The following is a 53,751-nucleotide window of genomic DNA, read 5'->3' as shown; positions in this document are numbered from 1 at the left end:
GCTCACGCCGGCGGCTTCGGCCAACTGATTAAGGGTCCATCCGCGGTTCTGGCGTTCTTGCTTCACCCGTGCGCCAATGGCCAGGGAGAGCGTGGTGGTGCTTTCATCCATAAGTGCAGCATACTGCACTTGCAGTGCACTGCAATTCGCGATGGGCGCGGAGGCCTAGTCGCGGGGATCGGCGCGTGCTACCACTGACCATAAGAACGAGACCCCCAAGGAGAAACTGTGGCCGAAGACCTTCCTGTCCTTGTTGTCGGTGCCACGGGTTTTCTGGGTGGCCAAGTGGTGGATGAGCTTCTCAAGCGCGGCAAGAAGGTTCGTGCGCTCGTTCGCCCCAAGTCCAAGACCCACAAGCTTGAGGCGAAGGGTGTGGAGATCGCCCGCGGAGACATGTTGGACGCAGCCTCGTTGATCACTGCGATGACCGGCGTATCCGCGGCCATCTCCACGGCCGCCGGCTATACCCGAAATGACAAGAACGCCCACGCGATCGACACCTACGGGAACAGCAATCTTGCGGTGGCGGCCAAGCATGCCGCAGTGCCCCGCTTCGTGTTGATCAGCATCGTCACCAGCGATCAAACTCCGCAGATTCCCCACTTTTGGAACAAGAAGCTCGCGGAGGACAAATTCGAGGAGCTTGGCGTCCCGTTTGTAGCGCTGCGGCCGGGTGCCTTCTTTGACCAAGCGATCGGCATGGGTGGCGATCCCTTCGCGAAGGGTCGCTTTGTGTGGCTCGGATCCAAGAACGCTCGGCTGACGTTCGTCCTGGCCAGTGACGTCGCCGCTTACTTGGCGGAGGCGGTGGATGCGGACATCGTTGAAGGGGAGCGCATCGACATCGGCTGGAGCCGGCCCGTGAGCATTCAGGAAGCTGCGGACTTGGCCGGGCGCAGGTCCGGTAAGCCGATCAAAGTGATGACCATTCCAGCGGGAGCCATTGCCGGACTCGGCAAAGTCACCTCCAAGATCCTTCCTTTGGTGGGTGACATGGCCAGTATGGTGGCATGGTTCGAGACCGGTAAGTACGTTGCCGACACAACCCGCCAGGAGCAGGTCTTCGGGCCGGCGCCGACTCCAGAGGATGCCATCTCCCGGGTAGCCGCTCGCTACGGCCACTGATTGGCGCGCTGCCCCGCTGATCAACACGTCGCTCAATGTCTGGTGGGAGCGGTAGATCGTAAGTATCCTGATCACACAAATCCGGCCGGAGACATTTCCCGCGGGCCGGACCAACATGAGGAGCACGTTATGAGAATCGGTTCTTCCATTGCCCTGATCGCCGTCGGAGCTATTCTGGCTTTCGCGCTCGCCCCTGGACTCATCCCCTTCCTGGACCAGGTTCTGGTGGGCTACATCCTGATGGTGGTGGGCGTCATCGGCCTGATCATCTCCATCGCCATGTCCAACAGGACCCGCCGCACCGTCGTCGAACGGCGCACGGCTCCCGAAACCGTTGTTGAGCGGCGCCCCGAGGTTTAGCAGCCGCAACAAACGCATGAAGCGCACGACGGCGAGTTGTCGCCGTCGTGCGCTTCATGCCTTAAGGGAGGGGCAGGCTAGGCAGAGGTAACCCCGCTGCGCTGTCCCGCCGTGTTGGAGTTGCTCCACTCCGGCGAGCGGAAGTGCGCCCCACCGAACATTGGGAAGGGCAGCAAGCCCTCCTGGTCGCGAAGCTGTGCCCACGGGCGGTTAATGCCGTGTGTTCCGTAGCGTCGGAGTTGGGTAACGCGGTCCAGGTCCAGTACGGCAAAGAGGATCTCTTCCCCGCCCCGAGCATGCTGCATGATGGTGCCCTCGGGGTCCACGATGACGCTTTCACCCACCCCGGAAGGGGATGCGCCGTTGACGTTCACCACATAGACCTGGTTGGCGAAAGCATTGGCTTGGGACATGACGATCTCCATCTTCAGAAGTCGGGGTATCTTCAGAAGTCCGGGGGAGCGGCAGTGGCAAAGGTGCACAAGAAGGAAATTCGACGCCAGGAAATAGTGGCCGCAGCCCAGGCCGTGGCCGCGCGCGATGGCGCGGAGGGCGCCACGCTGCGTGCCATCGCCGCAGAGGCGGGCATGGCCGCCAACGCTGTGCTGTACTACTTCGGCAGCCACGCAGAGATCATTGCGGCTGCCGTGCATGCATCGTCGGACAGGTTCCTGGAAAAGCTCGACGAGGCCATCGACCCCGGCATGGGCCCCACGGCCCGGTTGGCCGCGGTCATCAGCGCGGGAACGACCGCCGGGCTGGACGACGACGTCTCCCGCATTCTCTACGAGTACTGGCCGCACATGCTGCGGGATCCCGAACAACGCCGGATCCAGGAAGAGCTCACCGCCGCCCAGGAACGCGTTTACCGTGACATCATCGACGCCGGAACGCTCTCGGGAGAGTTTTCGCCCGTCTTGGATCCGGCCAGGATTGCCCGCACCCTTGTGGCCCAGGAAGACGGGCTGGTGATGGACGTGTTGGCCGGGAGTGCCAGCAGCGAGTATGTGCTGGACCTGATGGGGAGCCTTGCGGCCGCTCTACTGGGAGTCAAAGAGGAAATCCTGCTGGGGTTGGTCAGCGCCCGGAATGGGTCATCACCCGCGGCGTGACGGCGTAGGCTGCTTCCATGGAGAAGTCATTCGACATCGAACTTGTGAATCAGAACGAGTACCTGGTGCGTTGGGCATCCGAAGGGCAGACCGGGGAATCCCTGGTCCATACCAACCCGGATTTCCTTGCAGAGGCGGGATTGGGCGGCTTCGATGAACAGTCGGTCGTGGAAGAAACCACCAGCTACCTCGCCGAGCACCAGCCCGTGATCGACTTCCCCCAGACTGTTGACCTGGAAGAAATTGCCGCAGCCTACGGCGACTACGCGCAGCAACTCAAGGCACGGCTCGAAGCCAGATAATCGGGCGCCCCGGCCGCCCGATCCTCGAACCGGGAAGCCTATGCCAACGCGCCTGAACTCTCTATTCTCGTGACAAGGGCGTTTGGGAGCATGGCGTGCGGGGAGCTTGGGGGTGGCACATGGGCACACAGGTCAATACTCCGCCTGCTGACAACTACGCCGCCTTCATCTTGAGGCTGGAGGCGGCTGCTTCGAACCTGGGCAAGCGCGCGAAAGCCGTGGATAAGGCAGTCTCTTCCGTCTCTCTGCTCTTGGAGAAGTACCAAGTGGCATTGCTGGGATGGGAGCGTCGGCGTGCCCGTGTCAGCGAAGAGCTGGACCGGTACTCGGGCGAACCGCAGACGTACGCCACCCTGGCGGAACTCCACGACACGGCAGTCAAGATGGTGTCGACGCGCCGTACCCAGGCACTCCGGATCGCGGAAAAGCTGCGGCGCTTGCAAGCGCAACGAGAGGCCGTGGGTCAGTCGCTGCGCGAACTCGAGGCCAGCAGGGCAAAGCTGACGTCGGCACGGCGTTTGTCACGCGACCGGGAAAACCTGAACAGGGTCATCTACCAACTCGCTGGCCCACGATCCGGCCCAACCACCCCGGACCCGGGTCTGCGAAATGATCTGCGGGAAGCACGCCAGGCAGTCATCCTGGCCGAAGCGCTCATGGAAGTGAAGGGAACCTGACGATGGATGATTCGGTGCGCCAACCATTGCAGCACGACTCCGTGACGGTGGTTCGCTGGGAGAGGAAGCCAGGCGACAACCCCATGGTCAAGTTCATTGTTTTCAGTGCTCTGGGCCTGGTCCCAGGTCTTGCCCTGGCCTTCATGCCAGGCTTGGGAGGCTTGGGTGCGACGACCCTCTTCACTGCGCTTTTCGCCACTATCCTCACCATCCCGGCGATCGCTGGTCAGCGGAGCTTCATGCTGGGGCTCACCAAGAGAGTGAACGACACCATCGTCGAGGTGACGGGTAGCTCCCGCGACAGGCTTTCTGTGAAGCAACTCCGCCGATTGATTGCCAGCGGCGAGCCTCTTCCGCTCAGAGTCAGCGGGCTTCCCGGGTTGCGGCTTCACGCCAAGCGACTTCTCGCGGTTGAGGCCGACGCTCCCCAAAAGTGGGCTGTCAAGATCTCGGCAGTCCCGCAAGGGGAGGGAGTTGCCAGCTTTGACCGTTTATTGTCGGCGGCGTTGTCCGCCCGGTCGGAGGGTCCCAGCACCAGCTAGTACTCCACGGCTCCTCCCCCGGATCAGACCCCGGCGTCGGCGGTGACGCGCTCGCCGTTGAAGTACTCAAGCTCCCAGCCGTCCGTCACGTGGTGATGGGCCAAGTTCAAGACAGCGTTGTGGACACTGTCCAAGGTGCGACCGATGGCACGGTTGAGCGTCAGCCGAATCAAGGTGCCGTGAGCAACCACCAGGACACGCTTGCCGGCAAACTCTGCGGCCAGTTCCTCGAGCGCTCCCAAGCCTCGGCTGGCGGCGTCGTCATCGCTCTCGCCGCCACGGAATCCACCCGGAATGCGCAGGGCCTCCAGCTCGGGGCCCGCCTGCAGTCCCTCGGCAGGTCCAAAGCTGCGTTCGGTCAGCTCCGGAACGAGCCGCGCGACCTTGAGTCCCAGCCCCTCGGCAATGATCTCGGCGGTCTCAGCGGCACGGCCCAACGGCGAGGAGACTACAGCGTCCCATGAGCGATCCGACAAGAAGGCGACGGCGTCGCGCGCCTGTCCGCGGCCGACGTCGTTCAGTGGAATATCGGTAGAGCCCTGCAACCGGCGCTCCGCATTCCAGTCGGTCTGGCCATGGCGGACGAGGGCAAAGGTTGTAAGGGTCATGCCTCCCATTGTGCCCTGAGGCCCTGCCGGACCGCAGTTCCGTGCGTCACGTGAGGAAAGGCCCGACGCCGGGACGTCGGTTAGTCCTTTTCGTAGACGGTTCGCCCGCCCACCACCGTTCGCACAACCTTCGCAGCCAGGAGTGTGGCCGCGTTGCCGGCGAAGACATCGGTGTCCAGGACAACGAAGTCCGCATACAGGCCGGCTGCAAGCCGTCCGATCGCATGCTCGGCGCCGCAGGTCCACGCAGAATCCCGCGTTGCATGCTCGATCGAATCGGCCAGTGGCAGCGCGAAGTCAGGCACGTTGGTTCCGGCGGACGCGTCCAAGGCAGAGGCACGCGTGGTGGCCACATACATATTGGGCAACGGTGCGTGCGGGGACGTGGGGGAGTCGGTGCCGAAAGCAAGGCAGGCGCCGGCCTCCTTGATCCACGGCCATGGGAAACCGCGCTCCACCCGCTCGTCACCCAGTTTGGCGGCCCAGTTCTCGCTGATGGCGGGATCGGCGTGGACAGGTTGCATGCTGGCGGTGATCCCCAGCGCGGCGAGGCGATCGACGTCGGCCCTGTCCACCAACTCAAGGTGCTCGATCCTGTGACGGCGTTCGCGGGGGCCGTTCGCCGCCACGGCGTGTTCCACGGCGCCGATCGCTATCCGCACCGATTCATCCCCAATGGCGTGCATCGCAACCTTGAGGCCAGCGGCATCCGCCGCCGCCACCACCGGCGCCAGCTCGTCAAGGCTCCAGATCGGCTCGGCGTTTGACCCGTCGGCGTACGGCATTCCCAGGGTGGCGGTGCAGCCGTCGATGGTGCCGTCGATGATCACCTTGATACCCACCACCCGAAGGAACGGTGTTTCATGCTCGACGGCGAGCGCAGCCGCCCGCTGGACCTGGGCGATGTTGTCCTCCACAGAGCCGGTGTTGTTAACCCGCCAGTAAGCGATGAGTCGGCTGGTCAGCGTGCCGTCCTTATCTGCCCGTTTGAAGGCGTCGAGGTCCGTCTCGTTGAAGCCCATGTCGCACGCGGCGGTGACCCCGGTTTCGCGGTAGGCCTGCTGGACTGCGGCGATGCTGGCCGAGTGCTCATTCTCGCTGACCTGGGAGTCCAGGAAGGGGAGCACCAGATCGTAGAAGGCGTTCTCGTCGATGTAGCCCGTGGCATGCCCGTCGGCGTTGCGTTTGATAGTGCCGCCGTGGGGGTTCTCTGTGGCGTCGGTGATCCCGAGTTCAGTGAGCGCCGCGGAGTTCACCCACACCGAGTGGAAGTCGTAGGCGAAGGCATAAACGGGTTTGTCCGGGACCACGGCATCCAGCATGCCGGCGTTCGGGACGCCGCCAGGTATTGCTCCGTGAAGCCACCCGGTGGCCAGGATCCGGTGGGCATCCGGTCGTTCGGTATCCCGCGCCTTGATGCGTTGCTGGATGTCTTGCACGGACTTGGCGCCCCACAGGCTGACCTGTCCCAAGGCTTCGCCGGTGCCCACCACGTGGGCGTGGCCGTCAACGAACCCGGGGACTACCAAACGGCCCTCGAGGTCCGTGACCGCGGCGTCCGGTCGCAACCGCGCCGCTGTGCCTGCGTCCCCTACGTAGAGAAGGCGGTCATCCTGGACAATCATGGCCTCCGCCCAGCGGCGGGTATCAGAGGTGAAGATGCGGGCATTGGTGTAGAGCTGGGTGGTCACGCTGCGTTTTCCTTGCTTTCTGTTCCTACGGTGTTTGCGTCGTATTGGGCGCCGTGGTCAGCGGTGATGTGATCCACTGCATGGCTGACATCGAGGAGTAACTGGTTGTCGAGTTCATGGAAGTGGTCGCTGTCCGGTTCCGGCCACGTGGACAGCTTCACGATCACGGTATCGGTGGTGGGATCCAGCCAAAGGTACTGGCCGTGGATGCCAATGCCGGTGACGTTGCCGCGCTCGTTTCCCGTGCACCACCACTGCCTCGTGTAAGAGCCGCCGGGGTGGAGCGCTGTGTAGGAGGAGTCGGCCATGGCGTGGGGGTCCCCGCCGTCGAGGATGTTGCGGACCCACCCCGCGGACACCACCCTCCCGCCTGGACCTTTGCCGCCGTCGAGCATCAGCCGGCCCACGCGGGCGAGGTCGCGGGCGGTGCAGGAGACCCCGCCGTTCGCGAAGCCGAAGCCTGCGGGATCGACGGTGATGGTGGCGTCCCGGCCAGCATCGAGCTTGGACCACAGATACTTGGAGAGCGCGTCCGAGTAGCGCAGCCCCGTAACCCGCTCAATGATCCATGCCAGGACGTCGGTGTTGGCCGAGCAGTACTGGAACGAACCCACTGTGCCGTTACCCGTGAGCGTAGTGAGGAAGGCGTACGTGTCCGCAGGGTCGGCGCTTTGCCGGGTGCGCCAGCCGGAGGACCGGTCGTGGGTCTGGACTTCGGAGGACGGATCCATATAGTCCTCGCTGTAGTCGAGGTGGATCGCCATATCCAGGACGTGCTGCACTGTGGGTCCATCGTAGGCCGACCCTGCGAGTTCGGGGACGTAGTCGACCACGCGGGCGGATGTCACGATGTCTCCTGAGCCCACCAAAGCCCCCACCACCAGTCCGCACATGGATTTGGAAACGCTCATGACCAGGTGAAGGTCATCCGGAGCGAAGCCGGGGCGGTAGTACTCCGCGATCACCTCGTTGCGGTGCAGGACCAGGAAAGCATCGGTGTAGCTCGCTTCCAGCCGTTGTGCCAGGGCGGGCAATTCAAGGGCGTCCAACCGCTCGGTAGCCCTAACAGGGGTGGCCGGGAAGCGGCGGGTGATGGCCGCCGTCGGAACTATTTCCCCCAGGTGCGCGAACGTCCATCGGTTGTGCGGTCCCACCTGCCAGGTATCGAGGGTTGGTTGCTCGGCGGCGCCGGGGTAGCGGGCGGGGTGGGCGCCTGTGGTGGGGGACGTCATGCGCGGGCTCCTTCGATGGAGGGGATGGCGGTAGGGCGGCGCTTCGCGGCCAGGCGTGTCAGGGCGATGTACACCCCGGCGGTAGTCACCACGGATACCGGCACCGAGAGGTCCAGGTTGCCCATGGCCGCTGCGATGGGGCCTGTCCACACGGCGTTGGTGAGGAACAGGGACGCCACAGCCGCGCCCACAACGATGGCGAGCAAACCGGGAACGTGCCAGCCGCCGGAGTACCAGAAGGGGCTGCCGGGCTTTTCGTCGAAGAGGTCCCTTCCGCTGTAGCGATTGCGCCGAAGAATGACGTCCGTGGCGAAGACCGCCATGGTGGGTCCCGAAATGAGGACCAACAGCTGGAGCATGAGGTTCACAGCTTCAAGCAAGCTGGTGGACATCACCAAATAGATGGTCAACGCCGTGCCGATGGCCCCAACTACCACCGCCGAGGGGATGCGCCGGATGGGTACGCCGATGGACTGGAACGCCATGCTGGCGGTGTAGGTGGTCATGCCGTTGAGCGAGATGGTGTTGATGATGACGCCCACCACGAAAAGGGGTCCGAGCCATGCGGGGAGCAGGGCCAGGAGCGCCGATTCGATGCCGAGGTCCATGGCGGCTGCGTCAATGCCGGTTGCGAGCAAGGCACCTACCCCTGTGAAGAACATGGCAGGAAGGGCGCCCCCGAGCGCTGTAGCCGCGATGATGTGCGAAGGCTTGGTGGACTCGGGGAGGTAGCGGGCCAGGTCCGGGCTGTTCGAGTAGGACAGGGGGCTGGAGGCCAGGATGGTAAAACCGATGGTCATCGCGGACCACAGTGGTGCACCTTCCAAGGGCGCCGGAGCGGCGTAGCCCCACTGAACGTGGGGCAGGATGAACGCGGTCACCAACAGGAAGATGCCCAACAGTACCGAAGCCACTATGGGGTAGCTGCGCAGGATCAGGCTGTGCCCGAACACCGCAACCAGGACTGTGATGGCGGCAACCACGATGGTGACGAGGACTGGAACCAGAACGGGATCCGTGAGCCCCAGCTGGCCCAGGAGCTCGGCGCCCATGAAGGAGGATGCCAGCCAGTTGAGCGCCAGGAAGACTGCGGAGATGAACCAGCCGAAGAAGGCCACCACCAGCCTGTTCCCGCGGATTCCGTAGATGGCGCGGGTGATGACGGAGCCTGACGTGCCTGCGGCAGGACCACTGGTTGCGACGATGCCGGTGAGGATCCAAGGGAGGCTGCCGGCGATGATCACGAGGAAGGCCTGCCAGAGTTCCATGCCGAGCAGGATCAGGGAGGCGCCCACCGTGAAGTTCAGGACGCTGACGTTGGGGGCGGCCCAGACCGGGAAGAGGTCCCTGGCCCGGCCGTGCCGTTCGGAGGTTTCGATGAGTTCGATGCCGCGGGTTTCGGGATGGGCAAGGGGTTCGGGGTAACTGACCGCGTCAGTCATAGGGGGGTGGGACAACGTTGTTCCTCTCGGGCAAGGATCGGTTCGCACCGTTGGGAACCGATCCAATGACGCTATTGGTCGCCTGACCAATGTGCTATTGGTCACCAATCCAATAGACTGTGGGGCATGGTGTCAAGCCCCACATCGCAACGCGTCCGAAAATTACCTGACGAGCGCCGTGCCGAGATCCTGGCCGAAGCCGCTTCGATTGCGCTGAATGAGGGCTTGGAGCGGATTACCCTCCGCGCCGTGGCCGAGCGCCTGGGCGTGCGGCCCGGGCTGATCAGTCACTACTATCCCGCCGCCGAAGACCTGGTGATCGCCGCCTTCGTCCGCGCTGTTTCGGAAGAGCGGGAGGAGTTGTTCCCCGACGTCGGCACTCCCCTCGAGCGCATGGCGCACCTTGTCTTGCGCATCGAAGGCCAAGGTGCCTTCGAACTCACCCGGCTGTGGCTCAACGCCCGGCATCTGTGCCGGTTCACACCTGCCCTCGTGGAAGCTCTCTTGGCGCAGGAGCACTTGGATCGGACCAGGCTGACCGCCCTGATCGAGGATGGCGTGAGGTCCGGGGACTTCGTGGTGGAGGACCCCTTCGCCGCCTGCATTCGGATCTGGGTAGCCATTGACGGCGTGGGTTCGTACGTCAACAACGCCGAGGCCTTCGATTATGAGGCGTTCACTCGGTTCGTCACGGACGTGGCCGAATGGTCCCTGGGGGTACCTGCGGGACAACTTCGCGCGGCCGTGGACCGGCTGCATAGCGCCTGATTCAGTTGTCCATGAATCGCCACGTTGCCCTTGTGGGTGGTTAATAAGTATCCTGATGACTTATCTGGTGTAACCGGATGATGCTGTTTGGGCTTTGAGCCTGGGCCGCCAGGGGCTGAAGCAGTCGGCCGCGCGGCCATCGTGGAAGTTTGATTGACGGCATTGCTTGGTGACGTCGGACGGTGGATTGGTCCGGGGTATCCAGGTGGGCCTGAAGGGCGTGACCATTCGTGGGCAACAATGAAGAGGCCGTGGACTCCCGCGTCCCCGATTCCATCGACGACACCTTGGACGGCCGATACCAGATGGGCCCTGTCCTGGGCCGCGGCGCCATGTCCACGGTCTACCGGGCAACGGACCTGCTGCTCGGCCGTGAGGTGGCCATCAAGATCTTCCTCCCGGGTTCGGGCGACGACTCCTTCCGTGGACGCCAGGAAACCGAAATGCGGCTTCTGGCAGGGTTTGACCACCCTGGACTCGTTGCTGCCTTTGACGCGGGCGTCGATACCCGAAACGACGAAGAACGTGCCTTCCTGGTCATGGAACTCGCCGAGGGCCATGACTTGCGCGCCGTGCTGTCCGACGGTCCCCTCACCCTGCCGGAAACAGTGCGCATCGGCAGCCGGATAGCCGGGGCGCTGTCCCAAGTACATGAGCACGGTGTCATCCATCGCGACATCAAGCCCGCCAACATCCTGGTATCCGACGACGGCGAACTCGCCGAATCCGTGAAGTTGGCGGACTTCGGGGTCGCCTTGGTCATGGATGACAACCGCCTCACCGCCACGGGGTTCACTGTGGGAACGGCCCAATACCTCAGCCCGGAGCAGGCCCAGGGCCTGCACCTGACTCCGGCCAGCGACATCTATTCGCTGGGCCTGGTGCTGCTGGAGTGCCTGACCGGGAGGGCGGAATACCCGGGGACTCCCATCGAGACCGCCGCTGCCCGCCTGCACCGCGCTCCGGAGATTCCCCTGGAGCTCCCCGCGCCGCTGCGTACCCTTTTGGAGACCATGACGGACATGGACCCCGAAAAGCGTCCGAGTGCCCAAGACGTTGAGCTGGCGCTCGCCGAAGAAAAAATCCAATCGGGCCGGCGGACCGCGGTGTTGCCGCCGGTGCCGTCGCGGCCACCTTTCCGCACGCCAACCCGAAAGCAGGCCGCGATCAGCGGACTCCGGACCGTCGGCAAGAGGCGTCCCAAGACTGTCCGGGCAGTCGCCGCTGCGGCCGTGACTGTGCCGCTGGCTCTGATCTTCCTCACCCAGGGAATTGCGCCATCGGGCAACACCGCGGATCCCACCCAACCTGCAGATTCCGGGATATCCCAGGCGGAGCCCCAGCCAAGTTCGCCGGCTCTGCCAGTGGCCCCCGTGGCACCGGCGCCGGCACCTGCCGAAGCTGTGCCCGCCGAGGTGGTCAATCTTCCCGAGACACCGCAAACGGATCCCGTTCCCGTGGTCGAGGCGCCCGCCCCCGTGGTGGTGCCAGGCAAGGACCTTGCCGAGAAAAAGAGCGACGGCAAGAGCGAGAAGAAGCCTGAAAAGGCCAAGGGCAAGGGCGAGGACAAGTAGCCCCGGCTCGGGGAAGAGACGTACGACGGCGACCTGCCGCCGTCGTAACTTAACCTCCGGCCGTTCAGCGGCCGGGAACGCAACCCCCCGCGGCGCCTCGGCACTTGTAGGTGGCTCCCGGCATCAGGTCGATCCCCGCGAAAAGCTGCGGGAGGGTCACCAAGTAATAGCCCCTGCCTTTGAGCTGGGTGATGAGTTCGGCCTGGCCGTCGACGGTGGACGCGTGGACGTCGTGTTGCAGGATGATCGATCCAGGCTTGACCAAGCCCATGATCCGGGGGATGAACACAGCCTTGTTCCTGGACTGCCAATCAAGGGAGTCCACATCCCAGGTGACCTGCGGCAGGCCCACGGAGGCGGCAACTGTTGCGTTGGTTGCACCGTACGGCGGTCTCAGGAATACCGGCACCACACCCGTTGCTTTTTCGATGGCAGCCTGGGCTCCCTGGACCTCCCTTTCGATGCCTGACGCCGGAAGCTTGGTGAGGTACGGGTGGCTCATGGTGTGGTTGGCGATGCTGTGGCCCGCTGCCGCCACGGATTGTGCCACCGCCGGATTGGCCCTGACGTAGCCGCCCTGCTGGAAGAACGTGGCATACACCTTGTGCTTGTCCAGGATGGTGAGGAGCCGGGTGGTTTGGGCATTCGGCCCGTCGTCGTAGGTCAGGGCAACACACGGGACGAGGTCGCAGTTGATGTGCGCCGCGCCGTCAGGGGTGCGCTGTGGGGCGTTGAACGGTGTTCCCGCGGTGACTGCGTTGCGAAGCACTTGGCCGGCGGGTGAGATGACGTTGTCCGTGGTTTGGGCACTGAGCTCCACAGTGAGCGGACTGGTCAAGGCGACGCCTGTGCCGGGGTCTTGGTGGATGGTCACGCTGAGATTACCGGTTGTGGTCAACGCGACGGCGGTGAGCAGCTCGGCATCGGGCAGCGGACCTGTGGGCAGTGAACCTGTGGGCAGTGAACCGGGGGTCGGGGCACGGGTCTCGGAACGGAAGATGTCCCCAAGGATTGTCCGCAGGGTTCCTGTCATGGCCGGGCTGATCAAGGCTGCGCTGTCAGTGACCGCCCCAGTGCTGAGGTCCTGGTAGCTGATCTGGTCCCTCCACGCAGTCCGGACACCGTTGGCCATTGTTGTCTGCACCCATCGGGAGCCCACCACGTTTCCCGTGGCCAGGATGATTTCATGCGTGACCGACACTCCGTCGGACAACAGCGCACCAGGGGTGGCTGACAGGGCCGCTGGTTGATGGCGGCCGCTGGCCCGGGCATCGAAAATGCCGAGCAGCCGTGCATCCAGGTCCCTGTTAAAGGACTCTGCGCCGCTGAGATACTGCCACGTCGCCACCGTGGGCGATTGTCCTGCCGTGCGCGTCGTCATGGCCTCAGTGGACGGAGTCCCCAGCGCGATCTTCGACGGTGCGGCGCCGATGACCGCGACAGCTGGTGGTGCCGGTGCCGGCGGCGTTGCGATCGGGACACAGCCCGCCAGGAACAGCACGATGACCACGAGTGGGATCGCGATGAGTGAGCGGACGGGGGCGGGCCGCTTCACGGTTTCCTCTACAAGAAATGTGAGGTCGTCATGCCTCGAATGATGACAGGCGCAATGGCAAGGAACCGGGAGACACTCCGGACGGTCTAGAGCCCCGCGGGAAAGCTGACGGCCACTGTTGTTCCGCCGCCGGGGGTCTCAGCCAGTGTGAGGTCGCCGCCGTGTGCTTTGGCGATGCTCCTGCACGTTGCCAGTCCGAGGCCCGTGCCCGGGCCATCACCTTGCCGCCGCAGGCGTACCAAGGGCTCGAGGCATTTGGCCCGGTCTTCCGGGTTGATGCCCTTGCCGTTGTCCGCGATGAAAATCGTGGCGCCGTGGTAGTTGGAAACCCCACTTATGCGGACGCGGAGGTCGCGTTCGGGACTGCGGTAGTTCATGGCGTTGGAGAGCAGGTTCTGCAGGAGCGTACGGACTTGTCCACGGTCCGCGCGGACCGTGAGATCTTCGACGTCGACTATCCCGTCATTCTCAATTCCCAGGTCACCTGCAACTTCCTCGGTGACCTCTCGCAGAGACACATGCTCCGGCTGTATGCCGCCGCCCACCCGGGAGTAGCTGAGGACGTCCTCCAGCATTCCGAGCATCCGCCGGCCGCTGGCACCAATGCGGTCCAGGTAGTTGGCGGCCGTGCTGCCAGGCTCGACATCGGGATCGTCTTCCACCAACTCGACGTAGCCGAGGATGGTGGTCAAGGGAATGCGGAGATCGTGGCTGACGCGGCCAGCGAAACCGGCGAGCTTGGCGTTGCTGTCTTTGAGCTCGGCATAGGTGCGGTCCAGCTGGACCGTGCGATGCTGCAGTTCCAAGAGTTCCACCACTTGCTTGGCAAGGACTTCAAGCATGCTGATTTGTTCGGGGCGCAATTCTTTCGTCTTATCCGAGAAGACGCAGAGGGTTCCTGGCACAAAGCCCGATTCCGTTTGCAACGGGACAGACGCATAAAAGCGGACTTTGCCGATTTCCCCCGTGACAAAAGGGTTGTCCGCGAAACGCGGATCCTGGGACGCGTCGCTGACGACTGTCCGCTCGCGGGAGAGGAAGACCTTGGCGCACATGGAGTCTTCTCGCGAGCAGACTCCGGGTTCCACACCCCACGCGCCAATTTGGTGCTGGTATTCCGCGCTGATGATGTTGACCACGCCGTAAGGAGCGCCGCACAACTCGGTGGCCAAGCGAACAAGGTTTTGCAGGGCGCTCATGACAGCCGTATTGGGAAGGAGCGTGGAATCGACTGCAGGATCCAAACCATATTCCTGTAATTCCAGGTCCCGGCTTACGTCGTCGGTAAAAGCGAGCTGACCTTGTGCGCGCGTCATTAAACAATTCCCCCAAGCGTCTTTAGGATTCCCTGCCGATACTACCGGGCTGTGGGATGCAGTGGTTTACTGGGACGCATGACTGAGCAGGAACCGGCTTCTGCCGTGGATTCCGACGCCATCGACCTGTCCGTACGCACTCCGGCGCAGCGATCCCGAACCTTCACCGGGATCCTGGTCAACACGGCCTTGGCCAATATCACCACCAGCTACCTCTGGTACGCCTTGACCTTTTGGGTGTACTTGGAGACGCGCAACGTGATTGCCACAGGGGTTATCGGCGGCGCGTACATGCTGCTGATTGCCCTCTCCAGCATTAGTTTCGGCACGCTCGTGGACCGCCACCGCAAGCTGGCGGTGATGCGCTTCGCCGCAGTGTTCACCTTGGTGATGTTCGTCCTCGCCGGAGTCATGTTCCTCCTGACCCCGGTAGAGGCTTTGCTCGACCTGACGCAGCCCTGGTTCTGGATCTTCACCATGATCATCCTGATCGGCGCGGTGGTGGAGAACATGCGCAACATCGCCCTTTCCACCACGGTCACCATTCTGATTGAGCCCGACCGTCGGGCGAATGCCAACGGATTGGTGGGCATGGTGCAGGGACTGATGTTCCTGGTGACTTCCGTCCTGTCCGGGCTGTCCGTGGGAATGCTGGGCATGGGGTGGACCGTGGTGGTGGCTTTGGTCCTCACCGCGTTGGCCTTCGCACACCTGCTCACTCTGCGCTTGCCCGAGGAAGTGCGGGCAGCGGCCTCGGATGCGCAGGGCGGATTCGACCTGCGTGGGTCTTGGGCGGCTGTGATGGCAATATCCGGCCTGTTCGCCTTGATCCTCTTTTCCACGTTCAACAACTTCATCGGCGGCGTCTACATGGCGTTGATGGACCCTTACGGCCTGGAGATGTTCTCCGTGGAGATCTGGGGGACCGTCTTCGCGGTAGGCGCCACAGGTTTCATCGTGGGCGGAGCGCTGATCGGGAAGTTCGGGCTTGGGCCCAACCCCTTGCGGACCATGCTGATCGCCGTCGCTTTGATGGGAGTCCTCGGCGCGGTTTTCACCCTGCGCGAGTGGGCGTGGCTCTACATCGCGGGCATCTGGTTCTACATGGCACTTGTTCCCGTGGTGGAGGCTGCCGAGCAGACCGTTATCCAGAAAGTTGTTCCGCTCCCGCGCCAGGGCAGGGTCTTTGGTTTCGCCATGGCCTTCGAATCGGCGGCAGCGCCCATAACCGCATTCCTGATTGCACCAATCGCCCAGTTCTGGATCATCCCGTATGCCCGGTCGTCCGAAGGTGCCGCCCAGCTTGAACCGTTGCTGGGCGAGGGAATCTCCCGCGGCATCGCGCTGGTGTTCCTGGTGGCCGGACTCATCATGATCGCGGTGGCACTCATCGCTTTCCTCACACCGGTCTACCGCCGAGTGTCGGCATCGTATGCACAGGCCGGGGTGGAGGAACCGGAAAGTGAAAACGCGGACACGTCGTCCACCAGCTGATCGGACACCAAAGATCACTCATTTCGGAGGAGACGGGAGGTCGCCGGCGGGCGCAGGGTGGAGACAGCCCGTGGTACAACGGACACTTCGGACAGCCCAGGAGAGATGGAGAGTTCTATGGCTCAGACGGACTCCGACGATTACGTCATCCGATTCGAGGCGGACTCCGTCATGTCCTTGGCCTGGAAACCCGGTGTCCGCATTGGTGCCGACAATGCCCGGGCAGCGGTAGACGCAGTGAATGAAATCGCCGCCGGACGCCGATACCCCCTGCTGGTGACCATGGCCGATGCCGGCCACCTCAGCCGTGGAGCCCGGGACGTCTTCGTTGAACCCTGCGCGGCCTCCAAGATCGCGTTGCTGGGAAGAAACCCCGTAGACCGGATGCTCGCCGACTATCAACTGGCTGTCCAGGAACCGCCGTGCCCTACTCGTTTTTTCACCTCTGAAGACGAAGCGATGGTGTGGCTCACGGCCCCGTCTGAGGCGGCCACCGATGGTCCGAAGGGGCGTGCTGGCTCCCTGGGAGGAACCACGCCGTGAGCCAACCGACGGTGGGGCGAACAGCTGGCACGACGACTGTCCCCAGCAGGCCACGCCAGCGTGAGGTGGCAACCGAGTCCGAGGCGCTTGTGGCCGCTGCCTCGGCTGCGGTGGTTGCAGGCCTGGCAGCATTGCTCATCTTCTTCGGCCGCACCCCGCCGCTGTGGGGAGGCGCCTCCCTGGGGTTGGTGACGGCCGGGGCAGTCCTGGTGCTCGGGCTGGCGGCAGCATTCGTTGGCTACTGGCGTTCGCGTTACCTTCCGGACCAGAGCTGGCGGCTCAGCCTTCCGCCGTGGAAGTTCATCGTGGACGCAACAACAGTAGCCCTGGTTCACGCCCTGATCTCGGCCATCGCAACAGTAGCCACTTTCCTTTTGCTGCAGCGAAGTTTTCAGGGCCTCACCGTGGACATCTACGCGGCCACAGTGGGAATGGCAGTTGCCTGCGGACTGGCGGTGTATTGGATCTATCTCTCAGTGGCTGACATCAATACCCGGAAGTTGTCCGGCCTCCTGGTTCTCTTCATGGTGATGAGCACGGTGGCCAGCATGGCTACCTCGCAGGACCCGAAATGGTGGGAGTACCACTTCAGCCAGCTCGGCACCCTGGGCGGCGCATCCAGCGGCCTGTTCAATCTGTCGCTGATCGTTGCCGGCTTCTTCATCACCACGTTCGCCGTGTACCTCCACCGCGACCTGAGGTCCCTCATCGAGCGAAACGTGTTGGTGCACCGGTGGAGTGCCGGCCTGTGCTCGGGTGCGTTTGTGGCAATGGGGCTGCTCCTCGCGGGGGTGGGCGTGGTGCCGCTCTCCGTCAGTTTCCTGATCCACACCCTGTTCGCTTCCGGAATGGCCGTTGTCTTCATCCTCCTGCTCCTTGCCTCTCCCTTCGTTTTGCGAGGGCTTCCGCGCCGCTTCTTCTTCCTTTGCAGCGCTTTCCTGGCAGCCCTCATCGTGTCGCTTCTGCTGTTCTTCCCGGTGGGCTACTTCAACCTGACTGCCTTTGAACTCATCGCCTTCGTGATCATCTATGGCTGGATCGCCGTCTTTATCCGCCTGCTTGATGCCCTGGCTGTCGGTACCGCTGATGGCTGACGGCCAGCTCAGGTCGGAGGGACGGGCCCTGCGCTTTTCGTTGTGGGCCTCTGCCGTGGTCGCCGCCGGAGCGCTGATCCTGGGGATTGCCAGCGGGACCAGGATCATCGTGTTCGACGGCGCGTACATGGGAATCGGTTTGGTGCTGTCGGCGATCTCGTTGAAGGCATCCTCCGCCTCCGCGGCAGGGCCGACGCGACGCTTCCCCTTTGGGCGGGACGCGCTGACGCCGTTAGTGGTTCTGATACAGGGGATCGCTGTGGCGGCCACGCTGTTGGTGGCCGTGAGCGATGCCGTGGTGGTCATTCGCGACGGCGGTTCGCCGGTCAGCGCCGCCGTCATCGCCATTTATGGGGCGATCACCGCTGCCATCGGATTCGCGACTGCTTGGTGGATGCGTCGCGCGGCACCGGACTCGGACCTGGTAGGAGCTGAGATTGCGCAGTGGCGGGCGGGAGCCATCCTCAGCCTCATGATGCTCTTGGGCGCCGGCGTGGCTTTGGTTCTGCAAGGTATGGGGCTGGCGGAGGTGGCGCTCTATGTGGACCCCGTACTCGTCCTGGTCGCCTGCCTGATCCTCGCGTACATTCCCATCGGACTGATTCGGGCCGGATTGAACGAACTTCTTGAGGGAGCACCGTCCAAGGAGATCGACGCGGCCATCACTGCGGCGGTGCAGGCTGTCAGGAACGAGTTCGGGTTGGAACAGCCGCTGGTTCGATCCGGAAAAGTTGGACGGAAACTCTACGTTGAGGTGGACTTCGTGGTTGCCGGGTCGGCCTGGACTGTTGGTGAGGAAGACTCCGTCCGCCGGGCTGTGGTGGCCGCACTCGCACCTCTGGGCCTCGAGGTCTGGGCGTACGTGGCGCTCACTGCATCACCGGAGCTCTTTGAATGCAGCCGGCGGATCTATCCCTCGGCCACGAGGTATGGAATTATCGGCGAATGGACCAATATCTGTGGGTGTTGAAGCAAGATCAACTTGATTTGATTCGCGAATTGGAGCCAGCCAGGCTTGAGCTGCTCGACGAAGAGGGCCTGCTGAAACTGCATAAACGGGTGCGGCGGGCCCGCAATAAGTACACCACCAATTATCGGCGCAAAGCGGCAGATGAGGTGCTGGAAGCCGGCGCGCGCGGAGCTGCCGCCAACAAATCGGACAAAGCCCGCGCCCGTGCCTTCGTGTTCGAGGAAGCACTCTCCATGGTGAGTACGGAACTGGCCCGCGTGGCCCACCAGGCAGCGGAAGAACTCAAGGATGAGCGCTTGGAACGCGCCGCTGCCGGGAAGTCGTCCGGGCCGCAGACCTCAGGTGCCGGTGCCAAGTCCACCACAGGTCCGGGCCGCGCCCGCTCCCACCAGAAGACCACCGGTGGCGTAAAACGCGACGCTTCCAGCCGCTCGCAGGGCGCCCAGCGCCAAGCCAAGAAGGACGCAGGCTAAGCAGCCCACATCGGGGACGGCACAACGCACGACGGCGGGAGGTCGCCGTCGTGCGTCTTTGTCAGCCGCGTGCCGGCTCGCCTAGGCCGTGAAGGCGAGATCCTCCGCCTTCACCCGGAACCGCAACTCCTCCCGGCGGGACAGGCGCAGGGCTTCGTTTACCGCGCTCGCAGCCATCCGCTCGAGTTCGTTGCCGAGGGACCCGGCTACGTGCGGGGTGAGCAGCACGTTGGGGTGCGTGTAGAACCGGGATTCGGCGGGCAACACCCACGGGGTGGTGACGTCCAGGATCGCGTACAAGTCACCTTGTTCCACCCGGACGAGCAGCGCGTCCTGGTCCACCAGTTCACCGCGCGAGGTGTTGATGAACGTGGCGCCGGGCTGCATCCGTTCGATCAGTCCGGCGTGCAAGAGGTTCTTGGTGGAGGGTAACGACGGCGCGTGGAGGCTTACGATGTCGCTGCTCGCCACGAGCTGGTCCAGGCTGACAAGCCCGACACCAAGGGCCGCAGCCTCAGCCGGGGACAGGTAGGGGTCCGAGACCACGACGTCCAGATCATACGGCGCGAGCAGCCGGATAACGTGCCGGCCGATCTTCGAGGCACCAATGATTCCTACGCGTTTGCGGTAGTTGCCCATGTCCGGGAAGAGCTGCTCAGCAAGGACATCGGTCCGCGTGGTGTGCAGGGCGCGGGCGATCTGAAGGACGCGCTTGTTGGCCAGGACGATCATGGCCACGGTGTACTCGGCCACGGGGATGGCGTTGGCATCCGCAGCCGAGCTGATCTGGATGCCGCGTTCCCAGCATGCGTCGCCGATGTGGTGTTTCACGCTGCCTGCGGCATGCAGGACGTACCGCAGGCGGGGTGCTGCATCCAGGACAGCGTCGTCGATCATCGGACAGCCCCACCCGGTGATGAGGATGTCTGCTTCTGCGAGCATGGAACGGCCCGGCACCGACCCAAAATCCTGGATCGGTTCGCGGCTGAGCAGGTTCAAGGCTGGTTCCAACGGGTCAAGGCTGCGCGGCGGAAACACTGCCCGTGCCGTATGGGCGGGCATGGCCAAGGCGACATTCAAGGTCATTTGACGCTCCCTGCGGTGAGGCCGGACTTCCAGAAGCGCTGCAGCATGATGAAGGCCACCAGCAACGGAACGATCGAGAGGAGGGATCCTGTGATGACCATGGGGGTGAACTCAGGCTGCGGGATGGAGTAGCCCTGCCAGATGGAGATGCCCACGCTGACGGGCAGCAGTTGCTGGTCCTGGAGCATCACCAGCGGGAGCATGAAGTTGTTCCAGACGCCCACGAACTGGAACAGGGCGATGGTGATGTAGCCGGGCATCATCATGGGCAGGCCCAGGGAGAAGAAGGACCGGATGGGTCCGGCTCCGTCCACGCGGGCCGCTTCGAGGGTTTCGGCGGGGACGTAAGCGGCCGAGTAGACCCTGGCCAGGTACACGCCGAACGGGTTGCACAAAACCGGGATGAGGATGGCCCAGATGGTGTTGGTGATGCCGAACACCGAGGCCAGCAGGTACATCGGCAGGACGGTTGCAGTGTTGGGAATCAGGACGCCTACCAGGACGATCCCGAAGAATGAATCCTTGCCGCGGAACTGGAACTTGTCGAAGGCGTAGCCGGCCATGACGGAGATGAGCCCGCCGAAGACCGCTCCGAAGGCCGCGTAGAACATGGAGTTTGCCATCCAACGGAGGAAGACCCCGCCGTCCTGGTTCAGCACTGCCGCGATGTTGTCGAAGAAGGCCGGCTCCCCAAAAGCGTAGGCAGCAGTTCCGTAGAGGTCCGCGGTGTTCTTGGTGGAGGCGAAGAACAACCACACCACCGGGAGAACCATGTACGCGCAGCCCAGAATCAGCAGGGCATTCACGGTAAACGAACTGGCGAAGCCGCCGTTGCGGGCAGCCCGACGCCTCTTCGGTGGCCCGGCGGGGGTCGAGGCCCTGGGGCGGGACAACGTTGAGGTGCTCATGCTTTGTTCATCCTTGAGCTGAAGCGGGTAACGGCCCAGGACAGCACGGCGGCCATGAGCGCGATGATGATGGAGGCAGCTGCGGCCTGGTTGAGGTTGTGCCGGTTGAACGCGGCGTCGTAGGCCCACATGTTCGGCACCCAGGTGCTGGTGACGGAGGCCGTGGCCTTCGAGATGATCGACGGCTCGGTGAACAGCTGGAGGGTGCCGATCACGGTGAACAACATGATCACGCTCAGGGCCGGGAGGATCAAAGGCAGTTTGATGCTGAGCGCCGCGCGGATTTCGCCTGCGCCGTCCACGCGGGCAGCTTCCAGGATCTCCCGCGGGACAGCCTGAAGGGCGGTGAAGAGCACGATCACGTTGTAGCCGGTCCACTCCCACACTGCGATATTCACAATGGACGGCAAAATCATCTGGTTGTCCAGGAAGTTCAGTTCAATACCGCCGCTTTCCAGGACGGAGACGATCGGGCTGACACCCGGAGTGTAGAGGTAGGCCCAGATCAAGGCAGCGATGACGCCGGGCACAGCGTGGGGGAGGAAGACCAGGAGCTGGAAGAGCTTCCGGGCACGCGCGACGGCCGCGTCCAGGAGGAGCGCGAACGCCAAGGCGCCGCCCACCATGCAGGGGATGTAGAGCGCGCAGTACATGGCCAGGCGGCCAATACCGCCCACGAAGCTCTCCGACTGCAGTACTTGGAAGTAGTTCTCGAGGCCGACGAATGAGGTCTTGGCTTCGCCGAAGCCCAGCCCGGACTTCTGCTGGGCGAAGAAGCTGAGCACAATCGAGTAGATAACGGGTGCCACCATCGCGAGTGCGAAGACTGCGAAGAATGGTGTGAGGAACAGTGCCGCCGTACGGCCGCCCGTTCCGGACATTGCGCGTTGCTTGCGGGTACTCGCGGCGCCTGTTGTGGTGGGTATTTGCGTAGCCATGATTACTCTCCTCGGGCGGGGGCTTCGTGGTCCCGAAGCCCCCGCCGTTCGGGCCTACTCCTTGACGGAGAGGCCGCTCTGCTTGAGCCCGGCTACCGTCGCGGTCTGGGCAGTGTCCACGGCTTCAAGAACCTTGCCGCCGGTGGTCAGCTTGCCGTAGGCGTCCTTCAGCGCTGTGTTGGTGATGTCCCAGTTGGGACCCCACTGCCAGCCCGGGGTAATGGTGGAGTAGGCCTTGTCGAAGACGGCGTAGATGTCGTTGCCGAAGTAGCTGGCGTCGAACGCTTGCTGCGCTACGGGCGTCAGCCCCGGGAAGGCCAGGAAGGCAGAACCGGTGTTGCCGCGGGCCTTGATGGCGTCCTGGCTGGTAGCCAGGTATTCGACGAACTTGGCCGCGGCGGCCGGATTCTTGCTGCTTTTGGTGATGTTGAAGCTGGAGCCGCCGTAGAACGCATCCGCTGGGGTTCCCCAATTGGGGGCCTCGGCAGCGATCCACTGGCCTTTCTGGCCGCTGGCTTCGGTGCGCTTCTGGATGCCGGTCGCGCTCCAGTTGGCGCCAAGGACACCCACGACGGCGCCACTGGCCAAGTCTGCGGACCATTCGTCACTGAAGGACTGCTGGACCTTGACGATCTTCTGGTCGATCAGCTTCTGCCAGTACGTGGCCACCTTCTGCGTGGCGGCGTCGTTCACGCCCACCTTCCAGCTGTCGCCTTCGGTGCCGAACCACTTTGCCCCGGCCTGCCATGACAGGGCTGCGGTCAGTGCTGCTTCGTTCGGGTTGAAGCTTGCCAGGTAGGCCTCCGGCGCAACGGCCTTGAGCTTCTTTCCGGCTTCTTCGAAGTCCTCCCAGGTCTTGGGTGTCCCGACGCCGGCCTTGTCCAGCATGTCCTTGCGGTACCACATGATCATGGGGGCTGCGTCATAGGGCAGGGCGTAGGTCTGGTCGCCGAACTGCACCAAGGCCTTGGTCTCATCCGTGAGCTTGTCCACGGTTTCGGCCTTGTTGATAAGCCCGTCCAGTGGCTGGAGCTGGCCGTTGCTGACGAACTGCGGCAGCTGCGGGTATTCGATGGTGGCAACATCAGGGCCATTGCCCGCCGTGATCGCGGTGGACAGCTTGGCGTAACCGCCGGCACCACCGTTGGGGATGGTTTCGAAGTTAACCTTGATCTTGCTTTGGCTTGCGTTGAACGCGGCGGCCACCTTGTCCATTCCGGCCATGGACGACCAGAACGTGATGGTGCCGCTGGGATCTTCCGTGGCCGTGGGGGCGGACGTGGCGGACGGGGTACTGCCACAACCGGTGACCAGGGCGGCACTGGCCATCAGGCTGACTGCTCCGAGCAGAAGCTGGCGACGCTTCATTCTGTTCTCCTTTGAAGTTCACGATGCGAAGTCGTGGTGTGCTCTGAGGGCACTTTTGGACTACCACCATGAAATCCACAAAAATGAACATCATCAACAAAGTGAACAGAAATAAACAATCGGCTCGGGGCGCCCTGGGGGTTACACCTGCGTGGAGCCGCGCACTTCCAACGCCGGGGACAGGTTCACCCGCTGCAGCGCGGACGTGCTTCCGCGCCGCGCCCCGATGCGGCTCAGGCACATCACCAAAGCCTGGTGGCCGACGTCGTATTTTGGCGGTGCCACAGCGGTGAGCGGGACGGCGCCGAGGGCGGCGATCTCGTCGTCGTAGGAGACGATGGCGAAGTCTTCCGGCACGCGGATCTGCCGTTCCAGGCACGCGCTGACGAACTGGAGCGCGTCCTCGTCGGTGTGGACAACGGCGGCCGTCACCTCCGCTGATGCGCACCAATCGAGGATCCGGTCCACCAGTTCACGGTGGGCCTGGGGATCGTTTTGGGCGCGGGACATGGCACGCACCATCGAGTCATCGCGGGCATGTCCGGCCCGTTGCATGGCCAGGTGGAAGCCCTCGATGAGTTGCGGGGCGGTGGGGCTGTTCTCACGCAGGCAAATAGCGACTTTCTGGTGCCCGAGGCCCAACAGGTGGTTCACGGCGATCTCCGAGCCGCGGACATGGTCGCTCCGCACGGCTTCGAGCCGGCCGTGGTCCAGGGCGTCGTCGATGGACCGTTCCACCACTACCACCGGCACCTCCGCCTCGGCCAGCAGCTCCAGAGTTTCGGTACCTGCCAACGATTGTCCGCTGGGAGTGATGAGGATTCCATCCACGCCGTGTTCGTAGAGCCGCCGCAGCTGCCGCCGCTCTTCCGCGTCCGAATAGTTGGTGACGCCCAGCACCAAGCGGACGCCCGCTTCCTGCGCGGCGGCTTCAGCGCCGCGGATAACGCCCGGGAAATAGTACGACGCCGACGGCACGATCATCCCGATGGTCGCCAGGGGCCTTCTCCCGCCCGGACGCCAGGATGTGGAGGGCTGCGTCGCGGGTCCAGCGGACGGTTTGCCACCCACCGGGATGGCGCCGCCGTGGACCCTTTCCAGCAGGCCCTGCTCCGCGAGCACCGCAAGGTCCCGCCGCACGGTCATCCCGGAGGTACCCAGTTTCGCCGCGAATTCGCTGGCATTGAGGGAACCGTTCAGGGCGAGTTCCCTCAGGATGAGCTGTTGACGATCCTCGGTCAGCATGCAGGTGTCCGCCTATCAAGTTCACTTGTGTTCAGTTTGTTCATTATGAACCAGAACCCGGCGACTTGGACGCCCGTTGCCTAACTGCCCAGCTGCACCACGGAAATCTCGACGACGGCGGCCCGGGGGAGAAGGTGCCTGCGGATCGCCCCGGCTGCTTTGCGGGTCACGGCCGGAGCAGGGTGGGAAGCACTCACTCCGATCCTGACTTTCACGGCCAGTGTGTCGCCGGTCTCGACCAGGCCGATCAGCGGAAGTTTCTCTCCGGTGACCGCAGCCAGGGCGGCACCGGCTATGGACTGCCACAATGGCTGGGCGGGATAGACCGAGTGGACCCCCTCGACCGCCTGGACGAGGCCGAGCAGTTCCTCGGCCAGGGCGGTTGACACGGCTGCCGACCCGCCCACAGGGGAAGTGTTCGCGGCTTCCAAAAACTCCGTCATGGCTGGTCCTCCGTGTTCAGCGGATCTGTGGTGGCAGGTGTATCGGTGGGCTGGACCGGTGCCGGCGGCTCGAGGACGTCCGTCACGGTGATGTTGATGGTCTGGATGTTCAGTTCTGTCTGGGTTGCCAGCGTCCTCGCCAGCTCGTCACGGAGGGCGGCTGCGCGTTCTTCCATGGGGTGTCCGTACACCACGGCTACTTCCACCTCCACCGTGATGGGGGCTCCCATGATGGTCACCTCTCCCTGCAGCCGGCACTTGCCGGCCGCAGTCCCCGGGAGTGCGTCGGCCACGGACCGGATCAAGGCCGAGACCGCTCCTTCGGATTCCCACAGCGTGTCATCCGGGTGTTCCGCCTGCAAGGGAATGCTCCGTCCGGGCCGCAGTTCCAAGCGCAGGTTGTCCAGGATGGACTGCATCCAGTCGTCGTTGCCTGAGCCCGCGTCTGCTACATCGGACCGGAGCAAATCCCCGCCGAGTTGGGAGAGGTTGCGCAGGGAGGCCAGTGCGGCCTGGCATTCGGGGCACCTCTCCAGGTGCGCGGGATCATCAATCTGTCCCGTATCCAGATAGGCACTGAGATCCGCAAGGCTGTGCCCGCAGTCGAGGGTGTCGTTGGGGGTGTTCATCGCCATTCCTCCATGGTGCGTGCGAGCGTGATCCGTGCCCGGGCCAACCGGCCTCGGACACTGGCGGGGCTGATGTTCAACGTCAGCGCAATCTCCTCGTAGCTCTGGTCATTGAATTCCTTGAGTACCCAACAGCGTCGTTGCTCCTCGGGGAGTGCGGCGAGCGCGGCCTTGAGCGCTTCCACCCGCGAGGCGTTGACGGCGTTGTTTTCCGGATCCTGGGTTCCCGTCCGGGGGCTGTCATCGCGCGGGCTTTCCACGTGGTCCAGATCCACGTGGTTGCGTCGTTTCCTGAGGTGGTCGATGCTGCGGCTACCAAGGATCCTCAAGAGCCAGCCTTTGACGGCGGCAGGCTCCCTCAGGGTGTCCATCTGCTTCCATGCCTGCACCAGCGTTTCCTGGACCACGTCATCGGCGTCGGCGAGGCTGCCCGTCAACCGGCGGGCGGTGGCGCGCATCAGTGGGCCGTGTCGACGTGCGAGCGCTTCGAAAGCTGCCGTGTCACCATCTGCTGCCCGGCCGGCCAGCAAGGCATCCGGAACGAGGTCCAGTTGGTGCTGCGCCGCGGGTGAACCAGTCACGTTCTACCTTCCCAGTGGGGTCGAGGGTCATGGTGGAAAGGGGCCGGCCCCGCAATCGCTGCGGTGCCGGCCCGGGAAAGGCCTACTTCCTGGTGAAGCCCTCTTTGAGCTTCTGGGCGGCATCCTTGATGTTGTCACCGATGTCGGCGGCAGCGTCCTTGACCTTCTCACCTGCTTGCTGGAGTTTTGCCTGGGCCTGATCGTGCTGGCCTTCACGCTCCAGCGACTGGTCGCCGGTCAGTTTTCCGGCACCTTCCTTCGCCGCGCCAAGGTGCTCGGCGGCGGCGTTGTTGATTTTGTCGTTGATTCCCATGGTGTTCCCTTTTCTTTTCAGGCGCGTGCTCTGTGGTGCCGCGCATGGTTTGGTGGAGAGAAATGCGTTCCAGCGGTTACCGTGCACGTCGCGATCCGGACACCTGGGTTCGGGCGCCGCTGGTAATTCGGACCAGGACGGGGATTGGATGTCCCAGCAGGGCATCTATTTCCCGGATGAGTTCTTCGGCGGTGTCGGCAAGTTCCCGCGGTGAGCTTCCCTTGCGGGCTTCCACGCGGAGCCGGAGAGCGGTTCCCCGCCGTGACTCCCACGCCGAAACGGACGTAGCCAGGACGTCCCGGTTCCCGCGGAGGGCTTCCCGGAGTGCTGTGGAGACCAGCCCGACGTCCACTACTGTCCGGCCGCGGGCGTCCCCTGCCCCCTGGGATCCGCCCCGTTCCTCAGCCCCGTCCTGTTGCTCGGCGAGGCGTGGAGTACGTCCCCCGCCTTGGGAGGCGAGCCAGGCCGCGCTGAGGGCGACCCCCACCAGCAGCGCCGCGATTCCTGCCACCAGCCACCAACTCCGCACGGGGTCCGGTAGGGGTGCGGTGTCCACGAGGTTCCGGGCGGAATCGCGGACGGATGAAGCCATTGTTGTCCAGGTATCCGCTGCTCCCGGCAGGGTTCCGGCCGCGATGACTGCGGCGCCGGCACCCAGTAGTGCAAGGCCCAGGAGGGCAAGCAGGATGCGGTTCAGTGCACGGTTTGTTTGCCTCATTGCCCCACTGCTCCTTGGTTCAGTACCCGGACACTCGACGACGCCCGGCGGTCCAGCGCGAAGGCGGCCAGTTCGCCGTCGACCACTGTTGTCACGGACTCAAGGTCCAACGGAACGCCCGACGTCGGACGCACCTGGACGCGTACGGACCGTCCACCGACGGTGGTGGTAGCCTGCCCTGGGGCCAGGCCGGCGGCGAGCCGGGTGGTGTTGGAGAGAGCTGCAGCGATCACGTCGTCGTCCACCACCACGGCGGCGCGCTGGCTCGCCAAGGAGCGTCGGGCTTTCCGGCCCCTGCCCACGGCAAGCCCCAGCAGCAGCAGGCCCAGAATTCCAAGGCCGGCGCCGGTCGCTGCCATTCCCGCCGGGAGCGTGGTGTCCGGAAGGTCCACAAGCCACTGGAGCATCTGCGAGGGGCTTGCCAGCAGCGGCTGGTCCTTAAGGATCCACAGCACTGCTTCCGCTGCGAGCCATAGGAAAACGACCATGAGGACGCAGGCAGAGATGATAGACGGGAGGGCCCGCGACGAGTGCGTTTCCCGGCGGATCATCCGCCGTTGGATTCGGTCTTGGTTCACAGCACTCTCCTTTCATCGACTCGTTCCGTGGATTGATCCTTGGTAGGGGGCTGCTGCTTGGCACCTGCGAGGCGGATATCCACCCGGCCGATCTCCAGGCCGGTCAGCTCCAGGCCGCGGGACACCAGCTGTGTTCGTGCTGCCTGGGCCTGCTGGAAGACGGTGTCCGTGGTTTTCCGCGGTCCCAGAAGCGGCGGGAGTGACAGCTTGACGGAGAGGCTTACCCCGAGCTTCCCGGCGTCGTCCTCCAGTTCGGCTGCCACGTTTCCCGCCCCTATCCGGAACGCCTGGGCGGTGACGGCTTCCAGCGTCTTCCGGAGAGCGTGCTGGGTGATGCGCGTGTGGCCGGCGCGACTCATGATGAGGAGCGCTTGCCCCGCAACGCGTCCAGCACGCCGCGCAGGTCAAGCTTTCCTTCGGCGGAGCGGCCCAGGACAGCCCCGACGCCCATGAACAGTGCCGTCAGCAGGAGGCCCCAGAATCCAAAGGCCAACGCTGCCAGCGCCAGGACCGCACCTATGGCCAGGCCGGTGACGGTGGGGTTCATGCGACCCTCGGCTCACGCTCGGCGTCGTCGGAATCGGCATCCTCGGAGGGAACGTGGATATCGGTGATAGTGATGTTGACCTCGGTGACTTCCATTCCCACGAGGTCTTCGATGGCCGTGTAGACGGCGTCGCGGGCGTTATCGGCCACTTCCTGGAGCGGGTGCGGATACTCGACCACCAGGGTGACGTCTACGGCCACCTGCGTCTGGCCAACTTCAACGTTGACGCCCTGCGTGAGGTCCTTCTGGCCAACCTTTTCGCGGAGGGTTCCGATCGCCCTGGCCGCACCGCCGCCCAAGGCGTGGACGCCGGGGATTTCCTGGATGGCTATGCCGGCGATCTTTGCTACTACGCCATCGGCTACCGTAGTGGCTCCGCGGCCGTCCTTGCCTTTGTCCAGTACCGGCGCCGGGGTGGTGGCGGTTGCGTTCTTTGCGGGTACGTCTGCGGGGGTGTGCGTCTGGGTGGTCATGGCAATCACTCCTGTGTAGTAGATGCTGGCGCTCTTTGCGCCTACATGAAGAAGACGAGGCAACCTCGATCAACCTCACGCTGGATACTGAGTGATGTGCATCACATTTTAGGCGGCGCCCGGGTAGTTCAGTTTTGTTCACTTCGCACCGCGCCCCGCTGCGGACACTTACTGTAAGGAGGCTAGCCACTACGCGCCCCTGCAGGAGACTCATGGCAACCGGCTTCACCATGCCCGCCCCGGATTTTGACCTCAGCCCGATGACCGGGTGGACGCGGCAGCATTGGCTGGCGTTCGCGGATCTACAGTTGCTCGCGGTGCGACCTCACTTTTCCCCGCGGAAGGCGCTGATCGGGCTGGGCGGCAGGCCGTCGTCGTCGGGGGTTTTATCCGACGGGATGGAGGGCTTCGCCCGAACGTTCCTGATGGCGGCGTTCAGGGTGGCTGGGGAGAAGGGGAGCGACCCCCATGGGCATCTTGGCCTGTACCGCGAAGGCCTCCTTGAGGGAACGCAGGCCGGGAGTCCGGAAGCGTGGCTGCCTATTACCGACCGTTCGCAGCCAATGGTGGAGGCTGCGTCCATCGTCCTGGGACTCCAGCTCACCAAACCTTGGCTGTGGGACACGCTCGGCCCTGGAGAACAATCCCGTGTAGCCACCTGGCTGCAGGGCTCCTCGCGGAGCAGTTGCGTGGACAACAACTGGGTCCTTTTCCAAGTGATGATCGCCGAGTTCCTGGCCGGTGCGGGGTTCGAACACGACGAGACCCAGATTGAGCACGGCCTGAAGCGTCTGGAGGACTGGTACGCAGGCGGCGGCTGGTACAGGGACGGGGACAACGACGGCACCGGCGACTTCTTCGACTACTACTGCGGCTGGGCGATGCACCTTTACCCCATCCTGTGGGCAGAGTTCGCCGCGGGCAGGCATCCCGATGCCGATGACCGGCTGGAGGTCTACAGGGGCCGGCTCGCTGCCTTCCTGGAGGATCACGTCCGTTTCTTCGGCTCCAACGGTGCACCTGTCTTCCACGGCCGCTCCCTGATCTACCGCTACGCCGCCGTTGCACCCCTGTTCATGGGGGAGGCGATCTGCGCCACGCCCTTGAACCCGGGCCAGACCCGCCGGCTCGCCAGCGGTGCCGCCCAGTACTTCCTCGACGGCGGAGCGTACGACGGCGGCCTGCCGTCCCTCGGGTGGCTCGGCGAGTTTGAGCCGATGACCCAGGAATACTCCGGTCCGGCCTCCCCGTACTGGACCTCCAAGGCGTTCGTGGGGCTCCTCCTGCCCGCGGACCATCCTGCGTGGACCGCGGTCGAGGAGCCGTCGCCGGTGGAGAACGACGATTGCGTGAAGCGGGTGGAGGGGCCCAATTACGTGCTCCACTCCACGGCCGCCGACGGCATCGCCCGCCTGCTCAACCATGGCAGTGACAAGTACTACGCCCCCGGCCCGGACGACCCCCTCTACCGACGCCTCGCCTACTCAAGCCACACGGCGCCGCTGTTCACAGAGCAGCCGGTGGACAACCACGTCGCCATCCTCAATGACGCAGGAATTCCCAGCCGGCGTGCCAGGATTCACCGCCTCCGGGCAGGGTACAAGCAAGCGGCCAGTTGGCACGCCCCAGTATGGAATGACGCCGACGATCCCGCTGGCTCGCCGTGGCGGGTAGCCACGGGAACTGCCGCGGCAAATGGATACGAACTGCGGGTGCATGCCATTACTGCCCCGACCGGTTCAATCCAGACGGTCCGCGAGGGCGGCTACGCCCTTGCCGGCACCGTCCCGGTGGACCAGCAGGACGGATTCCTTCGTACCCCGGCACTGCGAACAGCCGTCTGGCCGCTCCACGGCTACTCAAGCAGCGGGATCTTCCGAGCGGAAGGCGTTTCGCCTTTGGGGGAGCATGCCGCGTGCAGCTATCTTGAGGGCCGGTTGTTGGGCGAACGCAGCTGCTTCGCCTCTCTGGTGTACCTCGGAGGCGAGGCCGACGCCCCGGTTCCTGCCGCCGTCGAGCCCTTTGCGGCTTTCGAGATCAACGACGACGGCACGCGCGTGAGTGCCCGGCTCACCTTGGCCCCAGGGCAGGTTCTGGAGGTGCTGTTCGAGTTCTGAGGTGCAGGCTGAAAGCTTGAGCCAATCTTGAGATGACCCGGCGTCGTTCTTGAGGACCCCATCCGATGGTTGAAACATCAGCCAATGGAGCTGATGGGAACTTCCAGGAAGGACGACCGAAATGACTGAGCAGATCTCCGCCAAGTCCATGAACACCGGCGCTGCCTACGTGAAGACCGATGCCCATGGCGGTGTCGTGGAGACTGGCCGCCAGGCAGGGGAAGTTCCCGGCCAGGCCCGTGCAGTCGTGGCCGTCCGTGAGCAATTCAACCCCCTCGGCGCAGGGCTTCGGAGCATCTGGCCGCAGTCGGTGGTCGGGTTCTAGGGACCTTTCATTTTCTGGGCGGGCAGGCACCTCAGGTGCCTGCCCAAGGTCGTTAAGCTCGCGGTGGTTGGGGTCGTGGCTTTGGCGGGGTTCGGGTGGCACGATGGTGTGCAGACGGCATAACTAAGGAGGCTTGTCATCAAGGAAGAGATGAGAAAGGCCGCCGACATGGCCGAGGAAGCCTCGAACTCGCGCACCTTTGCGGTTGTTGCCCGGGCGGGGTACGTCGTAAGCGGCTTGTTGCACATACTTATAGGCGCCATCGCCCTCCAACTTGCGGTGGGCCGTGGCGGCGAAGCCGATGTGTCCGGAGCTGTCGCATCGTTGGCCAGCCAACCAGCCGGGCCCTTCCTGTTATGGGCATGCTTCGCTGCGTGTGCAGCCCTCGCTTTATGGCAATTGGGGAACGCCATCCTGGGGCAGAGGACAGGGTCCAACAAACTCGGCAAGAGGCTCTCGGCGGTGGGACAGGCGATGGTGTTTGCCGCCCTTGCTGCCACCATCATTTCGTTCGTCGTAGGCAAAGGGCAGAACAGTCGGGAAAGTTCCAGCGACGTTACCGTCACGCTGATGAAGGCGCCCTTCGGGATGTTCCTGCTCATCGCTGTCGGCGCCGGGATCGCGATCACGGGCATTGTGTTTGCCGTGCGGGGATTTCGGCAGACTTTCACCAAAGACCTCTCACTCTCGTCTGCCCGGACGGTACGGAAGTTCCAGGTGGGCGTGGGCGTGGTGGGGTACATCGCCAAGGGGATCGCCCTTTTCCTGGTTGGCCTGTTGGTGGTCATCGCCACAGTCCGGGCGCAGCCCGAACAATCAACTGGACTCGACGGAAGCCTCAAGGCGCTGAGGGAACAGCCCTATGGGCCGTATCTCTTGGCCGCCGTAGCGTTGGGGCTTATTGCTTACGGACTGTTCCTGATGGTGAAGGCCAGGACGCTCCGGACCTGACGCCACGGGTTTAGGGCTGCCGGCCCGTGGGTACAGGCAGGAGGACCGCTGGGTACAGGCAATGAGAACTGTGCAATCTGAAGCAGTGCAATCTGAAAAGGGGCAGAACCATGACTCAGGATGATCCAAACCAGAAGCCGCAGGCAGACGGGCACAAGCTCACCTCCGCACCGTCCGACCCCCGGAGTGGTTACCACACCGGTAAATTCCCGCAGCAGGAACAGCAACAGCCGGGGCTTACCAAGCCCTTGGAACCCCAACCGGACCACGGCGAGAAGAGCTATGTGGGACACGGCCGGTTGCGGGGCAAGACGGCGCTCATCACGGGCGGCGACTCCGGCATCGGTGCAGCCGTGGCTATTGCCTACGCCCGTGAAGGCGCCAACGTGGCCATCAGCTACCTTCCGGAGGAAGAGGAAGACGCACAGTCGACGGCGGAATGGATCCGTGAGTGCGGCGCCCAGGTTTTGCTGCTGCCCGGCGACGCCCGGGACGAAGGTTTCGCGACCGACATCGTGGAGCGTACCGTGCAGGAACTAGGTGGCCTCAACGTAGTGGTGTTGAACGCGGCCTACCAAAAGAACCGCGAGGGTTTGGAGACCATCCCCACCGAGGAGTTCGACCGCGTCTTCAAGACCAACCTCTACTCGCTCATCTGGACGGCGCAAGCGGCGATTCCACATCTACGTCCCGGTGCGTCCATCATCGTCACGGCATCCATCCAGGCCTTCAATCCGTCAGCCCAGCTGGTTGATTACGCCATGACCAAAGCGGCCCAAGTGGCCTTCACCAAGGCCATGGCTGAGGAACTTGGACCCAAGGGAATCCGAGTCAATGCCGTGGCCCCGGGACCCATCTGGACACCCCTGATCCCTGCTACGGAATGGCCGGACAAGCTGCCCACTTTCGGGCAGGACACTCCGCTGGGCCGGGCCGGACAGCCGGCTGAGTTGGCCCCCGCGTACGTCTTGCTGGCATCCGACGAGGGTTCCTACATGTCCGGAGCAGTGCTGCCCGTCACGGGCGGCAAAGGACTCTGAGACTCGATGGGGATCCACAGCTCCCCACGTCCATGGCTACCTCCAGCTTCCACGTGGACGCTGAGCAGTTCTGGTCCGGGTGCCCACCTGTACGGGTTGGCAGGAAACCACTCCGTTGCAGCGTCCGCCCACATGTTTTGAAGAACTTCCGGGAACTTTCCTTCGGTTGTGAAGACCACCCACAACCCAGCTGGCACCTCAAGGGAGTCGAAACCCTCAGGCGCCGGCTGAGTGGACGCCACTGCGTGCCAGTAGTCCAGGTTGCTTCCTTCGGTGCGCTGTTCATCGATGTTGTCCGTGACCGACAGCGGTCCTGATGGATCGGTATCCGCGAACTCCAGCATGCGCTTGGTGACTGCCGGATCCAGGCTTCGCTGGAAGTCGATGATGGCTTGGTTGGGCCCGGAGTGGACCAGCGGGACACGTGCTTTCAAGCCAATCAGGCGGAAAGCTGCCTTCTTCACTATGCGGTGCTTCATGTCGGTATTCCCTTCGATTCGGAGGTGGAACCTCAGCTGAGGTTGGGAATGAAGTACCGCGCCGGGGCGCCGCGCCTCGGTAGGCGTCAGCCCGTGCATGGCCCTGAACGCCCGCGTGAACGCTTCTGCTGATCCGTATCCGTAGCGAACGGCGACGTCCAAGACTGTATCGCCGTCCAGGATCTCCGCAGTGGCGGCCGTCAGGCGGCGCCGGCGGATGTACTCCGAGACGGGAATCCCCGCCAAGGAGGAAAACATCCGGCGGAAGTGATACTCGGACGTGAGGGCGGTCCGCGCCAACGCACCCACCTCTACCTCCGCAGTCAGGTCCTGCTCAATGAGTTCGATCGCTTGGTTCCATTCGCGCACGGCTATCTCCATTCCTCCACCGACGCTACGCGGACAGCTCCGCAGTTGCCCCGACAATCCATGCCCGAAAGTATCAGGCTCCCGGCACAACGAAAGAACCCGGAGGCTGCAGTCGCAGTCTCCGGGTTCTTTGCTGATATTCAGCTGTTACTGGCCGCTTGAGCCAGATGCTTCGTCGTCCGGTTCGGAGGAGAATGGACGATCCTTGGGGGTGTCCTCCGTGTTGTGCTCGTCGAGTTCCGCGTCCGCTGATGGGACGGTCTTCTCGGCGTAGTCACCCTCGGTGTAGTCACCACCGGCGTCGTCCTTCAACGCTTCCGGTGACGCACCTGCGTCGCCGTAGTCGCCCTCGGAATACTGACCTTCGCGTTCGTCGGCGTTGGCATCACGATTCTGGTTGTTAGCCATGGTGTGCCTTACGGCCAGTGACCAGGCCGTAGATCAGCAGCACGATGATCGAGCCGCCGATAGCCAGGAGCCACGTGGTGAGGGAGAAGAATTCCTGAAGGCCGGTGCCGAAGATGAGGCCACCGATCCAGCCGCCCAGCAGAGCGCCGACGACGCCCAACAGGAGGGTGATCAGCCAGCCGCCACCCTGGCGGCCGGGAAGAATAAGCTTTGCGATAGCGCCAGCCAAAAGGCCGAGCAGAAGAAAACCAAAGAAACCCATTTTTGCTCCTACTTTCTTGTTATGGAAATTCCATGAACGTGATGAAGCGAGTAAGTTCACCGGGTGCCTGTTCCAAGCTGTAGGCACCGTAATGGGGCCCCTGGAGGCCCTATGGAATTGGGGGAGTGGAACGATTTATGCAACCCCGATGAATTTGTTATATGCAGCCAATAAAGCACTCCTGCCGATTGGGTCGGACTCGGTACTACACCAGTAACGCTAGCCGCTCAGCTGGCTAGTAGCAAGTAACCTGACTATTAGGCTGCCCTTGGCCCCAAGCCCGGGGATGCGCGGATTCGAGGCCTAACGGCCCTCCAAAGAGTCCTTGACGCCCTTAGCGGCGTCCTTGGCTTTCTCGCCGGCCTGCTTCAGATTTGCCGTTGTTTGCTCTGCCTGACCTTCGGCCTGAAGGTCCCTGTCACCCGAAGCCTGGCCGGTCTTTTCCTTGACCTTGCCAACTGCTTCTTCAGTGGCGTTCTTAATCTTGTCACCCAGTCCCATGGTTTTCACTCCTCGGGTTGTGATGTGGTTACTCCCTGCGGTTATCCGCTGGATGGCATAACATTTTAGTGAACTCTTTTATTTCGGCAAATCTGTATTAACTTGTCCACGGTCAAGGCGCAGGTGGCATGGTGCAGCCCGCGGGACTACTGTCGAAGGATAAACACCTCGGAAGGAGTGATTGCTGTGAAAGGCAAAGCATTGTTCGCCGTTGGCGTGGCTGTCGGCTACGTGTGGGGATCCAAATCCTGGCCGGAGGTGTATCGGCGGATCCGTGGAGGCACGGAAAAGGTCTGGAAGAACCCGGAGGTTCAGGAGAACGTCCATCAGGCCACGGAAGCCGTTCAGGAATCCGTTCCTGACATCCTGGACAACCTGTACGAGGCCGGCAAGAAGCTGATGGAGAAGGCCGAGACCATGTTCCCGGGCATCACCTCACCGAAGTCCGGCCAACACTCAGATGCGAAGCCCACTGCGACCACGGTGCCCACCATCAAGTCGGATGTCATATCTGATCCCGCCTTGGATGACACCACCGGTAGTGACTGGACGGGTGAGGGCGGCGCAGAGCCGGAAGGACCAGCCACAAATACGCCGCCCCGTCCTTAGTCGGCGCGGCCCACTGCCGTCAGGATTGCTTCGCCCAGTTCCTTGGGCTTGGTGAACTGCGGCCAGTGGCCCGTAGGCAGGTCTATGTATTGGACATCCCGGATCCGGGCTAGTTCGGCTGTGAACGGGTGCCCGGCGTCCATCCATTCCTTGAGCAGCGACGACGGAAACTGGCACGCGATGATCGTGGCGGGGACGTCGTAGCGCCGAATGTCGTTCAAGTGCTGCTGGTCGAAAGCGACCCCTTTGGGTTCCGGGATAGCCCGTGCGCGGAAGGCTTCCTTCAGGTGGTCGGTGAGGTCCACGAGATCTTCGTCCTCGAATGCTTCCCACGGCGGCAGCGGAATGTCGTGGCCGTCGTCGGGCAGTTCATCGTTGATGACCCCGCCCTCACCGAGTGGTCCACTGTCCACAAAGATGGCACGGGCCACGCGGTCGGGGCGGGCATCCGCGACGCCATGAATGATGGCGCCGCCGCCCGAGTGGCCCACCAGGATGACCTCTCCCTGGAGCGAGTCCACTTTCTCCACTACGGCATCAATATGGGTGCGAAGGCCGATGCCCGCCCGTGCGGAATCCACCGACTCCAGCCCTGGCAGGGTGAGCGGATGAACAGTGTGTCCTGCCGCCACCAGGGGTGGGGTCACCTCCTCCCACGACGACGCGTCCAACCAGAAACCGGGTACAAGGATGATGTCCATGCGGGTACCCTACGGGAGCCCACCGACAAGATGTAAGGGCGGTTAGTTCCCCAGCGCCAAGCCGTCCACGGCTTTCGCCACCATCTTGGCGCGAGAGTCCGGCGTTCGGGTTTTGAGGACTTGCAGGATGATGAGGTATCTGTCGGTCTTTCCGAGCCGGTCAAAAGCGTCGCTGGCTGCAGGGCTGAGTGCCAATGCGGCTCGCAGATCGTCCGGAACCTCAGCGTTGGCCTGTGAGACGTAGGCGGCTTCCCATCGCCCGTCCGCCTTCGCTGCGTCGATTTCCGCAAATCCGGATGGCTGCATGCGTCCAGCCTGGATCAGGGTTTCCACTTTTCCTACGTTGACTTGGGACCACGAACTCCGGGCCCGACGACGCGAATACCTCTGCAGGAAGGTCTTCTGGTCAAAGCCCTTCCTTTGCCCGTCGATCCAGCCGAAACAGAGTGCGCCGTCCAGCGCCTCCCCGATGCTGATCAACCCGGCGTCGGAGTTCTTCTTGCCAATCACCAGCCAGGCCTCGGCCTTGGTGTCATGGTTCCCGGCGAGCCAACCTTCCCACTCCGCTCCGCTGGAGAACCTCAGCAACTCCGGCTCACTCTTCTCCATCGCGCACCTCCCTTTCCAACTAACTGGCAATAGTGGTTGTTTTGGCGGCTCATAACAACCACTAGTGCCAGTCAGTTGGGGGTTGACGTGGATCACGTTTCCGGGTCATAGTTTTCGTATACGATTTCGTACTCGATAAATGTTTGATCAGAGGAGGCGCCGTGACACTGGAGTTCCGGACCCAGGAAGTCAGCCAGGACATGCTGGCCCGGACGCGCAAAGTCATTGCGGTCCACATCAACTACCCCAGCCGTGCCGCGCAGCGTGGACGAACCCCGCAGCAGCCGTCGTACTTCCTGAAGCCTTCCTCGTCCTTGGCGCTCGGCTCGGCTGATGCCCCCGGATCGGTGGAGCGTCCGGCCGGTTGTGAACTGCTTGGATATGAAGGCGAGATCGCCCTGGTCATCGGCAAATCCGCCCGCCGCGTCGGCCTCGACGATGCGTGGAGCCACGTCGAGTGGGTCACCGCGTCCAACGACCTCGGCGTCTACGACCTCCGCTACGCGGACAAAGGATCCAACGTCCGGTCCAAGGGCGGCGACGGCTTCACGCCGGTAGGTCCAGCGTTGATCCCAGCCGACGCCGTGGATCCCGCCGCCCTGCGCATCCGGGCCTGGCACAACGGCGAACTCGTCCAGGACGACACCACCGAAGACCTGCTCTTCCCGTTCGCGCAGCTCGTCGCGGACCTTTCTCAGCTGCTTACGCTCGAAGAGGGCGACATCATCCTCACCGGCACCCCCGCCGGCGCCTCCGTTGCCAAGCCGGGTGACGTCGTCGAAATTGAGGTCACCGGTGGTGACTTCAGCAGCGGCCGCTTGGTCACCAAGGTGACGGAAGGTACGACGCCGTTCGCGGACTTTGGTGCCCGACCCAAGACCGATGACACCCAGCGGGAAGAGGCGTACGGATCCCGGGAGGCGGCTGGCCTGGAGGCTGCAGGACCGGAGACGGCCGCGAGTGTTCTGACTCCTGAACTGAAGGCAAAGCTGGAAAGCGTCGCTACGGCCACATTGTCGTCCCAACTGCGCAAGCGCGGGCTGAACAACGTGAGCATCGACGGCCTGCAGGCCACCCGTCCGGAGCGCAAAGTGGTGGGCCTGGCCCGGACCCTGCGGTATGTGCCCAACCGCGAAGATCTCTTCAAGACCCACGGCGGCGGGTTCAACGCCCAGAAGCGCGCCATTGACTCCGTGAACGAAGGCGAAATCCTGGTGATGGAAGCCCGCGGGGAAAAGGGGACCGGCACCGTGGGGGACATCCTCGCGCTGCGTGCCCAGGTCCGGGGGGCCGCTGCCATCATCACCGACGGCGGCGTTCGTGACTACGCGGCCGTGGCGGGACTGGAAATGCCGACGTACTTTGCGAATCCGCACCCGGCAGTGCTGGGACGCCGACACATCCCGTGGGACACGGATATCACCATTGCCTGCGGCGGGGCCACCGTGCAGCCCGGAGACATCATCGTGGCCGACTCGGACGGCATCCTGGTGATTCCGCCGGCTATTGCCGAGGAATTGGTGGACGACTGCATTCAGCAGGAAAAGGAAGAAATCTTCATTTTCCAGATGGTCCAGGAAGGCCACAGCGTTGATGGGCTCTACCCCATGAACGCCGAGTGGCAGGCCCGCTACAAGGCGTGGGAAGCCACGGAAGGGGCCCAAGGTGACTGAAGCAGCCGTCGAAAGTAAGTCCCAGCAGGCCTATGCCGCCGTGAAGGCGCGGATCGTGGAAGGCACCTACACTCCGGGCTACCGGCTGGTGCTGGCGAAAATCGCCGAAGACCTGGGCTTCAGCGTGGTTCCCGTGCGGGAAGCGATTCGCCGACTGGAAGCCGAAGGGCTGGTGAAGTTCGAGCGGAACGTGGGCGCCACGGTGTCCGGGATCGACCCCACCGAGTACCTCTACACGATGCAGACACTGAGCATCGTGGAGGGTGCGGCCACGGCACTTTCCGCTCCGCTGATCGACTCGGTAGCGATTGCCCGGGCACGTGCGGTGAACGAGGAGATGCGCGAGTGCCTGGAGCATTTCGATCCCGTCCGCTTCACGGCGCTGAACCAAGACTTCCACAGCGTACTTTTTGAACACTGCCCCAATCCGCACATTCTGGACCTCGTCCACCGCGGCTGGAACCGGCTGGCCTCGCTGCGCTCGTCCACATTCCGGTTCGTGCCTGGCCGCGCGCAGGAATCGGTGCGCGAACACGAGGCACTGCTGCAGCTCATTGAGAACGCCGCGGACGCAGACACCATCGAGAAAGCAGCCCGCCAGCACCGCGCCGCCACCCTGGACGCCTACTTGGCCCAAGCAAAACCGTAACCACCAACCACTGATCGCTAGTTAGGACTTCAACGATGACGACCTCAGTAGAGACCGCCAAGCACTACATTCCCGAGAATCTGCCGTCCCACATCCAGCACTTCATCAACGGTGAATTCGTTGATTCCGTGTCCGGCAAGACCTTCGACGTCCTGGACCCTGTCTCCAACGGCAACTACGCCACTGCTGCTGCGGGCCAGAAGGAAGACATCGACCTCGCCGTCGCCGCTGCCCGCGAAGCGTTCGTCAACGGCCCGTGGCCGAAGATGAAGCCGCGCGAACGTGCCCGCGTCCTGAACAAGATCGCCGACGCCGTGGAAGCGCAGGAAGCACGCCTTGCCGAACTGGAAACGTTCGATACCGGCCTGCCGATCACCCAGGCAAAGGGCCAAGCGCTCCGGGCTGCCGAGAACTTCCGCTTCTTCGCTGACCTGATCGTGGCCCAGTTCGATGACGCCATGAAGGTCCCGGGCTCGCAGATCAACTACGTGAACCGCAAGCCGATCGGCGTCGCTGGCCTCATCACGCCGTGGAACACGCCCTTCATGCTCGAGTCCTGGAAGCTCGCTCCGGCTTTGGCCACCGGCAACACCGTGGTCCTCAAGCCTGCCGAGTTCACGCCTTTGTCCGCCTCGCTCTGGGCGCAGATCTTCAAGGACGCCGGCCTGCCCGACGGCGTGTTCAACCTGGTGAACGGCCTGGGTGAAGAAGCCGGCGATGCGCTGGTGAAGCACCCGGACGTACCGCTGATCTCCTTCACCGGCGAGACCACCACGGGCCAGACGATCTTCCGCAACGCCGCAGCCAACCTCAAGGGCCTGTCCATGGAGCTCGGCGGCAAGTCCCCGTGCGTCGTGTTCGCCGACGCCGATCTGGACGCCGCGATCGACTCGGCACTGTTCGGTGTGTTCTCCCTCAACGGCGAACGCTGCACCGCAGGCTCCCGCATCCTCGTTGAGCGGGCCATCTACGACGAATTCTGCGAAAAGTACGCCGCCCGGGCCAAGAACATCGTGGTGGGCGATCCCCACGACCCCAAGACCCAGGTGGGCGCGCTCGTCCACCCGGAGCACTACAACAAGGTGGCGTCATACGTGGAGATCGGCAAGTCGGAAGGCAGGCTCCTGGCCGGCGGCGGCCGACCCGACCACCTGCCCGAAGGCAACTACATCGCACCCACGGTGTTTGCCGACGTCGCGCCTGACGCGCGGATCTTCCAGGAGGAAATCTTCGGTCCAGTCGTGGCCATCACGCCCTTCGAGAACGACGACGAGGCCCTCGCCTTGGCGAACAACACCAAGTACGGCCTGGCGGCCTACATCTGGACGCAGAACCTGACCCGTGCCCACAACTTCTCCCAGAACGTTGAAGCCGGCATGGTGTGGCTCAACAGCCACAATGTGCGTGACCTCCGCACCCCGTTCGGCGGCGTCAAGGCCTCCGGCCTGGGCCACGAGGGCGGCTACCGCTCGATCGACTTCTACACCGACCAGCAGGCCGTGCACATCACCCTCGGCTCGGTCCACACACCCAAATTCGGCGCCTAAACCCGGGAGTATTTGTACAGATAACGCCCCCCAAAGCCCGTTCTAAAGGGCCGTACCTGTACAAAAAATCCACCCAAATGACCCCTTTCAACGAAGAGAGACCATCATGAGCAACCCCTTCACCGGCCCCATCCCCACTCCCACCGTTCCGGCTCCGGACATCGTCCGCTGTGCGTACCTGGAACTGGTGGTCACGGACTTGGAGAAGTCCCGCGCGTTTTACGTGGACCTCCTGGGCCTGCACGTCACCGAGGAAGATGAGAACACCATCTACCTGCGCTCCTTCGAGGAGTTCATCCACCACAACCTGGTGCTCCGCAAAGGACCCGTTGCTGCAGCCGCTGCCTTCGCGTACAGGGTGAAGTCCCCGGCCGAAGTGGACGCCGCCGAGGCCTACTACCGCGAGCTGGGCTGCCGCGTTGAGCGCCGCAAGGAAGGCTTCACCAAGGGCGTGGGCGACTCCGTCCGCGTGGAGGACCCGCTGGGCTTCCCGTACGAGTTCTTCTACGACGTTGAGCACGTGGAACGCCTGACCCAGCGCTACGACCTCTACTCCGCCGGCGAGCTGGTCCGCCTGGACCACTTCAACCAGGTCACCCCTGACGTTCCCCGCGGACGCAAGTACCTGGAGGACCTCGGCTTCCGCGTCTCCGAGGACATCAAGGACTCCGACGGCGTCACGTACGCCGCCTGGATGCACCGCAAGCAGACCGTGCACGATACCGCCCTGACCGGTGGCAACGGACCCCGCCTGCACCACATCGCCTTCTCCACGCACGAGAAGCACAACATCATCCAGATCTGCGACAAGATGGGCGCCCTGCGCATCTCCGACCGGATCGAACGCGGCCCCGGACGCCACGGCGTGTCCAACGCGTTCTACCTCTACATCCTTGACCCGGACGGCCACCGCGTGGAGATCTACACCCAGGACTACTACACCGGCGATCCCGACAACCCCACCGTCACCTGGGACGTCCACGACAACCAGCGCCGCGACTGGTGGGGCAACCCCGTAGTCCCGTCTTGGTACACCGAGGCTTCCCTGGTCCTGGACCTCGACGGCAACCCTCAGCCCATCATTGAGCGCGAAGACAAGTCCGAAATGGCCGTCACCGTCGGCGCCGATGGCTTCTCCTACACCCGGCCCGAGGGTGCTTCAGATGCGGCGGAGGGCTTCAAGCTGGGAGCGCAGGTCTAAACCATGTTGGACGCGAAGACGATCGAAGCCATTGCCGACGAGCTCCTCGAAGCAGGCCGGAGCCGCAAGCCGGTGCCGCGGCTGACGGCCCGCTACCCCGACATGACGGTGGAGGACTCCTACGCCGTGCAGCAGTTGTGGCGTCAGCGGAACGAGGAAGCGGGGCGCACATTGGTGGGGCGGAAGATCGGCCTCACGTCCAAGGCCATGCAGGCCGCCACGGGCATCACCGAGCCGGATTACGGTGCCATATTCGATGACATGGTCCTCGAAACCGGCTGTTCCGTGGAGTGGGACAAGTACACCCATCCACGGGTGGAGGTGGAGCTGGCTTTCGTGTTGAAGTCCGGCCTCAAGGGGCCCGGTTGCACTATTTTCGATGTCCTCAATGCCACCGACTACGTGGTTCCGGCCCTCGAAATCCTGGACTCCAGGATCGAAATGGAGGGCCGGACCATCGTGGACACCATCTCGGACAACGCCGCGATGGGCGCCATGGTGGTAGGCGGACGACCGGTGCGGCCGGACGCCGTCGACCTCCGCTGGGTCTCCGCCATCTTGTACAAAAACCAGACCGTCGAGGAGACCGGAGTTGCCGCCGGAGTGCTCGACCACCCGGCCAACGGAGTCCACTGGCTGGCCAACAAGATCGCCGCCCACGGGGACTCGATGAAGGCCGGAGATATCATCCTGGCAGGCTCGTTTACCCGCCCCCTGTGGGTGTACAAAGGTGATACCGTGCACGCGGATTACGGACCGTTGGGAGTCGTGACATGCAATTTCGACTGAGCCCCACCTTCTACTCGGCCCTCTCCGACGCGGGTCGTCCCTTGGCCGGAATGTGGGTGTGTTCAGGCAGTCCGCTGGTGGCCGAAATCTGCGCCGGGTCCGGTTTGGACTGGGTGCTGATCGACGCCGAGCACAGCCCCAACGGCCTCGAATCCATCCTGGCCCAACTCCATGCCGTCAGCGGCTACCCCGTGCAGGTCATGGTCCGGCCACCGGTCAACGACACCGTGGTCATCAAGCAATACCTGGACCTCGGCGTGCAGAACCTGATGATCCCCATGGTGAACTCGGCCTTTGAAGCCGCCACCGCCGTGGCAGCGGTGCGGTATCCGCCGCACGGTGTTCGCGGTGTTGGCTCCGCCCTGGCGCGCTCGTCACGCTGGAACCGCGTCCCGGACTACCTGGGTTCCGCCTCCGAGTCCATCAGCCTCACGGTCCAGATCGAATCCGAGTCAGCGGCCTCGGCTGTCGAGGAGATCCTGGCCGTCGACGGCGTGGACGGCATTTTCCTCGGTCCCTCCGACCTCGCGGCGTCCATGGGCCTGCTGGGACAGCAGGAAAATCCGTTGGTGAGGGCCGTCGTCGAACATTGCCTGGAAGCCGCGAAAGCGGCCGGAAAACCGGCCGGCGTGAACGCCTTCAACGAGGCCACCGCCCGCGCCTATCTCGACGCTGGCGCCTCCTTTGTGCTGGTAGGCGCCGATGTCGCGGTCCTGGCCCGTGCGTCCGAAGGCTTCGCCTCAACGTTCATTCCCGTGTCCAAGACCGCGGAGCGTGACAGCTACTGACATGCCGGCGTGGGCTAGGCTCGAGGACACGAGAGCCTGAGGGGGCAGAGCCATGAATCGTCGTGTTGTCGCTGTAGCTGCCATTGTTGCCGCGTTGGGGCTGGCCGGTTGTTCGTCGCCAACAGGCCCGGACGTCCTGGCCAGGGAAGCGACGGCGGAAGACCAGCTTCCGGAGCCCGTGAGCCTCACCGGAGTGGATCTTGAGGTCGAGCCGGGGTCGGCCCGTTTGTTGGCTACCCATGATGACGTGAAGTACTACGGGGCCAAGAGCAAGACAGGCGGTTCCTTTTGCTTGTACGCGGTGCCGGTTGGACTCCCGGAGCGGTGGAGGGCGGGCTGCGCGGCGGTTGCCACGGGTGAGGAGATCCTCACCCTCACTGTGTTTGACGGTTCACAGGCGAAGCTCGTCAACGATGACGTCGACGCCAGCCAAGCTAAATACCAAGGCTGGACCCAGATCCACGAGAATGTGCTGGTCGGCCCCGCTGACCGATAGCGGCTATTTGCCCGATAGTGGCTATTTGCGCGCCATGTACCACTCCGTGAATTCACGGGCGCGGCCGTCGTCGGCGAAACGGATCACCCAAAGGTTGTCGTAGGTGGGCTCACCATTGAGGTACGTGGTCACGCCTTGGACGAAAGCGGTATCGCCGTCCTGCCCCAGGAGTGTCCATTCGAAGGTCCAGTCCTCAGGCTTGTCGCCTGCGTCCGCCCACGCTTTGACGATCTCTTCGTGGCCATTCCACGGTTTCTCCGTGTTGGGTTTGTCGTAGTAGACGGCGTCCTCGGTGAAGAGGGCCCGGATGTCGTCGGGCTCGTTTGAGGTCCACGCGCGTTCGTACCGGTCCATCCATGAATTCACGTCGTTGGTCATCTACCCGTTCTACCCTGCACTGGTGCCGGGTTCAACGGTGTGGGCTCAGGCGGGACGCACGCTTCCGCGGGTAGCCCGGCGGACGTGGTCCGGGGTGAGGCCGGTCAGCGAGGCGAGTTCCAGGTCGTCGCAGACCTGCTTCCGGAGTGCCATCACCATCAGGGCCTCGCGACGTTCCGTGATCTGGTCACGGTGCCTTTCGGCTGCCCTGAGTTCCGCGCTTTTCTGCTTCAAGGCGGCCACATGTGCGTTGCGGGGGAGACCGCTCGGATGGAGGTCGTCATAAGCCAAACCTATGGTCCGGAGGGCCCTCAGGTTCTCCCCGGTGACAGTCGAAACCGTGGTCAAGGTCAGCCCATCCTCCAGGGCCTGCGCGATCAACTCGTTCCGCGCGGCGGTCAATGTCCGGATGGCGCTCGCTGCGTGGGAGAGCAGTTGACGATGCACGGCCAGGGCGTGCGTGAGTTTGGCGTGTTCGGCTTCCAGGGGCTGCGAGCGTGGGGCCTTGGCCCGGTAGATGTACCGTCCGGTGGCTGCGTGGCCCTGCAATGAAACGGCAGGGGCTGACCCGGTTTGGGTTGGCATGTGGCTCCCTTTCGGTTTTCGTAACAGGCGCTTCCGACCCCTCGAATCTAGGCAGAGTTCAGCGGGCCAAGGAAATACCAATACCGCGTGAACCCATAAGCAAAGTGCATGGAAGGGGTGTCATAAGACCCCCTTATAGATCCACGCACATTAGGTCTTATCCACAGCGCTCGCGGATCCCTAGTCTCGAAAAAGGGGATACGCGAATCCGCGCGTCCTGAGTTCCACATTCCTGGAGGAGACATGTCCGACTACCTGCCGGCGTCGAGGGTCACCCGCATCAAGTCCTCAGCGAGCGTCGCCGCGGCCGCCCGCGTCCGCGAACTGAAAGCTGAAGGCATCCCGATCATCGACCTGACAGTGGGCGAGCCGGACTTCGACACCCCGGACCACATCAAGGCCGCGGCCATCGAGGCAATCAACAACGGCGAGACCAAGTACACCTCGGTGACCGGTACGCCGGAGCTGCAGACCGCTATTCTTCGCAAGGTTGAAAGCCACACCGGCCACCACTACCAGCGGAACCAGCTGACCATCGGCGGGGGAGCCAAGCAGGTCCTGTACGTAGCGCTGATGGCGTCCCTGAATGAGGGCGACGAAGTGATCGTTCCCGCGCCGTACTGGGTTTCCTACCCGGACATGGTGCTCGCCAACGATGGCACCCCGGTGATCGTGGCCTGCGGCGAAGAGGCAGGCTTCAAACTCACGCCGGAGGCGCTGGCAAAGGCCATCAGCCACAAGACCAAGTGGCTCATCCTCAACGCGCCGTCCAACCCGACCGGTGCCGTGTACACCCGCGAGGAACTGCAGGCACTCGGCGCGGTCCTTGAGGAACACCCGCACGTCTTCATCCTCACCGATGAGATCTACGATGAAATCCACTTCGGCGACGGCCGCGTGACCAGCCTGGTCACTGCCGCACCGGCACTCAAGGACCGCATCCTGTTGGTCAACGGAGTTTCCAAGGCCTATGCCATGACCGGTTGGCGGCTCGGCTACGGAGTGGGTCCAGTACCCCTGATTGCGGCCATGAACAAGCTGCAGTCGCAGACGTCGTCGTGCCCGTCGTCCATCAGCCAGGCCGCAGCAGTCGCGGCGCTGGACGGCGACCAGTCCTTCGTCCGTGACTCGGTGGAGGTCTACCGCAAACGCCGGGACGCCGCCGTCGAGGGCCTCAACGCCATCAACGGCCTGTCCGTTGCGCCGGCCGAAGGCGCGTTCTACGCCTACGTGAACTGCAGCGGTGTGATCGGCAAAACCGCGCCCGACGGCAAGGTCATCGAGAACGACCAGGACTTCACGCTCTACCTGTTGGACGCCGCGCGCGTGGCCGTCATCCAGGGTTCGGCCTACGGCTTGGGCCCTTACTTCCGGATCTCCTTCGCCACGTCGCTGGAGACCATCAACGCCGGCGTGGACTCCATCCGCGACGCCGTCAACGCCCTCAACTAGAAAGATCCAGACCATGATCCACGTCAAGACCAAGTTCGAGCGCCCCGACGCCGATCTCGTCAGCCGCCTCGCCAAGTTTTCCTCGGCCACGATCCACGAAGCACAGGGCCGCCGCGGCGCGTTGAGCTCCAGGATCAAGCCGATCGACCGTTCCATGTCCTTCTGCGGACCGGCCGTCACTGTGGCCTGCGCACCACAGGACAACCTCATGCTCCAGGTCGCCATCCACTATGCCCAGGCCGGCGATGTGGTCCTGGTTGGCGCGCAGGAAATGTCCGAGGCCGGCACGTTCGGCGATGTCCTGGGCAACGCGATGAAAGCCAAGGGAATCGCTGCCATGGTCACTGACTCGGGCGTGCGGGATACCCAGGACCTGATTGAACTCGGCCTTCCCGTGTTCTCCGGCAGCGTCAGCATCAAGGGCACCGTCAAGGAAACCCTCGGCCCGATCAACCACCCCATCGTCTTCGGCGACGAAATCATCTACCCGGGCGACATCCTCCGCGGCGACGCTGACGGCGTGGTGGTGGTCCGCCGCGAAGAGGCCGAAGAAGTCATCGCACTGTCCCAGGCACGCGACGACCACGAGCGCGAACTCATCAAGCTCTACCACGACGGCGGCAACACCATCGAGCTCTGCGGACTGACGGAGAAGCTCAAGGAGAAGGGCCTCCTGGTGGAGGACTAGGCCCTGCTGCCAAGGCTGGCCGCACTGCTGGAGAACCAGCGTGCGGCCGGCCTTTGGCGTATCGGGAGAGCACAACAAAGGCGCCCTTGCCAGTGGCAGGGCGCCTTATCGTGGTGAAGCTGAAGTGGGAGTACGACGGCGGCTGGCTGGGTGGTGGCTGGTTCAGTCCAGTCCGGAGTGTCCCGGGCGGGTATCCACCAGGTGCCATTCAATGCTGTTGCCGGCGTGGGCGGGCATCAGGCTTCCTTCGAAGACGAACAAGGGTTCGCCAATGCCGCCGATCGGACGCCAAAAACCATTCCGTGGGCAGTGAAAACCGGTTCGTGCGCTGATCGTTCCGCGGGTTGGATTCGAAACCCATCCGGCCGTGCTGATCTTTTTCACCGTTGTTTCCTTTGAACGTGCCCGCGGAATCCGTGAGCTGCTTTCGAATTTCTTTCTAATTCGATATTAGGAAATTAAATCGGCGTTGAATAAGACCAAAGCTGTCTGTCCGGATAAGTGTTTGTTATGGATGGGCCGGCAGTTGCACGGGGTCGGTTCCGTACTTGTTGATCAGTTGTTGGTGCAGCATTTCCTTGACCACCATGAGCACGGCCGAGGCGGCCTCGGACAGTGGCTCGTGGTCGGGGGTGCAGAGGGCGATCTTGCTCTGCAGTCCAGGTTCCACGATCCGCAGCACCTTGAAGTTCTGGTCCGGGAAGAGGGCATCCGCGGCTGATTTCGGCAGCACGGTGCCGCCCAGGTTGGCACGGATGAGCCGGGTGAGGGAGGGGACGGACTCCACTTCGCCCACCAAGCGGAGCGGCAGGTCCTGGTCTGTCAGTCCCTTCTCGATGAGCTGCCGCAGCGTGTGGTTCTTCTCCGGGAGGAACAGTCCCACCGTGCTGGCTTCGGCGAGGGTGATGGTGTCCTTGCCGTGGCTGATGTCCACGTCCGGGTGCACCACCAGGTGGAGGTCTTCCACGATCATGGTGGTGAACTGCACGCCGCGGATCTTTCCAGGCTCGTAGATCAGGGCCATGTCCAGGCGGCCGTTCTTGATGGCCTCGCTCAAGACGCCGCCGAAAATCTCGGTCAGGTGCACCACGATATCCGGGTACCGGCGGCCGACTTCGCTGATGATCTGGGGCGTCAGGCTGGACGCCATGCTGTAGGGCGCGATCGCAATGGAGACGCGGCCGGAGGGGGCCGCCCCGGAGGTGGCGACGTCTTGCCGGGCCTGCTCCACCAGCCGGAGAATCGACTGCGCGTGGCGGTAGAGGGTGTGCCCTGCGGCCGTGGGCTCAACGCCTTGCTTGCTGCGGATCAAAAGGCGCTGCTTGAGGTCGTTCTCCAGCGCGGAGACCTGCTGGCTCAGGGCGGGCTGGGCCACGTGGAGCGCGGCAGCGGCCTTGGTGATGCTGCCTGAGTCAACAATCTGCACAAAGTATGAGAGCTTGCGCGTATCCATGGGTCTGCCTTCCTGGAGGGCCACGTCCCCGGGTGGCATGCGTTAGGGAAATTCTATCCGGGCACCGCTGGGACCCAAGCCACAGTACAGGGTGGCGCAGGTCATAACGGAGAGCTATCACGGGATAGCTATTAGGTCTTTGTGCAACGTGGTTGACCGGTGCGAGACTTTTGGAAAGAACTTCAGGCAACGCTTTGGGTATCAACCAGCACCTGCCATTTTCCCGGAATTCAATTCCACTGCAAAACCACGGAAAGAGAACCACGTGAACCCGATTATTGATCTTGTAGCGGATCTTGGAGAGGGATTTGGCGCTTACACCATTGGCGACGATTCTGAACTCCTGGAGATCGTTTCAAGTGCCAATATCGCGTGCGGGTTCCACGCCGGCGACCCGGACATTATGGCCGCCACGGTTGCTGAATGTGTTCGCCGCGGCGTAGGCATTGGGGCTCACCCGAGCTTCCCGGACCTGCGCGGCTTCGGCCGACGCGACATGGGCCTCTCAGCGAGCGAGGTGCAGAACGATGTGCTGTACCAGATGGGGGCCCTGAACGGTTTCGCCGCTTTCCATGGCACAAAGGTCACCCACCTCGCCCCGCATGGCCGGCTCGGCAACCTCGTGGCTGTCCGCGCAGACTACGCCAAGGCGGTGGCCCAGGCGGCGGCCCGCGTGGACAAGGAACTCATTGTGGTGGCCCAGGACGGCGAACTGGCCACTGCCGCCCGTGAAGCCGGGCTGGACGTAGCAATAGTTGGCATTGTGGACCGCGCGTACCAGGAAGACGGTACCTTGGTTCCCCGCAGCCAGCCGGGCGCTGTGCTGCACGATCCCGCAGAGATCGTGGACCGCGCCCTGCGCATGGTGGTGGACGGAAAGATCCGCTGCGCCACCGGCGTGGACATGGACATCGACGTCGATACCGTCCTCCTCCACGGGGACAATCCCGGCGCTGTGGAACTGGCCCGCCGGATCCGTACCGAACTTATTTCCGCCGGCGTCAGCATTGCCCCGCTGGCCGAGGTCATGGATGCCAAGCGGAAGGCGGCCTGACATGTCCGTCCTGACAGTGGCTCCCACGGAAATCCACGAGTGCGGAGACTCCGCGTTGCGTGTCGTGGCGATATCGGAGGCGAGTGAAGACAATTGGCTCACCGTCCACCGCTTGGCCGACTGGCTGGAAAGCTGCGGAGCGGAAGGTCTCCACGGCGCTGTTCCCACTTACGACTCCGTGCTGGTGGAGTTCGATCCCATCATGGTTTCCGCCCGCCAAGTGCGCGCCTTCGTCAAGCTCGGACTCCTGGAACTCCACCATGCCGATGAATCCGCAAAGGCTCCCCGCGAATTCGATGTTCCCGTGGTGTACGGCGGCGAGTACGGTCCGGACCTGGAAAAGGTCGCCGAGTACCAGGGCATCTCCACCGAGGAAGTCATCAGGTTCCACACCGGGAAGACCTACACCGTACGGTGCCTCGGTGCGCCAGCGGGTTCGCCCATGATGGACGGTCCGGCGTTCCCCAAACCCGTGCCCCGCCTCAAGGATCCCCGGCTCAGCGTGCCCGCCGGCGCTGTGGCGGTTGCCGGACGCCAGGCTGTCATCGCCCCGGCAGCGGCTCCTGGTGGCTGGTGTGTGATTGGCCAGACCCCGCTGAGCGTCCTGAACATCCGTCGCGAACCCCTTGTGCCCTACAAGCCGGGCGACATCCTGCGGTTCCGGCAGATCCCCGCCGAAGCCTTCAGCGACTTCGCCGGCATGGACTTGGTGCCACTGGAATTGGAAGCACGGCCATGAGCGGCGCAATCCTGGTCCAGCAACCGGGCAATTCCGTGGTCACGGACCTCGGCCGATTCCGTGGACCCCGCTTCGGGCTGCCGGTCAACGGCGCCTTGGACCAGTACTCCGCCCGGGCCGCCAACATCCTGGCCGGCAATCTGGACAACCATCCCCTGGTGGAAATCACCGCCCTCGACTTCCGGATGACGGCAAACACCGACCTCCTGATCGCCGTCACTGGTGCTCCCCTCACCCTCACCGTCGGTGGCCGCCCCTGCAGCCAATGGGAACCGGTATCGGTGCGTGCAGGTGAATCAGTGTCCATTCGCGGGATCCACCGCGGACTCCGTGCCTACCTGGCCGTCCACGGCTCCCTCGAAGCTGAGACGTTGCTCGGCAGTGCAGCTCCGGACACCGTGGTGGGCTTCGGACTTCAACTTCGGGAAGGAACCACGCTCGTCACCCGTCGGAGCGTGACACCTGTACGCCAGCCGTACTTCGACCTTCCCCTTTTCCGGCTGGGCCTTGAGCGGCCAAGCATGGGATCAGACCTGTCGGTCGATGTGACCGATGGACCGGACGTCGCCGAGTTTGGCGAATCTGGTGAATTGCTCTTCACCTCGGAGTACGCCGTCAGCGGCCGCAGCAACCACATCGGCCTGCGGCTCGGCGGAGAGCTTCCGGAAAGAACCTCAAGCGGTGAGGTCCTTTCCCGCGGCGTGCCAGTGGGCGCCGTCGAGGTTCCCTCAAGGGAAGAGCTGCTGGTACTGCACCGGGGCCGCGGCGTCACCGCCGGGTATCCGGTCCTGGCAGTAGTCACCAGCACCGGACTGGATGTCCTGGCCCAAGCGAGGCCAGGGGACAAAGTCCGTTTTCGGAAAACCACAGTGGCAGAAGCAACTGCCGCCCACAGGCGCTCGCGGGCCCAACTTGAAACACTCCGCGAATCCGTCAACACCGTCTTCGGACTCCTCGGCATCGGATGCCGTCCCCAGTGGCAGGACCTACCAGTTGCGGCATGCAGCTAAAAACCTGTCGTCATACCAGTAGGCGTTGCTACGCTCATCTCAGTAAGGAAAAGTCATGACCGCAAGCACCAACGCTGCGCCAGTGCAGCATGAGCGGCTTACCAGCCGCCAAACCCGCAAGGTTGTCACCGCAGGTTGTGTTGGCATCTTCGTGGAACTGTACGACAACGGCATTTTCGCCTTCATGGCGGGAACGCTGGCTCTCGTCTTCCTGGCCCCGGGCAACCCGGACAACGCCCTGCTCTTCGTGTTCGCCGGTTACGCGGTCTCCTTCTTCGTTCGTCCGCTCGGCGCGGTGGTTTGCGGCTACCTCGGAGACCGGATCGGCAGGCAAAAGCTCCTGGTCTTCGTCATCCTCCTGATCAGTGTTGCCACCGCCGGTATCGGCCTGCTGCCCCCTTACGCGGCCATCGGCATCGCGGCGCCTATCCTGTTGGTCCTCATGCGGCTCCTCCAGGGCTTCTCCGTCGGCGGCGAGGCCGCCGGCGCCATGACCTTCCTCGCTGAGCACGCTCCTGAGGGCAAGCGCGGCATCATCACGTCTTACGCACAGATCGCTTCCTTCGCGGCACTGCTCACCGGTACCTTGGTGGCCTTCTCCATGTCGCCGTGGCTCACCCAGGCAGCAATCGACGGCGGCGGCTTCGGCTCGTTCGCCTGGCGCATCCCGTTCCTGGTGGCCATCCCCATGGGCATCATTGGTTGGTACATCCGCAAGGCCATCAGCGACACCCCCAACTTCGAGAAATTGAAGGAAGAGGGCGGGCTCTCCAAGAACCCGCTCAAGGAAGCCTTCCAGTCCAAGGAACACCGCCGCGCCATGCTCCTGGCCCTCTTCATCCCGCTGATGAACGGCTCCGGCTACTACGTCCTCTTCTCCTACATGCCTACCTTCCTCAAGGGCAAGCAACTGAACTTCACCATCGGCGAAGCCCTCCTGGTCACCGCGTGCAGCCTGGTGGTCATCTGCATCGCCATCCCGTTCATGGGCGCCCTCTCCGACCGCGTTGGCCGCAAGAAAGTCATCGCGGGCTCCGCCATCGCCATGGCAGTCCTCGGCATTCCGTCCTACGCCCTCATCGCCACCGGCGAAATGGGCCTGGCCATCCTCGGCGCCTGCATCATGGCCATCGTCTTCGCCGGCCACACCGCAGTCATCCACATCCTGATCGTCGAGCTCTTCCCCACCCGCGTTCGCTACTCCGCCTACGGCCTGGGCTACAACATCTCCTCGGCCCTGTTCGGCGGTACCGCCCCGCTGCTCATGACCTGGCTGATCGGCAGCACCGGCAACATCTACATGCCTGCGTTCTACGCAGTGGTCACGGCCCTCGGCACCTTGATCGCCGTCAGCACGGTCAAGGACCGCGCACACGAACCGCTGCGCGACGCCTAGCCACCACTACCTGCGGCCCACTAGCTGCGGCCAGCGCCGGGCTTCCGGGCCCGGCGCACTGCGCCCCACGATTCCCCACCTTTGGAGGACCCAATGTCTTTTTCCGACTACACCACCGCCCTTGTCACCGGAGCATCAACCGGAATGGGCGCAGCCATCGCCGAGCGCCTGGCCAAGCGCGGCCTGACCGTCCACGCCGTGGCCCGCAACGAGGAACGCCTGGCCGAGCTGGCCGACCGCACCGGAGCCATCCCGCACGTAGTCGACCTGACCGACACCGCCGCGCTGGCCGCCGTCGTGAATGACCTCAAGGTGGACGTCCTCGTGAACTGCGCCGGAGTGTCCCGGCCCGGCAACATCCTGGATTCGTCCGAGGAGGACATCGACGAACTGGTGGATGTGAATCTTCGCGGCCTGCTGCAGCTCACCCGACTGGTGCTGCCGGGCATGGTGGAACGCGACCTCGGCCACGTCATCAACATCAGCTCGATCGCCGGCACGTACAACTTCTACGGCCACACGGTCTATCACGCCACCAAAGCCGCCGTGCACCAGATCTCCCGCCAACTCCGCAACGACACCGTGGGCAAACGCATCCGCGTCACCGAGATCTGCCCCGGCCGGGTGGAGACGGAGATCTTCGGCCGCAACCTGGGCGGCACGCCCGAGGCCATGGAAGAAGCCTGGCAGACCTACTACGAGGGCTACGAGTCGCTGACCACGGACGACATCGTCAACGCCCTGGACTACGCCATCGAAACTCCGCGCCACGTGAAT

At 63.6% G+C, this 53,751-nt stretch carries 64 protein-coding genes (2 of these 64 cut by a window edge); 32 read left to right on the top strand and 32 right to left on the bottom strand.

What is annotated here, in order from left to right; genetic code table 11:
- Positions 1-111, bottom strand: the 5' end (the start) of a protein-coding gene (locus FQP90_RS17590; protein WP_144652361.1) for a helix-turn-helix domain-containing protein. The gene continues 492 nt to the left of window position 1, outside the view; 111 of the gene's 603 nt are visible here — the first part of the coding sequence; it begins with the start codon at positions 109-111; the stop codon falls past the left edge of the window.
- Positions 112-228: 117 nt separating this feature from the next.
- On the opposite strand from FQP90_RS17590, the gene FQP90_RS17585 reads away from it, so the two are divergent.
- On the top strand, positions 229-1,125 hold the full coding sequence (locus FQP90_RS17585; RefSeq protein WP_144652360.1) for an SDR family oxidoreductase: 897 nt from the start codon (positions 229-231) through the stop codon (positions 1,123-1,125).
- A gap of 129 nt (positions 1,126-1,254) precedes the next feature.
- Positions 1,255-1,485: a DUF6458 family protein gene (locus FQP90_RS17580; RefSeq protein WP_144652359.1), complete on the top strand. Its 231-nt coding sequence runs from the start codon at positions 1,255-1,257 to the stop codon at positions 1,483-1,485.
- A gap of 77 nt (positions 1,486-1,562) precedes the next feature.
- Here FQP90_RS17580 and FQP90_RS17575 read toward each other — a convergent pair whose 3' ends face one another.
- On the bottom strand, positions 1,563-1,898 hold the full coding sequence (locus FQP90_RS17575) for a nitrilase-related carbon-nitrogen hydrolase (protein ID WP_244296826.1): 336 nt from the start codon (positions 1,896-1,898) through the stop codon (positions 1,563-1,565).
- Positions 1,899-1,952: 54 nt separating this feature from the next.
- Between FQP90_RS17575 and FQP90_RS17570 the strand changes: the two genes are divergently transcribed.
- From FQP90_RS17570 to FQP90_RS17555, 4 genes are all read left to right on the top strand, one after another.
- A complete protein-coding gene (locus FQP90_RS17570; RefSeq protein ID WP_144652358.1) occupies positions 1,953-2,597 on the top strand; it encodes a TetR family transcriptional regulator in 645 nt (214 codons plus the stop codon).
- A gap of 17 nt (positions 2,598-2,614) precedes the next feature.
- The gene (locus FQP90_RS17565) at positions 2,615-2,899 is read left to right on the top strand and encodes a hypothetical protein (protein ID WP_144652357.1); all 285 of its coding nucleotides are present in this window, start codon (positions 2,615-2,617) and stop codon (positions 2,897-2,899) included.
- 119 nt (positions 2,900-3,018) lie between these two features.
- Positions 3,019-3,576: a hypothetical protein gene (locus tag FQP90_RS17560; protein ID WP_144652356.1), complete on the top strand. Its 558-nt coding sequence runs from the start codon at positions 3,019-3,021 to the stop codon at positions 3,574-3,576.
- 2 nt (positions 3,577-3,578) lie between these two features.
- On the top strand, positions 3,579-4,118 hold the full coding sequence (locus FQP90_RS17555) for a hypothetical protein (RefSeq protein WP_144652355.1): 540 nt from the start codon (positions 3,579-3,581) through the stop codon (positions 4,116-4,118).
- Between the two features lie 23 nt (positions 4,119-4,141).
- Here the strand turns inward: FQP90_RS17555 and FQP90_RS17550 are convergent, their stop codons facing one another.
- The 4 genes from FQP90_RS17550 to FQP90_RS17535 form a co-directional block, all read right to left on the bottom strand.
- Positions 4,142-4,735, bottom strand: coding sequence for a histidine phosphatase family protein (locus tag FQP90_RS17550; RefSeq protein ID WP_144652354.1), 594 nt, complete (start codon positions 4,733-4,735; stop codon positions 4,142-4,144).
- A 71-nt stretch (positions 4,736-4,806) separates the two neighbouring features.
- Positions 4,807-6,417 carry an amidohydrolase gene (locus FQP90_RS17545; protein ID WP_144652353.1) on the bottom strand — a complete coding sequence of 537 codons (1,611 nt, stop codon included), beginning with the start codon at positions 6,415-6,417 and terminating at the stop codon, positions 4,807-4,809.
- Positions 6,414-7,649: a serine hydrolase domain-containing protein gene (locus FQP90_RS17540; RefSeq protein WP_144652352.1), complete on the bottom strand. Its 1,236-nt coding sequence runs from the start codon at positions 7,647-7,649 to the stop codon at positions 6,414-6,416. Before FQP90_RS17540 ends, FQP90_RS17545 begins: the two co-directional genes overlap by 4 nt.
- Positions 7,646-9,091, bottom strand: a complete 1,446-nt coding sequence (locus FQP90_RS17535) for a purine-cytosine permease family protein (RefSeq protein ID WP_144652351.1) — start codon at positions 9,089-9,091, stop codon at positions 7,646-7,648. Before FQP90_RS17535 ends, FQP90_RS17540 begins: the two co-directional genes overlap by 4 nt.
- Before the next feature lie 126 nt (positions 9,092-9,217).
- Here FQP90_RS17535 and FQP90_RS17530 point away from each other — a divergent pair, with 126 nt between their 5' ends.
- The gene (locus FQP90_RS17530) at positions 9,218-9,859 is read left to right on the top strand and encodes a TetR/AcrR family transcriptional regulator (protein ID WP_144652350.1); all 642 of its coding nucleotides are present in this window, start codon (positions 9,218-9,220) and stop codon (positions 9,857-9,859) included.
- A 230-nt stretch (positions 9,860-10,089) separates the two neighbouring features.
- The gene (locus FQP90_RS17525; RefSeq protein WP_244296824.1) at positions 10,090-11,433 is read left to right on the top strand and encodes a serine/threonine-protein kinase; all 1,344 of its coding nucleotides are present in this window, start codon (positions 10,090-10,092) and stop codon (positions 11,431-11,433) included.
- Positions 11,434-11,497: 64 nt separating this feature from the next.
- Here the strand turns inward: FQP90_RS17525 and FQP90_RS17520 are convergent, their stop codons facing one another.
- Positions 11,498-12,988, bottom strand: coding sequence for a polysaccharide deacetylase family protein (locus FQP90_RS17520; protein WP_244296822.1), 1,491 nt, complete (start codon positions 12,986-12,988; stop codon positions 11,498-11,500).
- Between the two features lie 86 nt (positions 12,989-13,074).
- Positions 13,075-14,304, bottom strand: a complete 1,230-nt coding sequence (locus FQP90_RS17515; RefSeq protein ID WP_144652349.1) for a GAF domain-containing sensor histidine kinase — start codon at positions 14,302-14,304, stop codon at positions 13,075-13,077.
- 78 nt (positions 14,305-14,382) lie between these two features.
- On the opposite strand from FQP90_RS17515, the gene FQP90_RS17510 reads away from it, so the two are divergent.
- The 5 genes from FQP90_RS17510 to FQP90_RS17490 all read left to right on the top strand — a co-directional run bounded on the left by FQP90_RS17510 (position 14,383) and on the right by FQP90_RS17490 (position 18,878).
- On the top strand, positions 14,383-15,798 hold the full coding sequence (locus tag FQP90_RS17510) for an MFS transporter (RefSeq protein ID WP_144652348.1): 1,416 nt from the start codon (positions 14,383-14,385) through the stop codon (positions 15,796-15,798).
- A gap of 117 nt (positions 15,799-15,915) precedes the next feature.
- Complete coding sequence (locus FQP90_RS17505; protein ID WP_144652347.1) at positions 15,916-16,341, top strand: DUF7793 family protein; 426 nt, start codon at positions 15,916-15,918, stop codon at positions 16,339-16,341.
- Positions 16,338-17,435, top strand: coding sequence for a DUF998 domain-containing protein (locus tag FQP90_RS17500; RefSeq protein ID WP_144652346.1), 1,098 nt, complete (start codon positions 16,338-16,340; stop codon positions 17,433-17,435). The genes FQP90_RS17505 and FQP90_RS17500 overlap by 4 nt, the downstream gene beginning before the upstream one ends.
- Positions 17,428-18,405, top strand: coding sequence for a cation diffusion facilitator family transporter (locus FQP90_RS17495; protein ID WP_167510514.1), 978 nt, complete (start codon positions 17,428-17,430; stop codon positions 18,403-18,405). Before FQP90_RS17500 ends, FQP90_RS17495 begins: the two co-directional genes overlap by 8 nt.
- Positions 18,399-18,878, top strand: a complete 480-nt coding sequence (locus tag FQP90_RS17490) for a hypothetical protein (RefSeq protein ID WP_244296821.1) — start codon at positions 18,399-18,401, stop codon at positions 18,876-18,878. The genes FQP90_RS17495 and FQP90_RS17490 overlap by 7 nt, the downstream gene beginning before the upstream one ends.
- A gap of 81 nt (positions 18,879-18,959) precedes the next feature.
- Here FQP90_RS17490 and FQP90_RS17485 read toward each other — a convergent pair whose 3' ends face one another.
- From FQP90_RS17485 to FQP90_RS17420, 14 genes are all read right to left on the bottom strand, one after another.
- Positions 18,960-19,964 carry a hydroxyacid dehydrogenase gene (locus FQP90_RS17485; RefSeq protein WP_144652343.1) on the bottom strand — a complete coding sequence of 335 codons (1,005 nt, stop codon included), beginning with the start codon at positions 19,962-19,964 and terminating at the stop codon, positions 18,960-18,962.
- Positions 19,961-20,872 carry a carbohydrate ABC transporter permease gene (locus tag FQP90_RS17480; RefSeq protein ID WP_144652342.1) on the bottom strand — a complete coding sequence of 304 codons (912 nt, stop codon included), beginning with the start codon at positions 20,870-20,872 and terminating at the stop codon, positions 19,961-19,963. Before FQP90_RS17480 ends, FQP90_RS17485 begins: the two co-directional genes overlap by 4 nt.
- Positions 20,869-21,810 carry a carbohydrate ABC transporter permease gene (locus tag FQP90_RS17475; RefSeq protein ID WP_144652341.1) on the bottom strand — a complete coding sequence of 314 codons (942 nt, stop codon included), beginning with the start codon at positions 21,808-21,810 and terminating at the stop codon, positions 20,869-20,871. The genes FQP90_RS17480 and FQP90_RS17475 overlap by 4 nt, the downstream gene beginning before the upstream one ends.
- Before the next feature lie 54 nt (positions 21,811-21,864).
- Positions 21,865-23,178, bottom strand: a complete 1,314-nt coding sequence (locus tag FQP90_RS17470) for an ABC transporter substrate-binding protein (RefSeq protein WP_144652340.1) — start codon at positions 23,176-23,178, stop codon at positions 21,865-21,867.
- Between the two features lie 141 nt (positions 23,179-23,319).
- A complete protein-coding gene (locus FQP90_RS17465; protein WP_144652339.1) occupies positions 23,320-24,423 on the bottom strand; it encodes a substrate-binding domain-containing protein in 1,104 nt (367 codons plus the stop codon).
- Positions 24,424-24,503: 80 nt separating this feature from the next.
- Positions 24,504-24,866 carry a hypothetical protein gene (locus tag FQP90_RS17460; protein WP_144652338.1) on the bottom strand — a complete coding sequence of 121 codons (363 nt, stop codon included), beginning with the start codon at positions 24,864-24,866 and terminating at the stop codon, positions 24,504-24,506.
- The gene (locus tag FQP90_RS17455) at positions 24,863-25,495 is read right to left on the bottom strand and encodes an Asp23/Gls24 family envelope stress response protein (protein WP_144652337.1); all 633 of its coding nucleotides are present in this window, start codon (positions 25,493-25,495) and stop codon (positions 24,863-24,865) included. The genes FQP90_RS17460 and FQP90_RS17455 overlap by 4 nt, the downstream gene beginning before the upstream one ends.
- On the bottom strand, positions 25,492-26,076 hold the full coding sequence (locus FQP90_RS17450) for an RNA polymerase sigma factor (protein ID WP_144652336.1): 585 nt from the start codon (positions 26,074-26,076) through the stop codon (positions 25,492-25,494). Before FQP90_RS17450 ends, FQP90_RS17455 begins: the two co-directional genes overlap by 4 nt.
- 82 nt (positions 26,077-26,158) lie before the next feature.
- Complete coding sequence (locus FQP90_RS17445) at positions 26,159-26,389, bottom strand: CsbD family protein (RefSeq protein WP_144652335.1); 231 nt, start codon at positions 26,387-26,389, stop codon at positions 26,159-26,161.
- Positions 26,390-26,465: 76 nt separating this feature from the next.
- Positions 26,466-27,107, bottom strand: a complete 642-nt coding sequence (locus FQP90_RS17440; protein WP_144652334.1) for a hypothetical protein — start codon at positions 27,105-27,107, stop codon at positions 26,466-26,468.
- A complete protein-coding gene (locus tag FQP90_RS17435) occupies positions 27,104-27,685 on the bottom strand; it encodes a hypothetical protein (protein WP_144652333.1) in 582 nt (193 codons plus the stop codon). Before FQP90_RS17435 ends, FQP90_RS17440 begins: the two co-directional genes overlap by 4 nt.
- A complete protein-coding gene (locus FQP90_RS17430) occupies positions 27,682-28,044 on the bottom strand; it encodes a hypothetical protein (RefSeq protein ID WP_144652332.1) in 363 nt (120 codons plus the stop codon). The genes FQP90_RS17435 and FQP90_RS17430 overlap by 4 nt, the downstream gene beginning before the upstream one ends.
- Complete coding sequence (locus FQP90_RS17425; RefSeq protein WP_144652331.1) at positions 28,041-28,232, bottom strand: DUF2273 domain-containing protein; 192 nt, start codon at positions 28,230-28,232, stop codon at positions 28,041-28,043. The genes FQP90_RS17430 and FQP90_RS17425 overlap by 4 nt, the downstream gene beginning before the upstream one ends.
- Positions 28,229-28,705 (bottom strand): Asp23/Gls24 family envelope stress response protein, encoded by a 477-nt coding sequence (locus FQP90_RS17420; RefSeq protein ID WP_144652330.1) that lies wholly within the window; start codon positions 28,703-28,705, stop codon positions 28,229-28,231. The genes FQP90_RS17425 and FQP90_RS17420 overlap by 4 nt, the downstream gene beginning before the upstream one ends.
- A 212-nt stretch (positions 28,706-28,917) precedes the next feature.
- Here FQP90_RS17420 and FQP90_RS17415 point away from each other — a divergent pair, with 212 nt between their 5' ends.
- From FQP90_RS17415 to FQP90_RS17400, 4 genes are all read left to right on the top strand, one after another.
- Positions 28,918-30,822 (top strand): DUF2264 domain-containing protein, encoded by a 1,905-nt coding sequence (locus tag FQP90_RS17415; RefSeq protein WP_144652329.1) that lies wholly within the window; start codon positions 28,918-28,920, stop codon positions 30,820-30,822.
- Between the two features lie 121 nt (positions 30,823-30,943).
- The gene (locus tag FQP90_RS17410) at positions 30,944-31,147 is read left to right on the top strand and encodes a hypothetical protein (protein WP_144652328.1); all 204 of its coding nucleotides are present in this window, start codon (positions 30,944-30,946) and stop codon (positions 31,145-31,147) included.
- 150 nt (positions 31,148-31,297) lie between these two features.
- On the top strand, positions 31,298-32,098 hold the full coding sequence (locus FQP90_RS17405; protein ID WP_144652327.1) for a DUF1206 domain-containing protein: 801 nt from the start codon (positions 31,298-31,300) through the stop codon (positions 32,096-32,098).
- 110 nt (positions 32,099-32,208) lie between these two features.
- Entirely contained in the window at positions 32,209-33,138 is a 930-nt protein-coding gene (locus FQP90_RS17400) for an SDR family oxidoreductase (protein ID WP_144652326.1), read from the top strand.
- On the opposite strand, the gene FQP90_RS17395 is transcribed toward FQP90_RS17400, so the two are convergent.
- The 4 genes from FQP90_RS17395 to FQP90_RS17380 form a co-directional block, all read right to left on the bottom strand.
- Positions 33,090-33,986, bottom strand: a complete 897-nt coding sequence (locus FQP90_RS17395; RefSeq protein WP_144652325.1) for an AraC family transcriptional regulator — start codon at positions 33,984-33,986, stop codon at positions 33,090-33,092. The two genes, FQP90_RS17400 and FQP90_RS17395, sit on opposite strands and share 49 nt — an antisense overlap.
- A 147-nt stretch (positions 33,987-34,133) precedes the next feature.
- Positions 34,134-34,394: a hypothetical protein gene (locus FQP90_RS17390; RefSeq protein WP_144652324.1), complete on the bottom strand. Its 261-nt coding sequence runs from the start codon at positions 34,392-34,394 to the stop codon at positions 34,134-34,136.
- Positions 34,387-34,656: a GlsB/YeaQ/YmgE family stress response membrane protein gene (locus FQP90_RS17385; RefSeq protein ID WP_011776522.1), complete on the bottom strand. Its 270-nt coding sequence runs from the start codon at positions 34,654-34,656 to the stop codon at positions 34,387-34,389. Before FQP90_RS17385 ends, FQP90_RS17390 begins: the two co-directional genes overlap by 8 nt.
- 303 nt (positions 34,657-34,959) lie before the next feature.
- A complete protein-coding gene (locus tag FQP90_RS17380; protein WP_144652323.1) occupies positions 34,960-35,157 on the bottom strand; it encodes a CsbD family protein in 198 nt (65 codons plus the stop codon).
- 186 nt (positions 35,158-35,343) lie between these two features.
- Between FQP90_RS17380 and FQP90_RS17375 the strand changes: the two genes are divergently transcribed.
- Positions 35,344-35,766: a hypothetical protein gene (locus FQP90_RS17375; protein WP_144652322.1), complete on the top strand. Its 423-nt coding sequence runs from the start codon at positions 35,344-35,346 to the stop codon at positions 35,764-35,766.
- Here FQP90_RS17375 and FQP90_RS17370 read toward each other — a convergent pair.
- Both FQP90_RS17370 and FQP90_RS17365 read right to left on the bottom strand, forming a co-directional pair.
- The gene (locus FQP90_RS17370) at positions 35,763-36,467 is read right to left on the bottom strand and encodes an alpha/beta fold hydrolase (protein ID WP_144652321.1); all 705 of its coding nucleotides are present in this window, start codon (positions 36,465-36,467) and stop codon (positions 35,763-35,765) included. The genes FQP90_RS17375 and FQP90_RS17370 overlap by 4 nt on opposite strands.
- A 42-nt stretch (positions 36,468-36,509) precedes the next feature.
- Positions 36,510-37,076 (bottom strand): YdeI/OmpD-associated family protein, encoded by a 567-nt coding sequence (locus FQP90_RS17365; protein ID WP_144652320.1) that lies wholly within the window; start codon positions 37,074-37,076, stop codon positions 36,510-36,512.
- Positions 37,077-37,237: 161 nt separating this feature from the next.
- Here FQP90_RS17365 and FQP90_RS17360 point away from each other — a divergent pair, with 161 nt between their 5' ends.
- The 7 genes from FQP90_RS17360 (at position 37,238) to FQP90_RS17330 (ending at position 44,219) form a co-directional block, all read left to right on the top strand.
- Positions 37,238-38,749: a fumarylacetoacetate hydrolase family protein gene (locus FQP90_RS17360; RefSeq protein ID WP_144652319.1), complete on the top strand. Its 1,512-nt coding sequence runs from the start codon at positions 37,238-37,240 to the stop codon at positions 38,747-38,749.
- Positions 38,742-39,398, top strand: coding sequence for a GntR family transcriptional regulator (locus FQP90_RS17355; RefSeq protein WP_144652318.1), 657 nt, complete (start codon positions 38,742-38,744; stop codon positions 39,396-39,398). Before FQP90_RS17360 ends, FQP90_RS17355 begins: the two co-directional genes overlap by 8 nt.
- 35 nt (positions 39,399-39,433) lie before the next feature.
- A complete protein-coding gene (gene hpaE / locus FQP90_RS17350) occupies positions 39,434-40,945 on the top strand; it encodes a 5-carboxymethyl-2-hydroxymuconate semialdehyde dehydrogenase (protein WP_144652317.1) in 1,512 nt (503 codons plus the stop codon).
- Positions 40,946-41,051: 106 nt separating this feature from the next.
- Entirely contained in the window at positions 41,052-42,146 is a 1,095-nt protein-coding gene (gene hpaD, locus FQP90_RS17345) for a 3,4-dihydroxyphenylacetate 2,3-dioxygenase (protein ID WP_144652316.1), read from the top strand.
- A gap of 3 nt (positions 42,147-42,149) precedes the next feature.
- On the top strand, positions 42,150-42,935 hold the full coding sequence (hpaH, locus tag FQP90_RS17340) for a 2-oxo-hept-4-ene-1,7-dioate hydratase (RefSeq protein WP_144652315.1): 786 nt from the start codon (positions 42,150-42,152) through the stop codon (positions 42,933-42,935).
- A complete protein-coding gene (locus FQP90_RS17335) occupies positions 42,920-43,723 on the top strand; it encodes an aldolase/citrate lyase family protein (RefSeq protein WP_144652314.1) in 804 nt (267 codons plus the stop codon). Before hpaH ends, FQP90_RS17335 begins: the two co-directional genes overlap by 16 nt.
- Positions 43,724-43,775: 52 nt before the next feature.
- Positions 43,776-44,219 (top strand): hypothetical protein, encoded by a 444-nt coding sequence (locus FQP90_RS17330; protein ID WP_144652313.1) that lies wholly within the window; start codon positions 43,776-43,778, stop codon positions 44,217-44,219.
- A gap of 21 nt (positions 44,220-44,240) precedes the next feature.
- Here the strand turns inward: FQP90_RS17330 and FQP90_RS17325 are convergent, their stop codons facing one another.
- Together FQP90_RS17325 and FQP90_RS17320 are read right to left on the bottom strand one after the other, a co-directional pair.
- Positions 44,241-44,597: a nuclear transport factor 2 family protein gene (locus FQP90_RS17325; RefSeq protein WP_144652312.1), complete on the bottom strand. Its 357-nt coding sequence runs from the start codon at positions 44,595-44,597 to the stop codon at positions 44,241-44,243.
- Positions 44,598-44,642: 45 nt separating this feature from the next.
- Complete coding sequence (locus FQP90_RS17320) at positions 44,643-45,182, bottom strand: hypothetical protein (RefSeq protein ID WP_244296820.1); 540 nt, start codon at positions 45,180-45,182, stop codon at positions 44,643-44,645.
- Positions 45,183-45,425: 243 nt separating this feature from the next.
- On the opposite strand from FQP90_RS17320, the gene FQP90_RS17315 reads away from it, so the two are divergent.
- Entirely contained in the window at positions 45,426-46,634 is a 1,209-nt protein-coding gene (locus FQP90_RS17315) for an aspartate transaminase (protein WP_144652311.1), read from the top strand.
- Between the two features lie 13 nt (positions 46,635-46,647).
- On the top strand, positions 46,648-47,322 hold the full coding sequence (locus FQP90_RS17310) for a 4-carboxy-4-hydroxy-2-oxoadipate aldolase/oxaloacetate decarboxylase (protein WP_144652310.1): 675 nt from the start codon (positions 46,648-46,650) through the stop codon (positions 47,320-47,322).
- Between the two features lie 162 nt (positions 47,323-47,484).
- Here the strand turns inward: FQP90_RS17310 and FQP90_RS23370 are convergent, their stop codons facing one another.
- Both FQP90_RS23370 and FQP90_RS17300 read right to left on the bottom strand, forming a co-directional pair.
- Positions 47,485-47,706 (bottom strand): hypothetical protein, encoded by a 222-nt coding sequence (locus tag FQP90_RS23370; protein ID WP_167510513.1) that lies wholly within the window; start codon positions 47,704-47,706, stop codon positions 47,485-47,487.
- A 124-nt stretch (positions 47,707-47,830) separates the two neighbouring features.
- Positions 47,831-48,775 carry a LysR substrate-binding domain-containing protein gene (locus FQP90_RS17300; RefSeq protein ID WP_144652309.1) on the bottom strand — a complete coding sequence of 315 codons (945 nt, stop codon included), beginning with the start codon at positions 48,773-48,775 and terminating at the stop codon, positions 47,831-47,833.
- A 265-nt stretch (positions 48,776-49,040) separates the two neighbouring features.
- Between FQP90_RS17300 and FQP90_RS17295 the strand changes: the two genes are divergently transcribed.
- The 5 genes from FQP90_RS17295 to FQP90_RS17275 all read left to right on the top strand — a co-directional run.
- Positions 49,041-49,829, top strand: coding sequence for a LamB/YcsF family protein (locus FQP90_RS17295; protein ID WP_144652308.1), 789 nt, complete (start codon positions 49,041-49,043; stop codon positions 49,827-49,829).
- 1 nt (position 49,830) lies between these two features.
- Positions 49,831-50,568, top strand: a complete 738-nt coding sequence (locus FQP90_RS17290; RefSeq protein ID WP_144652307.1) for a 5-oxoprolinase subunit B family protein — start codon at positions 49,831-49,833, stop codon at positions 50,566-50,568.
- Positions 50,565-51,578 (top strand): biotin-dependent carboxyltransferase family protein, encoded by a 1,014-nt coding sequence (locus FQP90_RS17285; RefSeq protein ID WP_144652306.1) that lies wholly within the window; start codon positions 50,565-50,567, stop codon positions 51,576-51,578. The genes FQP90_RS17290 and FQP90_RS17285 overlap by 4 nt, the downstream gene beginning before the upstream one ends.
- Positions 51,579-51,633: 55 nt before the next feature.
- A complete protein-coding gene (locus FQP90_RS17280) occupies positions 51,634-52,974 on the top strand; it encodes an MFS transporter (protein WP_144652305.1) in 1,341 nt (446 codons plus the stop codon).
- Positions 52,975-53,067: 93 nt separating this feature from the next.
- Positions 53,068-53,751, top strand: the 5' portion of a protein-coding gene (locus FQP90_RS17275) for an SDR family oxidoreductase (RefSeq protein ID WP_144652304.1). 66 nt of this gene lie beyond the right edge of the window; only the first 684 of its 750 coding nucleotides appear in the window; the start codon lies at positions 53,068-53,070; its stop codon lies off the right edge, out of view.

The sequence above is a fragment of the Paenarthrobacter nitroguajacolicus genome, assembly GCF_007786235.1.
GTDB lineage: Bacteria > Actinomycetota > Actinomycetes > Actinomycetales > Micrococcaceae > Arthrobacter > Arthrobacter nitroguajacolicus_A.
This window is presented reverse-complemented; position numbering and strand designations above follow the sequence as displayed.

Coding starts and splice junctions, on each gene's coding strand:
- FQP90_RS17330 (WP_144652313.1), top strand. CDS start 43,776: ATGAATCGTCGTGTTGTCGCTGTAGCTGCCATTGTTGCCGCGTTGGGG.
- FQP90_RS17505 (WP_144652347.1), top strand. CDS start 15,916: ATGGCTCAGACGGACTCCGACGATTACGTCATCCGATTCGAGGCGGAC.
- FQP90_RS17555 (WP_144652355.1), top strand. CDS start 3,579: ATGGATGATTCGGTGCGCCAACCATTGCAGCACGACTCCGTGACGGTG.
- FQP90_RS17535 (WP_144652351.1), bottom strand. CDS start 9,091: ATGACTGACGCGGTCAGTTACCCCGAACCCCTTGCCCATCCCGAAACC.
- hpaE (WP_144652317.1), top strand. CDS start 39,434: ATGACGACCTCAGTAGAGACCGCCAAGCACTACATTCCCGAGAATCTG.
- FQP90_RS17335 (WP_144652314.1), top strand. CDS start 42,920: ATGCAATTTCGACTGAGCCCCACCTTCTACTCGGCCCTCTCCGACGCG.
- FQP90_RS17515 (WP_144652349.1), bottom strand. CDS start 14,304: ATGACGCGCGCACAAGGTCAGCTCGCTTTTACCGACGACGTAAGCCGG.
- FQP90_RS17420 (WP_144652330.1), bottom strand. CDS start 28,705: ATGACCACCCAGACGCACACCCCCGCAGACGTACCCGCAAAGAACGCA.
- FQP90_RS17385 (WP_011776522.1), bottom strand. CDS start 34,656: ATGGGTTTCTTTGGTTTTCTTCTGCTCGGCCTTTTGGCTGGCGCTATC.
- FQP90_RS17290 (WP_144652307.1), top strand. CDS start 49,831: ATGTCCGTCCTGACAGTGGCTCCCACGGAAATCCACGAGTGCGGAGAC.
- FQP90_RS17565 (WP_144652357.1), top strand. CDS start 2,615: ATGGAGAAGTCATTCGACATCGAACTTGTGAATCAGAACGAGTACCTG.
- FQP90_RS17465 (WP_144652339.1), bottom strand. CDS start 24,423: ATGCTGACCGAGGATCGTCAACAGCTCATCCTGAGGGAACTCGCCCTG.
- FQP90_RS17325 (WP_144652312.1), bottom strand. CDS start 44,597: ATGACCAACGACGTGAATTCATGGATGGACCGGTACGAACGCGCGTGG.
- FQP90_RS17530 (WP_144652350.1), top strand. CDS start 9,218: ATGGTGTCAAGCCCCACATCGCAACGCGTCCGAAAATTACCTGACGAG.
- FQP90_RS17460 (WP_144652338.1), bottom strand. CDS start 24,866: ATGACGGAGTTTTTGGAAGCCGCGAACACTTCCCCTGTGGGCGGGTCG.
- FQP90_RS17315 (WP_144652311.1), top strand. CDS start 45,426: ATGTCCGACTACCTGCCGGCGTCGAGGGTCACCCGCATCAAGTCCTCA.
- FQP90_RS17380 (WP_144652323.1), bottom strand. CDS start 35,157: ATGGGACTGGGTGACAAGATTAAGAACGCCACTGAAGAAGCAGTTGGC.
- FQP90_RS17320 (WP_244296820.1), bottom strand. CDS start 45,182: ATGCCAACCCAAACCGGGTCAGCCCCTGCCGTTTCATTGCAGGGCCAC.
- FQP90_RS17285 (WP_144652306.1), top strand. CDS start 50,565: ATGAGCGGCGCAATCCTGGTCCAGCAACCGGGCAATTCCGTGGTCACG.
- FQP90_RS17455 (WP_144652337.1), bottom strand. CDS start 25,495: ATGAACACCCCCAACGACACCCTCGACTGCGGGCACAGCCTTGCGGAT.
- FQP90_RS17470 (WP_144652340.1), bottom strand. CDS start 23,178: ATGAAGCGTCGCCAGCTTCTGCTCGGAGCAGTCAGCCTGATGGCCAGT.
- FQP90_RS17280 (WP_144652305.1), top strand. CDS start 51,634: ATGACCGCAAGCACCAACGCTGCGCCAGTGCAGCATGAGCGGCTTACC.
- FQP90_RS17415 (WP_144652329.1), top strand. CDS start 28,918: ATGGCAACCGGCTTCACCATGCCCGCCCCGGATTTTGACCTCAGCCCG.
- FQP90_RS17440 (WP_144652334.1), bottom strand. CDS start 27,107: ATGAGGCAAACAAACCGTGCACTGAACCGCATCCTGCTTGCCCTCCTG.
- FQP90_RS17560 (WP_144652356.1), top strand. CDS start 3,019: ATGGGCACACAGGTCAATACTCCGCCTGCTGACAACTACGCCGCCTTC.
- FQP90_RS17480 (WP_144652342.1), bottom strand. CDS start 20,872: ATGAGCACCTCAACGTTGTCCCGCCCCAGGGCCTCGACCCCCGCCGGG.
- FQP90_RS17300 (WP_144652309.1), bottom strand. CDS start 48,775: ATGGATACGCGCAAGCTCTCATACTTTGTGCAGATTGTTGACTCAGGC.
- FQP90_RS17495 (WP_167510514.1), top strand. CDS start 17,428: ATGGCTGACGGCCAGCTCAGGTCGGAGGGACGGGCCCTGCGCTTTTCG.
- FQP90_RS17550 (WP_144652354.1), bottom strand. CDS start 4,735: ATGGGAGGCATGACCCTTACAACCTTTGCCCTCGTCCGCCATGGCCAG.
- FQP90_RS17445 (WP_144652335.1), bottom strand. CDS start 26,389: ATGGGAATCAACGACAAAATCAACAACGCCGCCGCCGAGCACCTTGGC.
- FQP90_RS17390 (WP_144652324.1), bottom strand. CDS start 34,394: ATGGCTAACAACCAGAATCGTGATGCCAACGCCGACGAACGCGAAGGT.
- FQP90_RS17405 (WP_144652327.1), top strand. CDS start 31,298: ATGAGAAAGGCCGCCGACATGGCCGAGGAAGCCTCGAACTCGCGCACC.
- FQP90_RS17510 (WP_144652348.1), top strand. CDS start 14,383: ATGACTGAGCAGGAACCGGCTTCTGCCGTGGATTCCGACGCCATCGAC.
- FQP90_RS17475 (WP_144652341.1), bottom strand. CDS start 21,810: ATGGCTACGCAAATACCCACCACAACAGGCGCCGCGAGTACCCGCAAG.
- FQP90_RS17410 (WP_144652328.1), top strand. CDS start 30,944: ATGACTGAGCAGATCTCCGCCAAGTCCATGAACACCGGCGCTGCCTAC.
- FQP90_RS17485 (WP_144652343.1), bottom strand. CDS start 19,964: ATGACCTTGAATGTCGCCTTGGCCATGCCCGCCCATACGGCACGGGCA.
- hpaH (WP_144652315.1), top strand. CDS start 42,150: ATGTTGGACGCGAAGACGATCGAAGCCATTGCCGACGAGCTCCTCGAA.
- FQP90_RS17575 (WP_244296826.1), bottom strand. CDS start 1,898: ATGTCCCAAGCCAATGCTTTCGCCAACCAGGTCTATGTGGTGAACGTC.
- hpaD (WP_144652316.1), top strand. CDS start 41,052: ATGAGCAACCCCTTCACCGGCCCCATCCCCACTCCCACCGTTCCGGCT.
- FQP90_RS17310 (WP_144652310.1), top strand. CDS start 46,648: ATGATCCACGTCAAGACCAAGTTCGAGCGCCCCGACGCCGATCTCGTC.
- FQP90_RS17365 (WP_144652320.1), bottom strand. CDS start 37,076: ATGGAGAAGAGTGAGCCGGAGTTGCTGAGGTTCTCCAGCGGAGCGGAG.
- FQP90_RS17370 (WP_144652321.1), bottom strand. CDS start 36,467: ATGGACATCATCCTTGTACCCGGTTTCTGGTTGGACGCGTCGTCGTGG.
- FQP90_RS17540 (WP_144652352.1), bottom strand. CDS start 7,649: ATGACGTCCCCCACCACAGGCGCCCACCCCGCCCGCTACCCCGGCGCC.
- FQP90_RS17580 (WP_144652359.1), top strand. CDS start 1,255: ATGAGAATCGGTTCTTCCATTGCCCTGATCGCCGTCGGAGCTATTCTG.
- FQP90_RS17425 (WP_144652331.1), bottom strand. CDS start 28,232: ATGAACCCCACCGTCACCGGCCTGGCCATAGGTGCGGTCCTGGCGCTG.
- FQP90_RS17400 (WP_144652326.1), top strand. CDS start 32,209: ATGACTCAGGATGATCCAAACCAGAAGCCGCAGGCAGACGGGCACAAG.
- FQP90_RS17430 (WP_144652332.1), bottom strand. CDS start 28,044: ATGAGTCGCGCCGGCCACACGCGCATCACCCAGCACGCTCTCCGGAAG.